The organism is Streptomyces sp. NPDC127100, from assembly GCF_042724095.1.
GTDB lineage: Bacteria > Actinomycetota > Actinomycetes > Streptomycetales > Streptomycetaceae > Streptomyces.
The window spans coordinates 1-55850 of sequence record NZ_JBHXFL010000039.1; the positions used below are offsets into that span (position 1 = coordinate 1).

The 55850-nt window shown below is 72.3% G+C and carries 53 protein-coding genes (1 of these 53 running past the window's edge); 21 read left to right on the plus strand and 32 right to left on the minus strand.

Annotated elements, in window-relative coordinates:
* Nucleotides 1-81 precede the first annotated feature (81 nt).
* Nucleotides 82-867 (minus strand): glucosamine-6-phosphate deaminase, encoded by a 786-nt coding sequence (gene nagB / locus ACFWJB_RS27645; RefSeq protein WP_385459567.1) that lies wholly within the window; start codon nucleotides 865-867, stop codon nucleotides 82-84.
* A gap of 576 nt (nucleotides 868-1443) precedes the next feature.
* Here nagB and ACFWJB_RS27650 point away from each other — a divergent pair.
* Nucleotides 1444-2919, plus strand: a complete 1476-nt coding sequence (locus ACFWJB_RS27650) for a sensor histidine kinase (RefSeq protein WP_385459565.1) — start codon at nucleotides 1444-1446, stop codon at nucleotides 2917-2919.
* A 204-nt stretch (nucleotides 2920-3123) separates the two neighbouring features.
* Here ACFWJB_RS27650 and ACFWJB_RS27655 read toward each other — a convergent pair whose 3' ends face one another.
* The gene (locus tag ACFWJB_RS27655; RefSeq protein WP_003973730.1) at nucleotides 3124-3381 is read right to left on the minus strand and encodes a WhiB family transcriptional regulator; all 258 of its coding nucleotides are present in this window, start codon (nucleotides 3379-3381) and stop codon (nucleotides 3124-3126) included.
* 319 nt (nucleotides 3382-3700) lie between these two features.
* Nucleotides 3701-4669, minus strand: a complete 969-nt coding sequence (locus ACFWJB_RS27660; protein WP_385459563.1) for a diacylglycerol/lipid kinase family protein — start codon at nucleotides 4667-4669, stop codon at nucleotides 3701-3703.
* Nucleotides 4670-4783: 114 nt separating this feature from the next.
* Between ACFWJB_RS27660 and ACFWJB_RS27665 the strand changes: the two genes are divergently transcribed.
* The gene (locus tag ACFWJB_RS27665; RefSeq protein WP_386925523.1) at nucleotides 4784-5236 is read left to right on the plus strand and encodes a hypothetical protein; all 453 of its coding nucleotides are present in this window, start codon (nucleotides 4784-4786) and stop codon (nucleotides 5234-5236) included.
* A gap of 51 nt (nucleotides 5237-5287) precedes the next feature.
* Here the strand turns inward: ACFWJB_RS27665 and ACFWJB_RS27670 are convergent, their stop codons facing one another.
* From ACFWJB_RS27670 to ACFWJB_RS27680, 3 genes are all read right to left on the minus strand, one after another.
* Complete coding sequence (locus ACFWJB_RS27670) at nucleotides 5288-6394, minus strand: RNA polymerase sigma factor SigF (protein WP_385459561.1); 1107 nt, start codon at nucleotides 6392-6394, stop codon at nucleotides 5288-5290.
* Nucleotides 6391-6804, minus strand: a complete 414-nt coding sequence (locus ACFWJB_RS27675) for an anti-sigma regulatory factor (RefSeq protein WP_003973726.1) — start codon at nucleotides 6802-6804, stop codon at nucleotides 6391-6393. Before ACFWJB_RS27675 ends, ACFWJB_RS27670 begins: the two co-directional genes overlap by 4 nt.
* 260 nt (nucleotides 6805-7064) lie before the next feature.
* A complete protein-coding gene (locus tag ACFWJB_RS27680) occupies nucleotides 7065-7325 on the minus strand; it encodes a UBP-type zinc finger domain-containing protein (RefSeq protein WP_385459559.1) in 261 nt (86 codons plus the stop codon).
* Between the two features lie 61 nt (nucleotides 7326-7386).
* Between ACFWJB_RS27680 and ACFWJB_RS27685 the strand changes: the two genes are divergently transcribed.
* A complete protein-coding gene (locus tag ACFWJB_RS27685; RefSeq protein ID WP_385459557.1) occupies nucleotides 7387-8982 on the plus strand; it encodes a Na+/H+ antiporter in 1596 nt (531 codons plus the stop codon).
* 35 nt (nucleotides 8983-9017) lie between these two features.
* On the opposite strand, the gene ACFWJB_RS27690 is transcribed toward ACFWJB_RS27685, so the two are convergent.
* Together ACFWJB_RS27690 and ACFWJB_RS27695 are read right to left on the minus strand one after the other, a co-directional pair.
* A complete protein-coding gene (locus tag ACFWJB_RS27690) occupies nucleotides 9018-9926 on the minus strand; it encodes a 1-aminocyclopropane-1-carboxylate deaminase/D-cysteine desulfhydrase (RefSeq protein WP_386925526.1) in 909 nt (302 codons plus the stop codon).
* A gap of 39 nt (nucleotides 9927-9965) precedes the next feature.
* Nucleotides 9966-10556, minus strand: a complete 591-nt coding sequence (locus tag ACFWJB_RS27695; RefSeq protein WP_386925528.1) for an N-acetylmuramoyl-L-alanine amidase — start codon at nucleotides 10554-10556, stop codon at nucleotides 9966-9968.
* 315 nt (nucleotides 10557-10871) lie between these two features.
* Here ACFWJB_RS27695 and ACFWJB_RS27700 point away from each other — a divergent pair, with 315 nt between their 5' ends.
* The 3 genes from ACFWJB_RS27700 to ACFWJB_RS27710 all read left to right on the plus strand — a co-directional run bounded on the left by ACFWJB_RS27700 (nucleotide 10872) and on the right by ACFWJB_RS27710 (nucleotide 14361).
* Nucleotides 10872-12278 (plus strand): family 2B encapsulin nanocompartment shell protein, encoded by a 1407-nt coding sequence (locus ACFWJB_RS27700; protein ID WP_386925530.1) that lies wholly within the window; start codon nucleotides 10872-10874, stop codon nucleotides 12276-12278.
* Between the two features lie 87 nt (nucleotides 12279-12365).
* On the plus strand, nucleotides 12366-13508 hold the full coding sequence (locus tag ACFWJB_RS27705) for a family 2 encapsulin nanocompartment cargo protein polyprenyl transferase (protein ID WP_386925532.1): 1143 nt from the start codon (nucleotides 12366-12368) through the stop codon (nucleotides 13506-13508).
* Between the two features lie 238 nt (nucleotides 13509-13746).
* Nucleotides 13747-14361: a GNAT family N-acetyltransferase gene (locus tag ACFWJB_RS27710; RefSeq protein ID WP_386925534.1), complete on the plus strand. Its 615-nt coding sequence runs from the start codon at nucleotides 13747-13749 to the stop codon at nucleotides 14359-14361.
* Here the strand turns inward: ACFWJB_RS27710 and ACFWJB_RS27715 are convergent.
* The gene (locus ACFWJB_RS27715; RefSeq protein ID WP_385459545.1) at nucleotides 14358-14948 is read right to left on the minus strand and encodes a TetR/AcrR family transcriptional regulator; all 591 of its coding nucleotides are present in this window, start codon (nucleotides 14946-14948) and stop codon (nucleotides 14358-14360) included. The two genes, ACFWJB_RS27710 and ACFWJB_RS27715, sit on opposite strands and share 4 nt — an antisense overlap.
* Nucleotides 14949-15075: 127 nt before the next feature.
* Here ACFWJB_RS27715 and ACFWJB_RS27720 point away from each other — a divergent pair, with 127 nt between their 5' ends.
* Nucleotides 15076-15660, plus strand: coding sequence for a dihydrofolate reductase family protein (locus ACFWJB_RS27720; protein WP_386925536.1), 585 nt, complete (start codon nucleotides 15076-15078; stop codon nucleotides 15658-15660).
* Between the two features lie 127 nt (nucleotides 15661-15787).
* Here ACFWJB_RS27720 and sodN read toward each other — a convergent pair whose 3' ends face one another.
* Entirely contained in the window at nucleotides 15788-16183 is a 396-nt protein-coding gene (gene sodN, locus ACFWJB_RS27725; protein WP_385459541.1) for a superoxide dismutase, Ni, read from the minus strand.
* 144 nt (nucleotides 16184-16327) lie between these two features.
* On the opposite strand from sodN, the gene sodX reads away from it, so the two are divergent.
* Nucleotides 16328-16762: a nickel-type superoxide dismutase maturation protease gene (gene sodX / locus ACFWJB_RS27730; RefSeq protein WP_385459539.1), complete on the plus strand. Its 435-nt coding sequence runs from the start codon at nucleotides 16328-16330 to the stop codon at nucleotides 16760-16762.
* Here the strand turns inward: sodX and ACFWJB_RS27735 are convergent.
* Nucleotides 16666-17295, minus strand: a complete 630-nt coding sequence (locus tag ACFWJB_RS27735; RefSeq protein WP_385459537.1) for a CGNR zinc finger domain-containing protein — start codon at nucleotides 17293-17295, stop codon at nucleotides 16666-16668. The two genes, sodX and ACFWJB_RS27735, sit on opposite strands and share 97 nt — an antisense overlap.
* Nucleotides 17296-17394: 99 nt before the next feature.
* On the opposite strand from ACFWJB_RS27735, the gene ACFWJB_RS27740 reads away from it, so the two are divergent.
* Nucleotides 17395-18165, plus strand: a complete 771-nt coding sequence (locus ACFWJB_RS27740; RefSeq protein WP_385459535.1) for a class I SAM-dependent methyltransferase — start codon at nucleotides 17395-17397, stop codon at nucleotides 18163-18165.
* Nucleotides 18166-18224: 59 nt separating this feature from the next.
* On the opposite strand, the gene ACFWJB_RS27745 is transcribed toward ACFWJB_RS27740, so the two are convergent.
* The 3 genes from ACFWJB_RS27745 to ACFWJB_RS27755 are packed head-to-tail and all read right to left on the minus strand — an operon-like array spanning nucleotide 18225 to nucleotide 20936.
* A complete protein-coding gene (locus ACFWJB_RS27745) occupies nucleotides 18225-18998 on the minus strand; it encodes an amino acid ABC transporter ATP-binding protein (protein WP_385459533.1) in 774 nt (257 codons plus the stop codon).
* A complete protein-coding gene (locus tag ACFWJB_RS27750) occupies nucleotides 18995-19933 on the minus strand; it encodes an amino acid ABC transporter permease (RefSeq protein WP_385459531.1) in 939 nt (312 codons plus the stop codon). Before ACFWJB_RS27750 ends, ACFWJB_RS27745 begins: the two co-directional genes overlap by 4 nt.
* 37 nt (nucleotides 19934-19970) lie before the next feature.
* Complete coding sequence (locus tag ACFWJB_RS27755; RefSeq protein WP_385459529.1) at nucleotides 19971-20936, minus strand: ABC transporter substrate-binding protein; 966 nt, start codon at nucleotides 20934-20936, stop codon at nucleotides 19971-19973.
* 621 nt (nucleotides 20937-21557) lie between these two features.
* Between ACFWJB_RS27755 and ACFWJB_RS27760 the strand changes: the two genes are divergently transcribed.
* The 4 genes from ACFWJB_RS27760 (at nucleotide 21558) to ACFWJB_RS27775 (ending at nucleotide 24779) form a co-directional block, all read left to right on the plus strand.
* A complete protein-coding gene (locus ACFWJB_RS27760) occupies nucleotides 21558-22787 on the plus strand; it encodes an NADP-dependent malic enzyme (protein WP_385459527.1) in 1230 nt (409 codons plus the stop codon).
* Between the two features lie 132 nt (nucleotides 22788-22919).
* A complete protein-coding gene (locus ACFWJB_RS27765; RefSeq protein ID WP_385459525.1) occupies nucleotides 22920-23885 on the plus strand; it encodes a zinc-binding dehydrogenase in 966 nt (321 codons plus the stop codon).
* Nucleotides 23886-24012: 127 nt separating this feature from the next.
* Nucleotides 24013-24222 carry a helix-turn-helix domain-containing protein gene (locus ACFWJB_RS27770; RefSeq protein WP_055417899.1) on the plus strand — a complete coding sequence of 70 codons (210 nt, stop codon included), beginning with the start codon at nucleotides 24013-24015 and terminating at the stop codon, nucleotides 24220-24222.
* Nucleotides 24222-24779: a Clp protease N-terminal domain-containing protein gene (locus tag ACFWJB_RS27775; RefSeq protein ID WP_385459522.1), complete on the plus strand. Its 558-nt coding sequence runs from the start codon at nucleotides 24222-24224 to the stop codon at nucleotides 24777-24779. The genes ACFWJB_RS27770 and ACFWJB_RS27775 overlap by 1 nt, the downstream gene beginning before the upstream one ends.
* Nucleotides 24780-24809: 30 nt before the next feature.
* On the opposite strand, the gene ACFWJB_RS27780 is transcribed toward ACFWJB_RS27775, so the two are convergent.
* From ACFWJB_RS27780 to ACFWJB_RS27810, 7 genes are all read right to left on the minus strand, one after another.
* Nucleotides 24810-25877 carry a helix-turn-helix transcriptional regulator gene (locus ACFWJB_RS27780; protein WP_386925540.1) on the minus strand — a complete coding sequence of 356 codons (1068 nt, stop codon included), beginning with the start codon at nucleotides 25875-25877 and terminating at the stop codon, nucleotides 24810-24812.
* Nucleotide 25878: 1 nt separating this feature from the next.
* A complete protein-coding gene (locus ACFWJB_RS27785) occupies nucleotides 25879-26823 on the minus strand; it encodes a DUF4097 domain-containing protein (RefSeq protein WP_386925542.1) in 945 nt (314 codons plus the stop codon).
* Nucleotides 26824-27023: 200 nt separating this feature from the next.
* Nucleotides 27024-27206, minus strand: a complete 183-nt coding sequence (locus ACFWJB_RS27790; protein ID WP_019075209.1) for a DUF6104 family protein — start codon at nucleotides 27204-27206, stop codon at nucleotides 27024-27026.
* Nucleotides 27207-27359: 153 nt separating this feature from the next.
* Entirely contained in the window at nucleotides 27360-31202 is a 3843-nt protein-coding gene (locus tag ACFWJB_RS27795) for a multifunctional oxoglutarate decarboxylase/oxoglutarate dehydrogenase thiamine pyrophosphate-binding subunit/dihydrolipoyllysine-residue succinyltransferase subunit (protein WP_386925544.1), read from the minus strand.
* Nucleotides 31203-31483: 281 nt separating this feature from the next.
* Nucleotides 31484-32593 (minus strand): sensor histidine kinase, encoded by a 1110-nt coding sequence (locus ACFWJB_RS27800; RefSeq protein WP_385459514.1) that lies wholly within the window; start codon nucleotides 32591-32593, stop codon nucleotides 31484-31486.
* On the minus strand, nucleotides 32590-33330 hold the full coding sequence (locus ACFWJB_RS27805; protein WP_385459512.1) for a response regulator transcription factor: 741 nt from the start codon (nucleotides 33328-33330) through the stop codon (nucleotides 32590-32592). The genes ACFWJB_RS27800 and ACFWJB_RS27805 overlap by 4 nt, the downstream gene beginning before the upstream one ends.
* Before the next feature lie 113 nt (nucleotides 33331-33443).
* Nucleotides 33444-34133 (minus strand): spermidine synthase, encoded by a 690-nt coding sequence (locus tag ACFWJB_RS27810; RefSeq protein WP_385459510.1) that lies wholly within the window; start codon nucleotides 34131-34133, stop codon nucleotides 33444-33446.
* A gap of 183 nt (nucleotides 34134-34316) precedes the next feature.
* Between ACFWJB_RS27810 and lon the strand changes: the two genes are divergently transcribed.
* The gene (lon, locus tag ACFWJB_RS27815; RefSeq protein ID WP_385459508.1) at nucleotides 34317-36740 is read left to right on the plus strand and encodes an endopeptidase La; all 2424 of its coding nucleotides are present in this window, start codon (nucleotides 34317-34319) and stop codon (nucleotides 36738-36740) included.
* 308 nt (nucleotides 36741-37048) lie between these two features.
* Here lon and ACFWJB_RS27820 read toward each other — a convergent pair whose 3' ends face one another.
* A complete protein-coding gene (locus ACFWJB_RS27820; RefSeq protein WP_385459506.1) occupies nucleotides 37049-37867 on the minus strand; it encodes a lysozyme in 819 nt (272 codons plus the stop codon).
* Between the two features lie 240 nt (nucleotides 37868-38107).
* On the opposite strand from ACFWJB_RS27820, the gene ACFWJB_RS27825 reads away from it, so the two are divergent.
* The gene (locus ACFWJB_RS27825) at nucleotides 38108-38602 is read left to right on the plus strand and encodes a MarR family winged helix-turn-helix transcriptional regulator (RefSeq protein WP_386925548.1); all 495 of its coding nucleotides are present in this window, start codon (nucleotides 38108-38110) and stop codon (nucleotides 38600-38602) included.
* 62 nt (nucleotides 38603-38664) lie between these two features.
* Here ACFWJB_RS27825 and ACFWJB_RS27830 read toward each other — a convergent pair whose 3' ends face one another.
* Complete coding sequence (locus ACFWJB_RS27830) at nucleotides 38665-39456, minus strand: protein phosphatase 2C domain-containing protein (RefSeq protein ID WP_386925550.1); 792 nt, start codon at nucleotides 39454-39456, stop codon at nucleotides 38665-38667.
* 441 nt (nucleotides 39457-39897) lie between these two features.
* Here ACFWJB_RS27830 and ACFWJB_RS27835 point away from each other — a divergent pair, with 441 nt between their 5' ends.
* From ACFWJB_RS27835 to ACFWJB_RS27855, 5 genes are read left to right on the plus strand one after another with little or no spacing between them, the layout of a single operon-like run.
* The gene (locus tag ACFWJB_RS27835) at nucleotides 39898-43281 is read left to right on the plus strand and encodes a nitrate- and nitrite sensing domain-containing protein (RefSeq protein ID WP_386925552.1); all 3384 of its coding nucleotides are present in this window, start codon (nucleotides 39898-39900) and stop codon (nucleotides 43279-43281) included.
* Entirely contained in the window at nucleotides 43278-43781 is a 504-nt protein-coding gene (locus ACFWJB_RS27840; protein WP_385459498.1) for a roadblock/LC7 domain-containing protein, read from the plus strand. Before ACFWJB_RS27835 ends, ACFWJB_RS27840 begins: the two co-directional genes overlap by 4 nt.
* Complete coding sequence (locus ACFWJB_RS27845; RefSeq protein ID WP_385459496.1) at nucleotides 43778-44227, plus strand: DUF742 domain-containing protein; 450 nt, start codon at nucleotides 43778-43780, stop codon at nucleotides 44225-44227. The genes ACFWJB_RS27840 and ACFWJB_RS27845 overlap by 4 nt, the downstream gene beginning before the upstream one ends.
* Entirely contained in the window at nucleotides 44208-44849 is a 642-nt protein-coding gene (locus ACFWJB_RS27850) for an ATP/GTP-binding protein (protein ID WP_385459494.1), read from the plus strand. Before ACFWJB_RS27845 ends, ACFWJB_RS27850 begins: the two co-directional genes overlap by 20 nt.
* Before the next feature lie 33 nt (nucleotides 44850-44882).
* The gene (locus tag ACFWJB_RS27855) at nucleotides 44883-46145 is read left to right on the plus strand and encodes a styrene monooxygenase/indole monooxygenase family protein (protein ID WP_386925555.1); all 1263 of its coding nucleotides are present in this window, start codon (nucleotides 44883-44885) and stop codon (nucleotides 46143-46145) included.
* On the opposite strand, the gene ACFWJB_RS27860 is transcribed toward ACFWJB_RS27855, so the two are convergent.
* From ACFWJB_RS27860 to ACFWJB_RS27900, 9 genes are all read right to left on the minus strand, one after another.
* The gene (locus ACFWJB_RS27860) at nucleotides 46109-47266 is read right to left on the minus strand and encodes an NlpC/P60 family protein (RefSeq protein ID WP_386925557.1); all 1158 of its coding nucleotides are present in this window, start codon (nucleotides 47264-47266) and stop codon (nucleotides 46109-46111) included. The genes ACFWJB_RS27855 and ACFWJB_RS27860 overlap by 37 nt on opposite strands.
* A 105-nt stretch (nucleotides 47267-47371) precedes the next feature.
* On the minus strand, nucleotides 47372-47671 hold the full coding sequence (locus ACFWJB_RS27865; RefSeq protein WP_385459488.1) for a hypothetical protein: 300 nt from the start codon (nucleotides 47669-47671) through the stop codon (nucleotides 47372-47374).
* A 10-nt stretch (nucleotides 47672-47681) separates the two neighbouring features.
* On the minus strand, nucleotides 47682-48335 hold the full coding sequence (locus tag ACFWJB_RS27870) for a TetR/AcrR family transcriptional regulator (RefSeq protein ID WP_385459486.1): 654 nt from the start codon (nucleotides 48333-48335) through the stop codon (nucleotides 47682-47684).
* A gap of 222 nt (nucleotides 48336-48557) precedes the next feature.
* Nucleotides 48558-49496, minus strand: coding sequence for a diiron oxygenase (locus tag ACFWJB_RS27875; protein ID WP_385459484.1), 939 nt, complete (start codon nucleotides 49494-49496; stop codon nucleotides 48558-48560).
* 128 nt (nucleotides 49497-49624) lie between these two features.
* Entirely contained in the window at nucleotides 49625-51076 is a 1452-nt protein-coding gene (locus ACFWJB_RS27880) for a penicillin-binding transpeptidase domain-containing protein (RefSeq protein WP_386925560.1), read from the minus strand.
* A gap of 16 nt (nucleotides 51077-51092) precedes the next feature.
* The gene (locus ACFWJB_RS27885) at nucleotides 51093-52466 is read right to left on the minus strand and encodes an FtsW/RodA/SpoVE family cell cycle protein (RefSeq protein WP_386925562.1); all 1374 of its coding nucleotides are present in this window, start codon (nucleotides 52464-52466) and stop codon (nucleotides 51093-51095) included.
* Between the two features lie 289 nt (nucleotides 52467-52755).
* On the minus strand, nucleotides 52756-54000 hold the full coding sequence (locus ACFWJB_RS27890; protein ID WP_385459478.1) for an ATP-binding protein: 1245 nt from the start codon (nucleotides 53998-54000) through the stop codon (nucleotides 52756-52758).
* Complete coding sequence (locus ACFWJB_RS27895) at nucleotides 53997-54752, minus strand: hypothetical protein (RefSeq protein WP_386925564.1); 756 nt, start codon at nucleotides 54750-54752, stop codon at nucleotides 53997-53999. Before ACFWJB_RS27895 ends, ACFWJB_RS27890 begins: the two co-directional genes overlap by 4 nt.
* Before the next feature lie 103 nt (nucleotides 54753-54855).
* On the minus strand, nucleotides 54856-55362 hold the full coding sequence (locus ACFWJB_RS27900) for a dual specificity protein phosphatase family protein (RefSeq protein ID WP_385459474.1): 507 nt from the start codon (nucleotides 55360-55362) through the stop codon (nucleotides 54856-54858).
* Between the two features lie 106 nt (nucleotides 55363-55468).
* Here ACFWJB_RS27900 and ACFWJB_RS27905 point away from each other — a divergent pair, with 106 nt between their 5' ends.
* Nucleotides 55469-55850, plus strand: partial view of a nuclease-related domain-containing protein gene (locus ACFWJB_RS27905; RefSeq protein ID WP_386925567.1) — the 5' end (the start) only. 422 nt of this gene lie beyond the right edge of the window; 382 of the gene's 804 nt are visible here — the first part of the coding sequence; it begins with the start codon at nucleotides 55469-55471; its stop codon lies beyond the right edge, outside the window.

Genomic DNA, 55850 nt, shown 5'->3' on the forward strand with positions numbered 1-55850 from the left:
ACGTAGGCGCCGCACTCCCGGTCGGGGAGTGCGGCGCCTACGTCGTGACGGGCCCGCCGGAGGGGTGTGCGGACCTGCCGGTCAGATGCCCTGCCAGTCGGGCTTGTGGGCGTAGGTGTGCCGGAAGTAGCCGGCGAGCTTCAGCTTGCCCGCGGCGGCCTCGTCGACGACGACCGTGGCGTGCGGGTGCAGTTGCAGCGCCGACGCCGGGCACACGGCCGCGACGGGGCCCTCCACGCTGGCGGCGACGGCGTCGGCCTTGCCCTCGCCGGTGGCCAGCAGCACCAGGTGCCGGGCCTCCAGGATGGTGCCGATGCCCTGCGTGATCACGTGGTGCGGCACCTGCTCGATGTCGCCGTCGAAGAACCGCGCGTTGTCGACGCGGGTCTGCTCGGTGAGCGTCTTGATCCGGGTGCGCGAGGCGAGCGAGGAGCACGGCTCGTTGAACCCGATGTGCCCGTCGGTCCCGATCCCCAGCAGCTGGAGGTCCACGCCGCCGGCCTCGCCGAGCGCGCGGTCGTAGGCCTCGCAGGCAGCCTGCACGTCCGCGGCCGTGCCGTCCGGGCCCATGAACGCGTCCATGGTGATCCCGAGCGGTTCGAGCACCTCGCGCCGCAGCACCGACCGGTACGACTCCGGGTGCTCCGCCGGCAGCCCCACGTACTCGTCGAGCTGGGCGATCCGGGCCCGCGCGGTGTCGACGGAGCCCGAACGCACCCGGGCCGCCAGCGCCTCGTAGACGGGCAGCGGCGTCGAGCCGGTGGCGACCCCGAGCAGGGCGTCGGGCTTGCGCCGGAGCAGCTGCGCCATGGCCTCGGCAATGAGCTCGCCGCCCGCCTTGGCGTCGGGAACGATGACAACTTCCACGCTTGCCTGCCGTTTCGAAGAGAAGGACTCACCGGGGCCCGGGACTGGGCATGTGGTTTAGACCAATCTAACAGAGGAGCGCCCTCGTGGGGGCGCCGAAACGGCGTCCGGTCGGGTATGCGCGCAGCCGCGCGCGCGGGAAATTGTCCCGGCGGTCCGGCCCCGCTCGTGGGCCAACGGGGTTAGGCTTCAGGCGACCGCCCGGACGCCCGGGCGACCGCGGAACACGACAACTGCAAAGACCGTCCACCGCATGGACACGGCTAGTGGTCTAGTCCACAATGGACACCGACGCACCGGCCGCGAGACGCGCGCCGGACGGACATCGGACTTCCGCCTTCCCCGCACAGGAGGGCGGACCGAGGAACCGGAGCTCTCTGCCCTGACTGCCCCGGCTCCTCATCCTTCGGCCGACCGGGACCGCACACCCCACGGCCGATGTTGCTCCGGGCTGCGGTGCCGGGAGGGTTGAGGGTCCCTCCCAGGCGCCGCGGCCCGCGGGTGTCTCCGGGCCCCGGCGCCGCGGAACATGGCCGATTCCGATCGCTGTCCGAACCGCCAGGTACGCTCGGCCACGTGCCCTCCATGAACGAACTCGTACGCCAGCACACCGCCCTCGACGACTCCGACCTCGAGTGGCTCCACCTGCTGGTCTCGGAGTGGCAGCTCCTCTCCGACCTCTCCTTCGCCGACCTGGTCCTGTGGGTCCCGACCCGCGACGGCACCCGGTACGTGTCCGTCGCCCAGATGCGGCCCAACACCGGACCGACCTCCTACCAGGACGACATGGTCGGCCACCTCGTCCCGCGCGGCCGGCGGCCCATGCTGGACATCGCCCTGGACGAGGGCCGGATCGTGCGCGAGGGCGACCCGGAGTGGCGCGAGGAGGTCCCGGTCCGGGTCGAGTCCATCCCCGTACGGCGCCAGGAGCGCGTCCTCGGCGTCATCGCCCGCAACACCAACCTCCTCACCGTGCGCACGCCGAGCCGCCTGGAGCTCACCTATCTGCAGAGCGCCTCGGACCTCGCGCAGATGATCGCCGCCGGCGCCTTCCCGTTCGAGAACCAGCAGGTCGACATGGACGCCTCGCCCCGCGTCGGGGACGGCCTGATCCGCGTCGACGGGGACGGCATCGTCCACTACGCCTCGCCGAACGCCCTGTCGGCCTACCACCGGATGGGCCTCGCCGCCGACCTGGTCGGCCACCACCTGGGCCGGACCACGGCCGAACTCGCCCCGTCCCGCGGTCCGGTGGACGAAGCGCTCGCCAAGGTGGCCAGCGGCTGGGCGCCCCGCGAGTTCGAGATCGAGGCGCACGACGGGGTGATCCAGTTCCGCGCCATTCCGCTCAAGCCCAAGGGCACGCGCATCGGTGCGCTGGTGCTGCTGCGCGACGTCACGGAACTGCGCCGCCGTGAGCGGGAACTGATCACCAAGGACGCCACCATCCGGGAGATCCACCACCGGGTGAAGAACAACCTCCAGACGGTGGCGGCCCTGCTCCGGCTCCAGGCCCGGCGCATCGAGTCCGAGCGCGGCCGCGAAGCGCTCGAGGAGGCGGTACGCCGGGTCGGATCGATCGCGATCGTGCATGAGACGCTGTCTCAGAACCTGGACGAGCGCGTGGAGTTCGACGAGATCGCCGACCGCGTGCTGGCCATGGTCGCCGAGATCTCGCCCGGCAAGGTGACCGGCCGGCGGACGGGCCGCTTCGGCATCCTGGACGCCGAGGTGGCCACCCCGCTGTCGATGGTGCTGACCGAGGTGCTGCAGAACGCGCTGGAGCACGGCTTCCGCGAGGGCGACACCGGCACGGTCGAGGTCACCGCGGTCCGCGGGGGCACGACCAAGGAAGCGCGGCTGCTGGTCACCGTCCAGGACGACGGCGTCGGCCTGCCCGAGGACTTCGACCCGCACCGTTCCGGCAATCTCGGGCTGCAGATCGTCCGCACCCTGGTCGAGGGTGAGCTGGGTGGTGCCTTCGACATGGTCCCGGCCCCCGGGCGCGGCACCCGGGTCCTCCTCGACATCCCGGTGCCGGCGGAGAAGTAGGGCAGCGGGGGCCGGCCGGGGCGACGCGGGCGGCGGGGGAAGCGGGGCCGGGGACAGCAAAAAGCCCCGGACCGGTGAAGGTCCGAGGCCAGTGCTCATGCGATGCGGGGGAGCATCGGGGTACTGCGCGCTGCGGCTCGGGGGCGGGAGTTGCGTACGCGCTGTACGCGCCGCCAAGCTCAGGCTGTCAGCAGGGGTGACTGATCAGGCGGAGGCCTGACGAGCCCGGTTGCGGGCGGCACGGCGCTTCATTGCGCGGCGCTCGTCCTCGCTGAGACCACCCCAGACGCCGGAGTCCTGACCGGACTCGAGCGCCCACTGCAGGCACTGCTCCATGACAGGGCAGCGACGGCAGACGGCCTTGGCTTCCTCGATCTGCAGCAGCGCGGGACCGGTGTTGCCGATGGGGAAGAAGAGCTCGGGGTCTTCCTCGCGGCAAACGGCGCGGTGACGCCAGTCCATGGCTGCTACCTCTCCTTGGTATGACTGTGCAGGGTGCTTGTGAATGTGAACGCTTTCACGAATCCCTCAACAAGGGAAGGGCCTACCGCCGGGTTCCCGGTGTGGTCCTTGGGTTTGAAGAGGGATTCCGGTGATCTGTGGAGGCCGATGTTGCGGGCCGTCCCGATCGCCAAGAAGAGACTCGCAAACCTCGGCGGTGGATACAACCCCTTCCGGAAAGTTTTTTTTGATTCTTCGGTGTCGACTAGGTCACAGCCGTACTTCTATGGGGTGGACCCTGGCCTAAACGTTCGAGTGAAAGGACTTTTGCCGGTTCTGCTCACACAATCACACGCAGTGCACGGCGTACGCCTGTGAACGTCACGCTCGTCCGCAGCCCCAGGTGGTCACCGTCCATCTGGAGGGGCAGGGGCACCTTCGAATGCAAGGTGAAGTCACTCAGGTCGTGCAGGGAGACCGCGTGCCTGCCACGGGGGCCGCGCTCGGGGGACGAAGTGAGCAACTGGGTGCCATACCGGGCAACGGCGGCCGTCGACAGCCGGCTGAGTCCGAACACGTCCAGACCGGTGTCGAACGAGGCCTCGGGCGACGCGTAGATCGGGCGGTTGCCGAGGAACGTCCACGGGCAGGTGTTCGAGACTATGGACAGCACCAGATCGGTGACCGGGTCCTCGCCGGCGCGCTCCAGCGTGATGGTGCCGCTGCGGCGGTGCGGCTCCCCGATGAGCTGGCGCACCACCTGGCGGACGTAGAGGGCGTGGGTGGACTTCTTGCCCTGCTCGCGGTGCTGCTCGACCCGTCCGACCACGCCGGCGTCGAAGCCCAGCCCGGCGTTGAAGGTGAACCAGCGGGCCGGCACGGACTCGTCCTCCGAGCCCGGCGTGCCGGAGGCCAGGCCCAGGCCGACGGTCCGCTCCCTGCCCTCGCGAAGCGCGTCGAGCAGGGCGCCGGTGGCCTCCACCGCGTGGTTGGGCAGGCCGAGCGCGCGGGCGAAGACGTTGGTGGACCCGCCGGGGACGACCGCGAGACCGGGCAGGTGCTCCGGGGCGGGGCCCGCGTGCAGCAGGCCGTTGACGACCTCGTTCACCGTGCCGTCGCCGCCGAGGGCCACCACGAGCTCTATCTCGTCGCTCAGCGCGGCCTGCCGGCCGAGGTCGCGCGCGTGACCCCGGTACTCGGTGGTGACCGCCTCCAGCTTCATCTCGCTCGCGAGCGCGTGGATCAGCACGTCGCGCGTGCGCGCGCTCGTGGTGGTTGCCGCCGGATTGACCACGAGAAGTGCACGCATGGTGTGCAGGGTACCTACTGGGCGGTACCCCGGCCCAGACCGAGGTGGGATCGGGCGGGGGCCGGCGCGGGACCGGCCCGCGGCCACCGGCGTCCCGCGGGCTACCCTTCTGGGGTGAGCAGTGAGCAGAACCCCACCCCCGAAGCCGAAGCCGCCGAAGAGACGGGCCCTCGTCCCGGCCGGCTGACCGCCGCGGCCGCGCTCGCCGCACTGGAGGGGCTGGCGCTGGTCGCCGGCGGCGTCTGGATGCTCGTGGAGGGGCTCACCGGTCACCCCGACGACCGCACCTCGGCCGTCACCGGCGGGGTCACCCTCGTCGTCCTCGCGCTGCTGCCGCTGCTCGCCGCCCGCGGGCTGCTCGGCCGGCGCGGCTGGAGCCGTGGGCCCGCCGTCATCACGCAGATCATGGCGCTGCCGGTGGCCTACAACCTGCTCCAGGCCGACAGCGTGGCCATCCCGGCGGGGATCGTGCTGGCCGTCGTGTCCGTCGCGGCGCTGGTCCTGCTCCTGAACCCGACGACCACCCGGGCCCTCGGCATCCGGGGACCCGGCCGCGCCGAGAAGTAGCCGGGCGGTCGCGGCCGCCCGGCGGGACGCGGACGCGACCGGCGTCGGCGGCTACTCCTCGACCAGCAGCTTCTCCCGCAGCTGCGCGAGCGTCCGCGCCAGCAGCCGCGACACGTGCATCTGGGAGATCCCGACCTCCTGGGCGATCTGCGACTGGGTCATGTTGCCGAAGAAGCGCAGCAGCAGGATCCGCTTCTCCCGCGGCGGCAGGTCCTCCAGCAGGGGCTTGAGCGACTCCCGGTACTCGACGCCCTCCAGCGCCTCGTCCTCGGCCCCGAGGGTGTCCGCGACCGCCGGCGACTCGTCGTCGGTGTCCGGGACGTCCAGGGACAGCGTGGAGTACGCGTTGGCGGACTCCAGGCCCTCCAGGACCTCCTCCTCCGAGATCGACAGCTTCTCGGCGAGCTCGTGGACCGTGGGGGAGCGGCCGTGCAGCTGCGAGAGCTCCGCCGTGGCCGTCGTCAGGGCCAGCCGCAGCTCCTGGAGCCGGCGCGGGACGCGCACCGCCCAGCCCTTGTCCCGGAAGTGCCGCTTGATCTCGCCGACGACCGTCGGCGTCGCGTACGTGGAGAACTCCACCCCGCGGTCCGGGTCGAAGCGGTCGACGGACTTGATCAGGCCGATGGTGGCGACCTGCGTGAGGTCGTCCAGGGGCTCGCCGCGGTTGCGGAAGCGGCGGGCGAGGTGCTCGACGAGCGGCAGGTGCATGCGGACCAGCCGGTTGCGCAGTTCCGCGTACTCGGGGGTGTCCTTCGTCAGCGTGCGCAGCTCGAGGAACAGGGCGCGCGCCCCGCTGCGGTCCTGCGGGTCGTGCCGCGTGCCCTGCGTGCCGCGCGCGCCCGGTGCCCGGTCCTCGGAGTGTCGCTCGTGCTCGCTCATCGTCCCGCCCGTAACCCTTTCCCGAGCCCTCGCCTCCGCTCGGCCGGGCCGGGCGGGCGTGCCCCCGGGCCGCCCGCCCGCGGGCGCGCCCGGCACGGCACCGCCCCCGCTCCCGGCCCCCGCGGGGGCGTCGTCCTCCGGGTGCGGGCGGGCCTGCTCGGGGATGCCGTCGATGCCGTCCGCCATGTGTGGGGCCCCGTTCTCAGCACGTGCGGCGTCGGCCGACAGCTTCCGTGTGCCGCGTTCTTCGTCCCGCACCGGCCCGTCCCCGTCCCTCACGTCGGCCCGGGTCCCGCGCCGCGCTGTTTGTAGAGGCTGATCGAAACGGTTTTGTCCTCGTCCACGGCGGAGGAGACCTTGCCCGCGAGAGCGGACAGGACGGTCCAGGCGAAGGTGTCCCGCGAGGGGGCGTGACCGTCCGTGGTCGGCGCCGAGACAGTGACTTCGAGCGAGTCGTCGACGAGGCGGAAGACGCAACTGAGCACCGAGCCGGGCACGGCCTGCTGCAGCAGGATCGCGCAGGCCTCGTCGACTGCGATGCGCAGGTCCTCGATCTCGTCGAGGGTGAAGTCCAAGCGGGCTGCGAGGCCGGCCGTCGCCGTACGCAGCACCGACAGGTAGGCACCCGCGGCCGGCAGCCGGACTTCCACGAAGTCCTGGGTCGCGGGCTCGCCTGCGATCTGGGACACCCTCACCTCCAAGGTGGTACAAGCGTTACAGGGCCGAGGGTCGCCCCTCGGGGTAACGCGACACGTGGTTCAGCGGTGACGTTATCGCGCGGCGAACTTTCCTGTCCCCGAGACCCCGACCCCTTGCTGTCACTCATAGTAAACACCTGAACACGCACAGTGGCTAGGGGTTCGGCGGGCCCAAATCGGGAGAGCGCGCGCCGGGTTGACGTACCCAGGCTCCGGACGGTCGAACCGTCCCCGGGTGCGGTCGTGCCGGGTTACACGAGCACGTGGTCGACGAAGCACCATCGCCAGGTCTCTCCCGGCTCGAAGGTCCGCATCACGGGGTGGCCGGTCTCCTTGTGGTGCGCCGTCGCGTGCTGCCTCGGCGAGGAGTCGCAGCAGCCGACGTGCCCGCAGGTGAGACACAGCCGCAGCTGCACCGGATCCGTGCCTTCGGCCAGACATTCCGGACAGGTGGCGCCCAGCGGCCTCGGCTCCGGGTGCGGCAGCCCGTCGGCGTGCGTGCACTGTTTCATGATTGCCAGGTTACGACGGGCGTGCGGGTGGCCGCGCGGAGAAAAAGGGTGGGCGAGAACCATGGACGTGATGCCGCTGCTGTTGCTGGTGGCGGGCAGCGCCGCGATCGCCGCGGCGGGTCGGCGCATCCCGGTGCCGGTGCCGCTGCTACTGGTCGCGGCCGGTCTGGCGGTCAGTTACGTGCCCGGGGTGCCCGACTACACCCTGGACCCGCACATCGTCCTGCCCCTGCTGCTCCCGCCGCTGCTGTACACGGCGGCCACCGACAGCTCCTACCTCGACCTGCGGGCCCAGCTGCGGCCGGTGGCGCTGCTGTCCGTGGGCTACGTACTCTTCGCGACGTTCGTAGTCGGCTGCGCCGCCTACCTGATCGTGCCGGGGCTGCCGCTGACCGCCGCGCTCGTGTTCGGCGCGGTCGTGGCCCCGCCGGACGCCGTCGCGGCCACGGCGGTCGCCCGCCGGGTGGGACTGCCGTCCCGCATCACCACCATCCTCCAGGGCGAGTCCCTGGTGAACGACGCCACCGCGATCACCGCCTACAAGGTGGCTCTCGCGGCGGCGGTCGGCGAGGGCGCCACCTGGGCCGGCGGGATCGGCGAGTTCCTGATCGCCGCCTTCGGCGGTGTCGGCGTCGGCCTGGTGCTCATGGTGCCCATCCACTGGCTGCGCACGCACGTGAAGGAGGCGCTGCTGCAGAACACGCTCTCCCTGCTGATCCCGTTCGTCGCGTACGCGGCCGCCGAGCAGGTGCACGCCTCCGGAGTGCTGGCGGTGGTGGTCGTCGCGCTCTACCTCGGCCACCGCGCGTGGGAGGTCGACTTCGCCACCCGGCTCCAGGAGGAGGCGGTGTGGAAGATGGTCGCCTTCGTCCTGGAGTCCGCCGTGTTCGCCCTGATCGGCCTGCAGCTGCCGGTGGTCCTGAAGGGCCTCGGCGCGTACGAGGGTGCCGACGCCGCCTGGTACGCGATCGCCCTCTTCCTGGTCGTCGCCGCCGCCCGCTTCGTGTGGGTGTACCCGGCGACCTACCTGCCGCGGATGCTGTCGGCACGCGTCCGCGCGCGCGAGGAGGACCCCGGCTGGAAACAGCCGTTCGTGATCGGCTGGGCCGGGATGCGGGGCGTGGTCTCGCTGGCCATCGCCTTCTCCATCCCGCTCACCGTGCACGGCGGCGCACCCTTCCCCGAGCGCAATCTCGTCCTCTTCCTGACCTTCACCACGGTCATCGGCACACTGGTCGTGCAGGGCGTGACCCTGCCGCCCCTGATCCGGCTGCTGAAGTTCCCGTCCCGGGACGTGCAGGCCGAGACGCTCGCCGAGGCCAACGCCCAGGCGCAGGCCTCCCGGGTCGCCGAACAGCGCCTCGACGACCTGCTCGCCGACGAGCGCAACGCCCTGCCGGCGCCGCTCGCCGAGCGCCTGCGCACGGTCCTGGAGCGCCGCCGCAACGCCGTCTGGGAACGCCTCGGGCAGGCCAACCCCGTCACCGGCGAGACCGTCGACGACACCTACCGGCGGTTGTCCCGGGAGGTGATCAGCTCGGAGCGCGAGGTGTTCGTCCGGCTGCGGGACGGCCGGTACATCGACGACGAGATGCTGCGGACGCTGCTGCGCCGCCTGGACCTGGAGGAGGCGGCGGCGTACCGGGAGGCCGCGTAGGGGCAGCCTCCGGGCCCTCGGGGCCTCCGGGGGCATCAGGGGAAGGGGCGGCCGGTGACGACCGCCGCGAGGGTCGTCCCCCGCGGGAAGGCGCCCTCCTCGGTCAGCGCGAGCAGGCCGTACAGCATCTTGGCGACGTAGACGCGCTCCACGGGCAGCCCGTGGCGCCGTTCGAAGTCCGCGGCGAACGAGTCGAGCTCGGGCGTGACGCGGGCGTAGCCGCCGCAGTGGAAGCGGTCGTCGAGGCTCCAGGTGCCGCGGGGGCCGCCGAAGGCCCGCTGCTGGAGTTCCCGTACCTCGTCGGCCAGGAACCCGCCCTTGAGTACGGGTATCCCGAGGGCCCGCCGGCCCCGGGGGAGGCCGGCCGCCAGCCCGGCGAGCGTGCCTCCGGTGCCGCAGGCGAGCGCGACGACGTCGGCGTGCCCGGCCAGCTCCTCGCCGAGCGCCCGGCAGCCGCGGACGGCCGCGGCGTTGCTGCCGCCCTCGGGGACGACGACCGCGTCCTCGGCGCCCGCGGCCCGCAGCAGGGCCGCCAGGGTCCCGGGTTCGCCTTTGCGGCGGTACGTCGAGCGGTCGGTGAAGTGCAGCCGCATGCCGTCGGCCGCGCACCGGGCCAGGGAGGGGTTCAGGGGCCGGCCGGCCAGCTCCTGGCCGCGCACGACGCCGACCGTGGACAGCCCGAGCAGCCGGCCCGCCGCGGCCGTGGCACGCAGGTGGTTGGAGTACGCGCCTCCGAAGGTGACGACGGTACGGCCGTGCGCCGTGGCCAGATTCGGTGCGAGTTTGCGCCACTTGTTGCCGACCAGGTCCGGGTGGATCAGGTCGTCGCGCTTCAGCAGCAGCCGCACCCCGCGCCGCTCGAACCGCTCGTCCGCGGCCTCCTGCAACGGCGACGGCAGCCGGGGACGCAGGGCGGCGAGGTCGGGCGGGTCGGTGCTGGTCACCCCGCCATTGTCACGCCGCCCGGCGCGCGGTGTGAGCGGTCACCGGAGCCGGTCCCGGATGCGCCCCCGCATCGACGCCATGGTGAACCCCCTCGGGTCCACCTTGCCGGGCTGCCACTCGAGGTGACCGATGACGGAACGTTCCGTCCACCCGTGGTGGCGGCAGACCGCGGCGGCAACCCGCTCGACGGCCTCCAGCTGCGCCGCCGGCCAGGGGTCCTCGCCGTCGCCCAGGTTCTCGCACTCGAAGCCGTAGAAGTGCCGGTTGCCGTCGGTGTTCGCCTCGTTGTCCCGGGGCAGCGCCCTCTCCGCGATCACCGCGCGCAGGACGTCGTCGTCGCCGAGCCCGGCGTGGTTGGCGCGGCCGTAGCCGACGAGGTGGACCCTGCCGTCCTTGGTGACGACACCGTGGCACAGCGGCCCCGGCAGTCCTTCGTAGCCCTTGCGGCAGATGTCGACGGTCCGCGCGCTGCCCCTGGTGACCGTGTGGTGGATCATCACGCCGTGCACGGGGCCCCACGGGCCCTTGTGGTTGCGGTTGTGGTGCCGCCAGTCGCCGACCTCGACGACGGTGACGCCCTCCGCCTTCAGGGCCTTGAGGAAACCGCCCGCGGACATGGGTGAGGCCATGGCCGACTCCTTCGCTGCGCGACGACCGCCGGGCGCGACCGCCTCGTAAGGGGCTTGTACCGAAACGAAGCCGTCCGTATGACTTGTTCGGGCCGTGTGCGAGCCGATCCGGACAGACCCCGCCGGGAGTACGGCCGGGCCGTCGGCGAGGAGCCGGCCGCGGCCGGCGGTGCGAGCCCCTCTTCATGCCCCGGGCGCCGGAGATCCATTCCCGCTCTTTCGGGTAATAGCACCGGCACGCTCCGTGAGGAAGGCTGGTCCACGCACATCGATGCCGGGCGCAGGCGTCCGGCATGACCGGGAGGGCAATTCCTTATGTCGGTAGGCGAAGAGGTCCGCACCGAGCAGACCAGGCCGCAGCAGAGCCTCGGCACGGCGGCCGCGCGGAACCTGGCCACCACGACCAAGTCCGTACCCCAGATGCAGGAGATCAGCTCGCGCTGGCTGCTGCGCACGCTTCCCTGGGTGGACATCCAGGGCGGCACGTACCGGGTGAACCGGCGCATGACCTTCGCCGTCGGCGACGGCCGGGTGACGTTCGTGAAGACGGGCGACCGCGTCGAGGTCATCCCCGCGGAGCTGGGCGAGCTGCCGGCCCTGCGCTCGTACGAGGACGACGAGGTCCTGTCGGAACTCGCCCAGCGCTGCGAGCAGCGGGAGTTCGGCCCGGGCGAGGTGATCGCGTCCTTCGGCGGCCAGGCCGACGAGGTGTACCTGCTGGCGCACGGCAAGGTCGAGAAGATCGGCACCGGCCCCTACGGCGACGACGCGGTGCTCGGCGTCCTCGCCGACGGCGCCTACTTCGGCGACCACGCACTGCTCGACGGCGACGCCATCTGGGAGTACACCGCCCGCACGGTCACCGCCTGCACGGTGCTGGTGCTGCCCCGCCAGGAGGTGGAGCGGGTCGCGGAGCGCGCGGACTCCCTGCGCGAGCACCTCCGGCAGCGGCGCTCGATCCCCGAGCAGCGCACCAACAAGCACGGGGAGAAGGCCATCGACCTCGCCGCCGGCCACAGCGGCGAGCCGGACATCCCGCACACCTTCGTGGACTACGAGGCGCGGCCCCGCGAGTACGAACTGAGCGTCGCCCAGACCGTGCTGCGCATCCACTCGCGCGTGGCCGACCTCTACAACCAGCCGATGAACCAGACGGAGCAGCAGATCCGGCTCACGGTCGAGGCGCTGAAGGAGCGCCAGGAGCACGAGCTCATCAACAACCGGGAGTTCGGCCTGCTGCACAACTGCGAGTACGACCAGCGGATCCAGCCGCACGACGGCGTGCCCGGTCCGGACGACCTGGACGAGCTGCTCAGCCGCCGGCGCGGCACCAAGCTGCTCCTCGCCCACCCGCGGGCGATCGCCGCCATCGGACGTGAGCTCAACAAGCGCGGGCTGGTCCCCGAGACGATCGACATCGCCGGCAACCGCATTCCCACCTGGCGCGGTGTGCCGATCTACCCTTGCAACAAGATCCCGGTCACCGAGGCCCGCACGTCCTCGATCATCGCGATGCGTACCGGCGAGGCGGACCAGGGCGTCATCGGCCTGCGGGCCACGGGCATCCCGGACGAGATCGAGCCAAGTCTGTCGGTGCGGTTCATGGGCATCAACGAGCAGGCCATCATCAAGTACCTGGTCACGGCCTACTACTCGGCCGCGGTCCTCGTGCCCGACGCGCTCGGCGTCCTGGAGAACGTCGAGATCGGCCGCTGGCGGTGACGCCTGTCTCCCGCACGCCGTGTGCCCCGCCCGTCCGGGCGGGTGCACCCCGGGGCACGGAGGCGGACGCATGGGGGAGGTGAGCCGATGACGGAGGCCGGGCACGGCGCCGCCGAGGCGCCCCGCCCCACCGGCACCCTGGAGAGACACGGGACCGTCGGCGTGCAGCGCGACCGGGAGCCCGGGGCGGTCCCCGTGTCCGACGGGCACGAGGCGGCGGAGCTCCTGCGCAGCTCCCGGGCCTCGGTCGATCCCGAGCTGCGGTCAGCCGTCGCACTGCTGCCCGCCGCGATGCGCCGCGTCGCGCTCTACCACTTCGGCTGGCAGCACGCGGACGGCACGCCCGCCTCCGGGAACGCGGGCAAGGCGATCCGTCCCGCCCTCGTCCTGGCCTCGGCCGCCGCGCTCGGCGGGCCCGGGGCCCGGGCGGCGGCGGTGCGCGCGGCGGCGGCGGTGGAGCTGGTCCACAACTTCACACTGCTGCACGACGACGTGATGGACCGGGACGCCACCCGCCGTCACCGGCCGACCGCCTGGGCCGTGTTCGGCGACGCCGACGCGATCCTCGCGGGCGACGCCCTCCAGGCGCTGGCCGTGCGGCTGCTCGCGACGGACCCGCATCCGGCGTCCGCCGCGGCGGCCGCCCGGCTGGCGGACTGCGTCATGGAGCTGTGCGAGGGGCAGCAGGTGGACACCGCGATGGAACGGCGGGCCCCGGACGAGGTCACCCTCGGGGAGACGCTCGTGATGGCCGAGGCCAAGACCGGCGCACTGCTGGGCTGCGCCTGCGCGGTCGGCGCGCTGTACGCCGGCGCGGCCGACGAGGACGTCCGGGCGCTGGACGCCTTCGGCCGCGAGGCCGGACTGGCCTTCCAGCTCATCGACGACGTGATCGGCATATGGGGCGACCCGGGTCACACCGGGAAACCGGCCGGCGCGGACCTGGCCGCCCGGAAGAAGTCGCTGCCGGTGGTCGCCGCGCTCGCGGCGGGCACCCCGGAGGCCGCCGCGCTCGCCGAGCTGTACGCGGCACCGTACGCGGGAGACGAGGAGGAGCTGGAGCGCACGGCACTCGCCGTGGAGCGGGCGGGCGGCCGGGACTGGGCGCAGGCCCAGGCGGCCGACCGGATGGCGCGGGCGATGCAGGAGCTCGCCCGCGCGGTGCCCGAGCCGGAGGCGGCGGGCGGTCTGCTCGCACTGGCCGAGTTCGTGACCCGGCGCAGCACCTGACGGCCACGGCCGCGCACGACCCCGGAGCCCGTAGAGGGCCGTTCGGCGCCCGGCCGCCGTACGACCGCACCGCCGAAGGGTTCCGGTCCGGCGGGTCCCGCACGCCCCACGGTGTGCGGGACCCGCCACCACGGGCGGGCGTGCCGGACGGAAGGCCGCTCCCGCCCCGCCGGAGCCTGCGGCTAGGCTCAACCGCCCTACGGAAGAGTGATGTTGAGGCGGAGAGGGCGGTCGGGGCATGGGTGTGGCGATCCGGACGGCGGGGGAGGGCGACCGGGAGCGGGTGGTGCGGTTGCTGGACGAGGCGTTCCAGGACGACCCGGTGAGCGGCTGGGTCTTCCCCGGCGAGGAGTACCGCCGCCGGACCCATCACCGGCTCATGGCCGCCTTCACCGACGCCGTGCTCGCGGACGGGTGGATCGACATCACCGAGGACGGCGCGGCGTGCGCGCTGTGGCTGTCCGTGCCCGAGAGCGGGCACGACGGCGAGGACGCCGGGGCCGGCGACGGACCCGCCCAGGTGCGCGAGGCGGTCGACCCGGACAACGAGCGCGTCGAGCGGATAGCCAGGCTGACGGAGGACATCCACCCCTCCGGCCGGGCCCACGCGTACCTGTGGATGGTCGGCGTGGCGCCGGGACGGCAGGGCGAGGGCCTGGGCACCGCGCTGATCGAGTCGGTCCTCGACCGCTGCGACCGCGAGCGGCTGCCGGCCTATCTGGAGGCGAGCAGCGCCCGCAGCCGGGGCCTGTACGAGCGCCTCGGCTTCGAGTTCACCGGCCGCGCCCTGGACCTGCCGGACGGTCCCCGGATGTGGCCCATGTGGCGCGAGCCGCGGCAGGGGGCCCGTTAGGCCTCCGGCACCACCGTCGCCACGATCCGCTCCACCAGGCCGTCCGGGACGTCCGTCGCGGGCAGTACGCCCGTCAGGACGTCCGGCAGGGTCAGGTGCTCCAGGATCAGCCCGAGCATCGCGAGGTAGAGCACGACGACGGTCTCGTCCCCGCCGGGCAGGCCCGCCGCGCGGTGGAACTCCATGCCCTCCTCCAGGTCGCCCCGCACCGACCGGGTGTACGAGGCGAGCAGGCCGGGGCGCCGGGTGGCCTCCAGCCGCATCTCCAGCAGGGCCAGATAGCCGGTGCGGTCACGGGTCGCCCGGTCCGTCAGGTCGCGCATGAAGGCGGTGACCAGGGAGCGGTCCTTCGGCCTCGTCAGCAGGTCCGCCACCACCTCGGGATCGGGCGCGAGCCGCTGGTGCAGCCGGGTGTCGATCTGGCGCAGCAGGTCGTCCCGGCCGGTGAAGTAGTTGGACGCGGTACCCACGGGCACGCCCGCCTCGGTGTCCACCGCGCGGAACGTCAGTCCGCGTGCGCCCTCGCGGGCGAGCACCTCGACACCCGCGTCGACCAGGGCGGCACGCCGCTCCGGGTTGCTGGCCATGCGGAACCCTCTCTCCCACTTGGTTTCTTCGTCCGTGCGTCGCGGTAATCCCTTGCAACCACTACATACGAAGTACTATAACTGAAGTGGTTGTTGGTCCACGCTACTTCCCACGGAAAGAGACCACTTGCGCAAGCTCACGTACTTCATCGCCTGCTCGATCGACGGCTTCATCGGCGGCCCGGACGGCGACGCGTCGTTCATGCTCCCGTACGTGGACGAGGAGTTCCTCGCGTTCCTCGCGGCGGAGTATCCGGAGACGATGGCGACGCACGGCCGTCGGGCCCTCGGTCTCGACGACCTGCCGAACAAGCGGTTCGACACGGTCGTCCAGGGGCGGGCCAGCTACGACCTGGCCCTGAAGGAGGGCATCACCAGCCCCTACGCCCATCTGCGCGAGTACGTCGCCTCGCGCACGCTCGGCCCGTCGCCCGACCCGAACGTCGAGGTCATCTCGGCGGACCTGGTCGGCAGGGTCCGTGCGCTGAAGGCGGAGGACAGCCCCCTGGGCATCTACCTGTGCGGTGGTTCCGCCGTCGCCGGTGAGCTGATCGACGAGGTCGACGAGCTGGTCATCAAGACGTACCCGGTGGTGCTGGGCACGGGCATGCCGATGTTCGGCTCCGGCTTCGAGGTCTCCGCGTTCGTGCCGGACTCGGTGCGGACGTTCGGCAACGGCGTCGTGGTGCGGACCTACGACCGCAAGCGCTGAGCCGCCGCCCGGCGGGACGGCGCCACACGTCGAAGGGGCCCGGCCGCATGGGCGGCCGGGCCCCTTCGGGCTGTCCGCAGGCCCGCGATGGTGCACCGATCGCGGCGTGCGGAGCGACTGACCGGGGTCAGGCCTTCTTGGTCTCCCAGAAGATCTTGTCGATCTGGGCGATGTAGTCCAGCGCCTTCTGGCCGGTGGCCGGGTCGGTCGACGCCTTGGCGGCCGACAGGGCCTTCAGGGTGTCGTTGACCAGCTGGTGCAGCTCCGGGTACTTCTCGAAGTGCGGGGGCTTGAAGTAGTCGCTCCACAGCACGGAGACGTGGTGCTTCGCGAGCTCGGCACGCTGCTCCTTGATGACCGTGGCACGCGTCTGGTAGTGCGGGTCGTCGTTGCCGGCCATCTTCTCCTGGACGGCCTTCACCGACTCCGCCTCGATGCGGGCCTGGGCCGGGTCGTACACGCCGCAGGGCAGGTCGCAGTGGGCGCTGACCGTGACCTTGGGGGCAAACAGGCGGGAAAGCATGGAGCGTTCCTTCCTCGTGATCGTCTTCTCAGGGGGGACATTACTCCCTGGGAAGCCCGATTTCGCGAGTGCCCCCGTGGGCTTAGGACAAAAGTCCGGGGTGAGACTGAGACTGGTGGAGGAAAGACGGGGAGGTGCCGGGTGATGCCGGAGCTGTCGCAGGAGACCGAGCGGGCGAGAGGGCCGCTGCCGTTCGGACCGGCCGAGGTGACCGGGCCGTCGATGGTGCCCACGCTGCACCACGGGGACGTGCTCCTCGTGCACTGGGGGGCCAGGGTCCGGCCCGGTGACGTGGTCGTGCTGCGGCATCCCTTCCAGCAGGACCTGCTGGTCGTCAAGCGGGCGGCGGAGCGGCGCGGGGCGGGCTGGTGGGTGCTCGGGGACAACGCCTTCGCCGGTGGCGACAGCACCGACTACGGGACGGTCCCCGAGGACCTCGTGCTGGGCAGGGTGCGGTTCCGCTACCGGCCACGGCGGCCCGGTCAGCGCTCGCCGCTCGCCGTGGTCCGCTGGGCCGTCTCGGCGCTCAGGCCGGTGCTGTCCGACCGGTCCGCCTCCAGGCGCTTGCGGGCGCGGTAGGCCGCCACGTTGGCGCGGGTGGCGCAGCGGTCGGAGCAGTAGCGCCGGGAGCGGTTGGTGGAGGTGTCCAGGTAGGCGTTGCGGCAGGGGGCCGCCTCGCACAGGCCCAGGCGGTCCACGCCGTACTCCGTGAGGTGGAAGGCGAGGCCCATCGCGGCGATGGCGGCGAATCCGGCGGTGGCGTTGGACGGGTGGTCCGCCAGGTGCATGTGCCACAGGGGGCTGCCGTCGTCGTCGCGCTGGTCGTGGCCGGAGATCTGCGGGCTCACCGGGAACTCCAGGAGCAGGGAGTTGAGGAGGTCGACGGCGAGCGTCTCGTCCCCCTCGTCGGCGGCCTCGAAGACCGCACGCAGCCGTCCGCGCACCGAGCGGAACCGGGTCACGTCCGAGTCCGTGGCCCGCCGGGCCGCCGACTGGTTGGCACCGAAGAGCTCCCGGACGGCCTCGACCGAGGTCAGGGAGTCCTGCCCGCGCGCCGGCTCCTCGGTGTTGACGAGGCGTACGGCGTAATCCGAGTAATAGGCCAGTTCCACTTGTAGTCCTTACGAAGGGGCTCTATGGTCGTGCCTGCGGCCAGGTAACAGCTGACTGTGCCTACAGGGTATTACGTAGTGACGTGACGGAGGGGCTCGATGACGGACGCGCGGACCACCACGACCGGTACCGACTGGAACGCCTGGCAGGAGAGCTGGGACCGGCAGCAGGAGTGGTACATGCCGGACCGCGAGGAACGCTTCCGGATCATGCTCGACATGGTCGAGGCCCTGACCGGCCCGGCACCGCGCGTGCTCGACCTCGCCTGCGGCACGGGCACCATCACCGCGCGGCTGCTCGCCCGCTTCCCGGACGCCGTCAGCACCGGGGTGGACCTCGACCCCGCGCTCCTCGCCATCGCCGAGGGCACCTTCGCGGGCGACGACCGGGTCTCCTTCGTCGCCGCCGACCTCAAGGACCCCCACTGGCCGGCGAAGCTGCCGTACGACTCCTACGACGCCGTCCTGACCGCGACGGCCCTGCACTGGCTCCACGCCGAACCCCTCGCCGCCCTCTACGGCCGGGTCGCGGAGCTGGTCCGCGACGGTGGTGTCTTCATGAACGCGGACCACATGATCGACGACACCACGCCCCGAATCAACGCCGCCGAGCGCGCGCAGCGGCACGCGCGCATGGAGGACGCCCGGCGGGACGGCGCCCTCGACTGGGCCGAATGGTGGCGGCTCGCCGCCGCGGACCCCGTCCTCGCGGAGCCCACGGCCCGGCGCTTCGAGATCTACGGCGAGCACGCCGACGGCGACATGCCCTCGGCGGCCTGGCACGCGCGCGTGCTGCGCGAGAAGGGCTTCGGCGAGGTGCGGCCGGTGTGGTGCTCCCCGTCGGACACGCTGCTGCTCGCGCTGAAGTAGGACCACGCGCCGAGGGGCGGTACGGAGATCCGTACCGCCCCTCGGCGTGCGCGTGTGCTTCAGAGGACCTTGGACAGGAACGACTTGGTGCGCTCGTGCTGCGGGTCGGTCAGCACGTCGCGCGGGTTGCCCGACTCGACCACCACGCCGCCGTCCATGAAGACCAGGCTGTCGCCCACCTCGCGGGCGAAGCCCATCTCGTGGGTGACCACGACCATCGTCATGCCGGACTCGGCCAGGTCGCGCATGACGTCGAGGACGTCACCGACCAGCTCCGGGTCCAGGGCCGAGGTCGGCTCGTCGAACAGCATCAGCTTCGGGTCCATCGCCAGGGCCCGCGCGATCGCGACCCGCTGCTGCTGGCCGCCGGAGAGCTGCGAGGGGTAGTTGCCCGCCTTGTCGCCCAGGCCCACGCGGTCCAGGAGCTGCATCGCGCGCTCCCTGGCCTGCGCCCGGCTGACGCCCTTGACCTGGACCGGTGCCTCCATGACGTTCTCGACCGCCGTCATGTGCGGGAACAGGTTGAAGCGCTGGAAGACCATGCCGATGTCCCGGCGCTTGAGGGCGACCTCGCTGTCCTTCAGCTCGTAGAGCTTGTCGCCCTTCTGGCGGTAGCCGACCAGGTCCCCGTCGACGTAGAGGCGGCCGGCGTTGATCTTCTCCAGGTGGTTGATGCACCGCAGGAAGGTCGACTTGCCGGAGCCGGAGGGGCCGATGAGGCAGAACACCTCGCCGGACCTCACCTCCAGGTCGATGCCCTTGAGGACCTCCACGGGACCGAAGGACTTGTGGACGCCCTCGGCCTTGACCATGGCGTGGGAGGACTGGTTCATGCCGCGACTCCCTTCGGACGGCGCGTGGGCAGCACCGCGGCCCGGAAGCGCTGCAGCGGCGTCGGCGGCAGGGACCGGCTCGAACCGCGGGCGTAGTACCGCTCGACGTAGTACTGGCCGACGCTCAGGATCGAGGTCATGATCAGGTACCAGGCGGCGGCCAGGAAGTACATCTCGACCGTCGAGCCCGCGTTCTGGCCGATGTCCTGGGCCTGCTTGAAGAGGTCGTAGAACTGCACCGCCGAGACGAGTGAGGTCGTCTTCAGCATGTTGATGACCTCGTTGCCCGTCGGCGGCACGATGACCCGCATCGCCTGCGGGATCACGATCCGGCGGAGCGTCTTCGTGTGGCTCATGCCCAGGGCGTGCGACGCCTCGGTCTGGCCCTCGTCGACCGAGAGCAGGCCGGCGCGGCAGATCTCGGCCATGTAGGCGGCCTCGTTCAGGCCCAGGCCGAGCAGCGCCGTCAGCAGCGGCGTCATGAAGGACGACCAGTAGTCCTTGTAGATCGGACCCAGGTTGATGTACTCGAAGACCAGGCCCAGGTTGAACCAGACGAAGAGCTGGACCAGGACCGGGGTGCCGCGGAAGAACCAGATGTAGAACCAGGCGATCGACGAGGTCACCGGGTTCTTCGACAGCCTCATCACGGCGAGCAGGACGCCGCCGGCGATGCCGATCACCATCGAGAGCACCGTGAGGACCAGGGTGTTCCAGACGCCGTCGAGGATGCGGTCGTCGAAGAAGTAGTCGGGGATCGCGCCCCAGTTGATCTTGCCTTGCGCGAAGGCGTAGACGACCGCGCCCAGGAGGGCGAGCGCGACGACCGCGGACACGTACCGTCCCGGGTGCCGGACCGGAATGGCCTTGACGGCCTCCGGCCCGGCGGGGGGCCTCGCGTCGGGACCGGTCGTCTTGTTGACGTCAACAGTCACGGATGGAGCCTTTCAGAGCCGCGTCGAACGGGACGGGTCAGGAGCCGCCGTTGATCTTGGCCTCGGTGACCGCGCCGTCCGCGACGCCCCACTTCTCGACGATCTTCTTGTAGTCGCCGCTGTCGATGACGGCCTGCACGGCCGCCTGGAGCGCGTCGCGCAGCTGGGTGTTGTCCTTGGCGACGGCGATGCCGTACGGGCCCGCCTCGACCTGGTCGCCGACGATCTCGAAGTACTTGCCGCCACCGGAGTTCTTCACCGAGTAGGCGGCGATCGGGAAGTCGGCGGAGACGACGTCCGCGCCCTTGGAGCGCATCCGGGTCTCGGCCTCCGGGTTGGTGCCGAAGTCCTCGATCTTGAGAGTCTTCTTGCCGGCCTTCTCGCACTTCTGCGCCTGCTCCTTGGCGAGGTCGTGCGAGAACGTGTTGCGCTGGACCGCCATGGTCTTCCCGCACAGGTCGTCCCAGGTCTTGATGCCCTGGCTGTCGCCCTTGTTGGTGTAGAGCGAGACGCCCGCGGTGAAGTAGTCGACGAAGTCGACGCCGGCGCCGACCTTCTTGCCGGTGTCGCCGTCGATGCCCTCCTGCCGGTCCTTGGTGTCGGTCATGGCCGACATGGCGATGTCGTAGCGCTTGGACGCGAGACCGCCGACGAGGGTGTCGAACGTGGCGTTCTGGAACTCGAACTTCACGCCGAGCTGCTTGCCCAGGGCGTCGGCGAGATCCGGGTCGATGCCGACCGTCTTGCCGGAGTCGTCCTTGAACTCGACCGGAGCGTAGGCGATGTCGGATCCGACCCGGATGACGCCCTTGTCACGTATCGCCTGCGGCAGCTTTTCGGCCAGCGGGGCGCCCGAGGCGGACTTGCCCTCGCCGCCTTCGTCGTTCTTCTTGGTCTGGTCGCCGCATCCGGTGAGCAGCAGGGCGCCTGCGACCGCGATCGCACCGACCGCTGCTAGCCGGGACTGCGCGGCGGTCGGACGACGGGTGAAGCTTGCGGTCATGGTGGTTCCTCCGGCGGATGGTGGAGTTGCCGATGGGACGGGACGCCGGACGGGGGACCGACCGGCGCCGTGGGACGACGAGGGCACATGCATTCGAGAGCCGCGACCTCGTGTGATTACGGCATCTTGCCATTCGGACTCGGCCATTCAGGGGAGCCGTCATGTCAAAATCGGATAACGGGTGACCACCCGAATCCCATCAGGTCGGTACATCACGACCGAACCTTTGCGGGAATCAACCCTTCCGGCCGGAAGATCTTCGGTATTTCTCGTTATACGGACATGGTTCGCTCGCGTGTTCCCCCGTCGAGGCGCTGTTCTCCGGGACTGTCAAGAGGTATCGGGAAGTTGACCGGATGCCTGGCTATGAGTCATGTCACCGGCATGTGGCCCACCGCGTCCGACATGTGAGCTTGCACTTATCGGACTCGCCGCGGGAGGCGTCCGTCGGGTAGGAAGGTTCTTTACACCCCTCATCAGGGGCTCAGGGCGCGTGTGCGGCGCGCCCGTCGCGCAGGGACCCGTGCGCATCAACGTGCCATGTCCCTGGGCGGTGCCCGCCCACCCCTCACCAGGAGTGGACAAACCCTCAAACCATGAACACTTAAGGGGTAAGACAAAGTGGCAGCGGAGATCGTCAATCCTCGCAGCGACAGCGACGTCAGTGCGGACCAGGAGGCCGGGGCGGAGCACCTCGACTCCTTCGACCCGGCGTTCGCGCTGCACCGCGGCGGCAAGATGGCCGTGCAGGCCACCGTGCCGATCCGCGACAAGGACGACCTGTCCCTGGCGTACACGCCCGGCGTCGCGAAAGTGTGCAGCGCGATCGCCGAGCAGCCCGACCTGGTGCACGACTACACGTGGAAGTCGTCGGTCGTGGCGGTCGTGACGGACGGTACGGCGGTTCTGGGACTCGGGGACATCGGCCCCGAGGCCTCCCTTCCGGTGATGGAAGGCAAGGCGATCCTCTTCAAGCAGTTCGGCGGTGTGGACGCGGTCCCGATCGCGCTGGACTGCACGGACGCCGACGAGATCGTCGAGACGGTGGTGCGCCTCGCGCCCTCGTTCGGCGGAGTCAACCTGGAGGACATCTCGGCGCCGCGGTGCTTCGAGATCGAGCGCAAGCTCCAGGAGCGGCTGGACATCCCGATCTTCCACGACGACCAGCACGGTACGGCGGTCGTGACGCTGGCGGCGCTCAGGAACGCGGCGCGGCTGAGCGGGCGGACGCTGGGTGAGCTGCGGGCGGTGATCTCGGGCGCGGGCGCGGCCGGCGTCGCCATCGCCAAGATGCTGGTCGAGGCCGGCATCGGCGACGTCGCGGTCGCCGACCGCAAGGGCGTCGTCTCGGCCGACCGGGACGACCTGACGCCGGTGAAGCAGGAGCTGGCCTCCTTCACCAACAAGGCCGGGCTCTCCGGCCCGCTGGAGGCGGCCCTCGCGGGCGCCGACGTCTTCATCGGCGTCTCCGGCGGCACGGTGCCGGAGGCGGCGGTGGCCTCGATGGCCGAGGGCGCGTTCGTCTTCGCCATGGCCAACCCGAACCCCGAGGTGCACCCCGAGGTCGCGCACAAGTACGCGGCGGTCGTGGCGACCGGACGGTCGGACTTCCCCAACCAGATCAACAACGTGCTGGCGTTCCCGGGCATCTTCGCGGGCGCGCTCCAGGTGCGGGCGTCGCGGATCACCGAGGGCATGAAGCTCGCTGCGGCCGAGGCGCTGGCATCCGTGGTGGGCGACGACCTCGCGGCGGACTACGTCATCCCGTCCCCGTTCGACGAACGCGTCGCGCCGGCCGTCACGGCGGCGGTGGCGGCGGCGGCCCGCGCGGAGGGTGTCGCGCGCCGGTGACGGTGTGACGCGTGTGCGGTGAACGGCCTCGTCCCGGGTGGGCGGGGCCGTTCGCTTTCCCGGTGGCAAGAGGGCGTGTCTCACAGGCGTTCGTGGTTCCGGATGACGGGGGCGGAACCTATCGTCAAGGTCATGTTCGCTGCCTACGCCGCCCGAATCGACCGCGACCAGCCGCTGAACGGTCTGGAGCTGGGGGAGCGTCCGGCCCCCGAGGCCCGTCCCGGCTGGAGTGTCGTCGATGTCCGTGCCGCCTCCCTCAACCATCACGACCTGTGGTCCCTGCGCGGTGTCGGCCTCCCGGAGGACCGGCTGCCGATGATCCTCGGCTGCGACGCCGCCGGTGTCGACGCCGACGGCAACGAAGTCGTCCTGCACTCCGTCATCGGCCAGACCGGCCACGGGGTCGGGGCGAAGGAGCCCCGCTCCATCCTCACCGAGCGCTACCCGGGGACGTTCGCCGAGCAGGTCGCCGTGCCGACCTGGAACATCCTGCCGAAGCCGAAGGAACTGTCCTTCGAGGAGGCCGCCTGTCTGCCGACCGCCTGGCTGACGGCCTACCGGATGCTGTTCACCAACGCCGGGGTGCGTCCCGGCGACTCGGTGCTGGTGCAGGGCGCGGGCGGCGGGGTCGCCACGGCCGCCATCGTGCTCGGCAGGGCCGCTGGGCTGCGGGTCTTCGCCACCAGCCGGGACGAGGCCAAGCGGAAGCGGGCCCTGGAGCTGGGCGCGGTGGAGGCCGTCGAGCCCGGCGCCCGGCTGCCGCAGCGGGTCGACGCCGTCATCGAGACCGTGGGTGCCGCGACCTGGTCCCACTCGGTGAAGTCGCTGCGGCCCGGGGGAACGCTCGTCATCTCCGGCGCCACCAGCGGCGACCGGCCCTCCCATGCCGAACTGACCCGGATCTTCTTCCTGGAGCTCAAGGTCGTCGGTTCCACCATGGGCACCAAGGACGAGCTGGAGGACCTCCTCTCCTTCTGCGCCGCGACCGGTGTGCGTCCCGTCATCGACGAGGTGCTTCCGCTGGACCGGGCCCGGGAGGGCTTCGAGCGGATGGCGTCCGGCGAGCTGTTCGGCAAGATCGTGCTCAGCGGGTCCTGACCCGTCCCCTTGCTCCTCCCGTTCCGTGCGGCGGGCCCGGTCCTCCGGGCCCGCCGTTCGCGTTCCCGCCCGCGCCGGCGTGTCAATGATGGTTGACAGACGGGTCATGTCAACCTAAGTTGACTGCATGAGCGAAGCAACGGATCTCGCCGCACGTGCGGGTGATCGCGACCCTCGGGTCGGGCTGCGTGCCGTCGCCGCACTGCGCAGGCTGCTGGAGCAGCTCGAGGCGGTGCAGGTGCGCAGCGCGCGCAACCAGGGCTGGTCGTGGCAGGAGATCGCCACGGAACTCGGGGTCAGCAGGCAGGCCGTGCACAAGAAGTACGGGAGGCATTGATGTTCGAGCGGTTCACGAAGGATGCCCGTGCCGTGGTCCAGGGGGCCTTCGAGCACGCGGGCAGGGCGCAGGCGGGGACCGTCGGCGCCGAGCACCTGCTCCTCGCCCTGCTGGACCGGGAGGGCAGCCGCGCCTCGTTCGCGCTGACGGCGCTCGGCTCCGGCGGGGGCAGGGAGTCGGTACGGCGCGCCCTGGAGGAGGCGCGTCGGCGCGCCGGTCTGTCGCAGGCCGAGACCGAGGCGCTCGCCGGCCTCGGGATCGACGTCTCGCAGATCGTCGCCCGGGTGGAGGAGGCTCATGGCGCCGGCGCGATGTCCGGCGACCGGGAGGGCAGGCGCTCGTGGTCCGGGCGCCCCGGCTTCGGCCGGGACGCCAAAGAGGTCCTGCAGAACGCCCTGCGGGCGGCCGTCGCCCGGCGTGACCGGCACATCGGCGACGAGCATCTCCTCCTCGCCCTCACCGTGCGCCCCGGTGTGCCCGCCGAGGTGCTCGCCGACCACGGGGTGACCCACGAGTCGCTGACGAGAGTGCTCGGCGGGGGAGCGGCCTGCGCCTGACCCGGCCGGGGCCCTCCCGCGCCCGCGTACTCAGGCCTTCGGCGTCCGCAGCATCGCCCCGATGCGGGCCGCTGCGGTCGACAGCTCGCGACGGGCGTCACGGAGCTGGCCGTCCGTGACGCCGTGGTCGCGGGCCGCGTCGCGGATGCCGTCCCGGAAGCGGTCCAGCAGCCGGTCCAGGTCACGGGCCGGGTCGCCGGTGGAGTCGGCGGTGTCCTCGTGGGCCCAGGACGGTGCGTATTCCGCCGGGAAGTCCTCGGCGGTGCGGGTGTACTCCGGCCGGGAGGCGGACGCGTCGGCGTCGGTGCGCCCGAAGCCCCAGTCCCGGCCGAGGTCCTTCCCGAAGTCCTTGCCGAACTCGCCGACCTCCTTGACCAGCTCGCCCAGGCCCTCACGGAGTCCCGTCGGCCAGTCGCCCCTCGCGAAGTGGTCCTGCACCTGCTCCTGCACCCGCTGGGCGATGCGCCGCACCTCCTCCTGCGCCTGGGCGCGGGCCCGCTCCTGCGCCTCCTCGGCCTGGCGCCGGGCCCGCTGGGCCTCGTCACGGGCGCGGCGGCTCTCGTCCTTGGCGCGGCGCGCCTGCTCCTTCCACTCCTGCTTGACCCGGCGCATCTCCTCCTTGGCGGCGCGCCAGGCCTCCTTGTCCCCGATGTCCGTGCCCTCGCCGGAGCCGCCGGCGCCCTCGGTCCGGGGGCCCGGTCCGGTGCCGCGGCGGGCCTCACCGGCCGCCGCCCGCATCTCCCGGCGCAGATCACCGGCCGCGCCGCGCACATCGGCCCGGATCTCGGCCGCCAGCTCGGCGACCGAGTCGCGGATCTCCAGCTCCAGGTCGGCCAGCTCACCGCTGCGGTCGGCCAGCTCGGCGCGGCCCGCGTCGGTGATGGCGTACACCTTGCGGCCGCCCTCGGTGGTGTGGGTGACGAGGCCCTCCGCCTCCAGCTTGGCCAGGCGCGGGTACACGGTGCCCGCCGACGGCGCGTAGAGGCCCTGGAAGCGCTCCTCGAGGAGCCGGATCACCTCGTAGCCGTGGCGCGGGGCCTCGTCGAGCAGCTTCAGCAGGTACAGGCGGAGGCGGCCGTGGGCGAAGACGGGGGGCATGTCAGAGCACCTTCTTGTCGGTCGTGCCGTCGGCCGGGGCGCCGGGGGCGCCGCCGTCCCGGCCGGAAGCGGAATTGTCCCCCGAGTCGCGCTCCGTGCCCTTCACCGGCCCGGTGTCCTCCGGCTCCCACGGTGTGTCCTCCACCGGTGGACGGCGCAGCAGGGCGATCGAGCCGGAGACCGTCGTGGCCTTCAGCCGGCCGTTGCCCGCGCCGAGCCGGCCGGTGATCCGCTTGGCGCCCCACTGGCCGGTCACCCGGAGGTCCTCGAAGGCGCTGGAGACCGTGCCGCTCGCGGTGTTGGCCTCCACCTCGGCGTCGGCCGGCTGGGGCAGCCGGATGGCGATCTCGCCCGAGACGCTGGTGAGGCCGATGTCGGCGGGTCCGTCGGCCGCGTCGAGGTCGACGATCATCGAACCGCTCACCGAGTCGGCCTTGACGGACGAGCCGGCCTCCACCACGGTCAGGTCCCCGGAGACGGAGTTGAACCGGAGGTCGCCGGCGAGCGCCTGGGCCTCCACGTTCCCGGCGACCGTGTCGGCGCGGACCCGGCCCGCGAGGCGCACCAGGGTGGTGTCCCCGGAGACGCCCTTCACCTCGGTGCCGCCGTCGATGCCGGAGACCACGGCAGCGGCGCCGACGACGCCCACCTCCACGCGGGTGCTGGCGGGGACGGCCAGGGAGACCACCGCGCTGCGGCGCCAGCCCCGGCGGTCCAGCCACTTCAGGAAGCCCTTCCAGGGCAGGTCCTCGTAGGCCACCGTGAGCGTGCCGCCCTGCTGGGTGACGATCAGGGGCGGGCCCTCGATCTCGGAGACCTCGAGTCTGGCGGAACCCTCGTCCGTGCCCACGACGTTGACCGTTCCGTTGACGATGCGGACGTGGAGCTCGCTCACGGACTCGTCGAAGGTGAGCCTCACGGGCTCCGCGACGGACCACTCGGGCATGGTGCAGACCTCCAGACCGAACGCGCCATATCGCGTCCACCGCTATTCACGATATATCGCGGAGTTCGAAAGTCAAGACACCCGTTCCGGTGGCCGGCGTGTCCGGCCGACGGCACAGCTCCCGGACATGCGAAACGGGGTGCCGTGACCGGCACCCCGTGGGGGATCGTCGGAGAAGCAGTCGTTCCCTGCTCGCTCGTCTACTCGTCGTCGTCCTCGTCGTCCAGCCGCGCCAGCCAGGTGGCCAGGCGCTCCACCGGCACCTCGAAGTCCGGGTTCAGGTCGACGAAGGTCCGCAGCTGCTCGGCGAGCCACTCGAAGGTGACCTCCTCCTCGCCGCGCCGCTTCTCCAGTTCCTCGATGCCGCGGTCGGTGAAGTACAAGGGGCTCTCCGTCGGGAATGAATGGGGGTGTGTACACCGCCAGGTTAACGGGTGCGTGCTCCCGCCCGGCGGGGGGCGGAACGCCGACGGCCCGTCCCCCGGGGCGGGGGACGGGCCGTCGGTCAGGCGTCGGAGCCGGGCTGCCGCGAGGGATCAGGCCTCGAAGACCTCACGCACCAGCTGCTCCTGCTCGGCCTGGTGCCGCTTGGCGGAGCCGACGGCCGGGGACGAGCCGTGCGGCCGCGAGATGCGGCGCAGGCGCTCACCGTGCGGGACGTCGGCGCCGACCGCCAGGTCCAGGTGGTCGATCAGGTTGAGCGCGATGAACGGCCAGGCACCCTGGTTCGCCGGCTCCTCCTGGGCCCACAGGTACTTCTCGGCGTTCGGGTACTTGGCGATCTCCGCCTGGAGCTCGGCACCCGGCAGCGGGTACAGGCGCTCGATGCGGATGATGGCCGTGTCCGTGACGCCGCGCTTCTTCCGCTCGGCCTCGAGGTCGTAGTAGACCTTGCCGGCGGTGAAGACGACCTTCTTGACGGCTGCCGGGTCGACCGAGTCGTCGCCGATGACCGGCTGGAAGCGGCCCGTCGTGAACTCCTCCGCCTTCGAGGCCGCCGCCTTCAGGCGCAGCATCGACTTCGGGGTGAAGACGACCAGCGGCTTGTGGTGCGGGTTGTGCACCTGCCACCGCAGGAGGTGGAAGTAGTTCGCCGGGGAGGTCGGCATCGCGACCGTCATGTTGTTCTGCGCGCACAGCTGGAGGAAGCGCTCGGGACGGGCCGAGGAGTGGTCCGGGCCCTGGCCCTCGTAGCCGTGCGGGAGGAGCAGGACCACACCGGAGGTCTGGTTCCACTTCTGCTCCGCCGACGAGATGAACTCGTCCACGACCGTCTGCGCGCCGTTGACGAAGTCGCCGAACTGCGCCTCCCACAGCACGAGCGCGTCGGGACGGGCCAGCGAGTAGCCGTACTCGAAGCCCATCGCCGCGTACTCGGACAGCAGGGAGTTGTAGACGTTGTACCGGGCCTGCTCGTCGGCCAGGTACAGCAGCGGCGTGAACTCGTCGCCGGTCTCGCGGTCGATGATGACCGCGTGACGCTGGCCGAAGGTGCCGCGCTGCGAGTCCTGGCCCGCCAGGCGCACCGGCACGCCCTCCAGCAGGAGGGAGCCGACGGCGAGGGTCTCGCCCATGCCCCAGTCGATCGTGCCGTCCTCGACCATCGCCGCCCGGCGCTGGAGCTGCGGCAGCAGGCGCGGGTGGACGGTGACGTGGTCGGGGATGTTGACCTGGGACTCGGCGATCCGCTTGACGACCTCGTCGGTGACCGCGGTGTTCACGGAGACCGGGAACTCGGCCTGCGGGTCGGTGGGCTCGGCGGCCGAGGGCTGCGAGGTGGCCTCGCGGACCTCGGTGAAGACCTTCTCCAGCTGGCCCTGGTAGTCCTGGAGCGCCTGCTCGGCCTCTTCCAGGGTGATGTCGCCGCGGCCGATCAGGGACTCGGTGTACAGCTTGCGCACCGAGCGCTTGCGGTCGATCAGGTCGTACATCAGCGGCTGGGTGAAGGCCGGGTTGTCGGACTCGTTGTGACCGCGGCGGCGGTAGCAGATGAGGTCGATCACCACGTCCTTGTTGAACGCCTGGCGGAACTCGAAGGCCAGGCGCGCGACGCGCACGACGGCCTCCGGGTCGTCGCCGTTCACGTGGAAGATCGGGGCCTCGATCATGCGGGCCACGTCCGTCGCGTACATGGAGGAACGCGAGGACTCGGGGGCCGCGGTGAAGCCGACCTGGTTGTTGATGACGATGTGGACCGTGCCGCCGGTGCGGTAGCCCCGCAGCTGCGACATGTTCAGGGTCTCGGCCACCACGCCCTGGCCCGCGAAGGCCGCGTCGCCGTGGATCGCCACCGGCAGGACGGTGAAGTCCGTGCCGCCCTTGTTGATGATGTCCTGCTTGGCGCGCGCGACGCCCTCCAGGACCGGGTCCACCGCCTCCAGGTGCGAGGGGTTGGCCACCAGCGAGACGCGGATCTGGTCGCCGTCCAGGCCGGTGAAGGTGCCCTCGGCGCCCAGGTGGTACTTCACGTCGCCGGAGCCGTGCATCGACTTCGGGTCGAGGTTGCCCTCGAACTCGCGGAAGATCTGCGCGTACGACTTGCCGACCACGTTGGCCAGCACGTTCAGGCGGCCGCGGTGGGCCATGCCGATGACGACCTCGTCGAGGCGGGACTCGGCGGCCGAGTCCAGCACGGCGTCCAGCAGCGGGATGACGGACTCGCCGCCCTCCAGGGAGAACCGCTTCTGGCCGACGTACTTGGTCTGGAGGAAGGTCTCGAAGGCCTCCGCCGCGTTCAGCCGGCGCAGGATGCGCAGCTGCTCCTCGCGCTCCAGCTTGGAGTGGGCGCGCTCCACGCGGTCCTGGATCCACTTGCGCTGCTTCGGGTCCTGGATGTGCATGAACTCGATGCCGGTGGTGCGGCAGTACGAGTCGCGCAGCACGCCGAGGATGTCGCGCAGCTTCATCATCGACTTGCCGGCGAAGCCGCCGACGGCGAACTCGCGCTCCAGGTCCCACAGGGTGAGCCCGTGCTCGGTGATGTCCAGGTCGGGGTGCTTGCGCTGCTGGTACTCCAGCGGGTCGGTGTCGGCCATGACGTGGCCGCGGACCCGGTAGGAGTGGATCAGCTCGAAGACGCGGGCGGCCTTGGTGACGTCGTCGTCGTGGGAGGCGTCGATGTCCTTGAGCCAGCGGACCGGCTCGTAGGGGATGCGCAGCGCCTCGAAGATCTCGTCGTAGAAGCCGTTCTCGCCGAGGAGCAGGTTGGCGACCTGGCGCAGGAACTCGCCGGAGGCGGCGCCCTGGATGACCCGGTGGTCGTAGGTCGACGTGAGCGTCATGACCTTCGAGATGCCGAGCTTGTTCAGGGTGTCCTGGCTGGTGCCCTGGAACTCCGCCGGGTAGTCCATGGAGCCGACGCCCATGATCACCGACTGGCCGGGCATCAGGCGCGGCACCGAGTGGACGGTGCCGAGGCCGCCGGGGTTGGTCAGCGAGACGGTGACGCCGGTGAAGTCGTCCATCGTCAGCTTGCCGTCGCGGGCGCGGCGGACGATGTCCTCGTAGGCCTGCCAGAACTCGAAGAAGTTCAGCGTCTCGGCCTTCTTGATCGCCGCGACGACCAGCTGGCGGTCGCCGTTGGGCTTGACCAGGTCGATGGCGAGGCCGAGGTTGACGTGCGCCGGCTTGATGAGAGTCGGCTTGCCGTCCTTCTCGCCGAACGCGTGGTTCATCGACGGCATGGCCTTGATGGCCTGCACCATCGCGTAGCCGATCAGGTGCGTGAAGGAGATCTTCCCGCCCCGGGCGCGCTTGAGGTGGTTGTTGATGACGATGCGGTTGTCGAACAGCAGCTTCACCGGGACGGCGCGCACGGACGTCGCCGTGGGCAGCTCCAGCGAGGCGTTCATGTTCTTGACGACCGCGGCGGCCGGGCCGCGCAGCGTCACCGTCTCGGGTCCCGCCGTGGACGCAGCGGCCTCCTTGGCGGGCTCGGCCTTCGGCTGCGGCTTCGCGGCCTGCTTGGCGGCGGGCTTCGCGGCCGGAGCGGCCGGAGCCGCGGCGGCGGGCTTCGCGGGGGCCGCGGCCGGCTTGGCGGGTGCGGCGGCCTGCTGAGGAGCCGCCGGCGCCTGGGCCGGGGCGGGCTGTGCCGGAGCGGCCGGAGCGGGGGCCTGCGCCTGGGGCGCCGGGGCGGCCTGCGGCGTGCTCGTGCCCGTGGTCGTCGCGGAGCCGGACGCCGCCTGGGCGGCGGCCGCACCGGGCTTGTAGTCGGCGAAGAAGTCCCACCAGGCTCGGTCCACGGAGTTCGGGTCCTGGAGGTACTGCTGATAGATCTCGTCGACGAGCCACTCGTTGGCACCGAACGCCGCCGCGGGGTTCTTGCCCGCTTGGTCGGTGTCGGTCGAGATGCTCGAGTTACTGGGGGACTGTGGCGACACGGCGAGAACCGCCCTCTTCCGCTTCACAAGGTGGTGGACAGCGGGAATCAAGGCTACGCCTCCCCGGACCGGAAGGTCAGACCGGGCCCGTTCAACGTCGCGTAAGTCACATTGCAGACTGTGTTTCGGCGCTGGAAATGGCGGGAAACAAGCGAGGTTCTGTTGCGCGTGGGAAGGGGAGACCGGGGCCCGGCGCGGGGAGGTCGCGGGCCTGTGCCTGATCACACGTGTCCGTCGGCGCGAACGCCCGTGGATCTTGGTGCTCCGTTTCGAACCCTACGTCAACTCGACGCCGAGGGCAGGCCCGGAAGAGTGATGAGAATCCGGCACCCCCGCTCGGATTCGGCCACACCGATCCGGCCGCCGTGCAGATCCACCGCCCAGCGGGCGATCGCCAGGCCGAGTCCGGTGCCGCCGTCGCTGCCCGGACCGTGCGGCCGGGACACCGAACCCCGGTTGAACCGCTCGAACACGCGTCGCCACTCCGACCGCGGGATCCCGGGCCCCTCGTCCATGACCTCGAGCTCCAGGGACTCCGGCTGCGCCCCGCACCGCGCCCGGACCGTCACCCGGCCGTGCGGCGGGCTGTGCTTGACCGCGTTGTCGATGAGGTTGGCCACCACCTGGTGGATGCGCTCGGGATCGGCGTGGGCGGTCAGGTCGGACGGGAACACGTCGAGGGCGAGATGCACGTCGGTACGCGTGTGGCTGCCGGACCCGCTGGCGATGGCCGCGCGCGCCGAGGCGACCATGTTGGCCTCCTTCAGCACGCCCGACAGGTAGGGCCACACCTCGAAGCGCCGCTTGCGCAGCGGTACGACGCCGTTGTCCAGGCGGGAGAGGTCCAGCAGCGTCTCCACCAGCCGGCCGAGCCGCTCCGTCTGCCGCAGCGCGGTCCGCATGGTCTCCGGATCGGCCTCGGTGACGCCGTCGACGATGTTCTCCAGCACCGCGCGCAGCCCCGCGATGGGGGTGCGCAGCTCGTGCGAGACGTTCGCCACCAGCTCCTTGCGCTGGAGGTCCTGTGCCTCCAGGTCGTCGGCCATGCGGTTGATCGTGACGGCCAGGTCGCCCAGCTCGTCGCGGCGGTTCTCGCGCACCCGGCGCGTGTAGTCGCCGTGCGAGATGGACCGGGCCACGGCATTCATCTCGTCCAGCGGCGCGGTCAGCGAGTGGGCCACGAACTGCGTGATCAGCAGCGTGGCGATCATCGAGAAGACCGTGATGAAGCGCAGCTCCGTCTTGGTGTGCACCGCGATCACCGACAGGCCGGTGGTGATCAGCACCGACGTGACGACCAGCGCACCCAGCTTGGTCTTGATCGAGAACGGGCGTACGCCGCCCCAGGGCTCCCCGGGGCTCCTCCGTGCGCCTTCCCGTCCTGAGCTCATGGCGTCGGCGTCTCCAGCGCGTAGCCCACGCCGTGCACGGTGCGGATGCGCTCGGCCCCGATCTTGCGGCGCAGCGCCTTGATGTGGCTGTCGACGGTCCGGGTGCCGGAGGCGTCCGCCCAGTCCCACACCTCGGCCAGCAACTGCTCCCGGGAGAGCACCGCGCGCGGGGTGTTCGCCAGGCACACGAGCAGGTCGAACTCGGTGGGCGTCAGGTGGACGTCCTCGCTGCGCACCCGCACCCGGCGCTGGGCGTGGTCGATCTCCAGTTCGCCGAGGCGCAGGATGCCGCTGCGCGGCGTCGAGGCGGCCACGACGGCCCGCTCCACCCGACGCAGCAGCACGTGCACGCGGGCGGCCAGCTCGCGCATCGAGAACGGCTTGGTCATGTAGTCGTCGGCGCCCACTCCGAGGCCGACCAGCATGTCCGTCTCGTCGTCGCGCGCGGTGAGCATCAGCACCGGCACCGGCCGCTGGGCCTGCACGCGGCGGCAGACCTCCAGGCCGTCGAAGCCGGGCAGCATGATGTCGAGGATGAGCAGGTCGGGCTGCCAGGCCTCGGCCGTGTCCACGGCCGCCGGGCCGTCGCCCGCCGTTTGCACCAGGAACCCCTCGGCACGCAGGCGGGTGGCGATGGCCTCCATGATCGTCTGGTCGTCCTCGACCACCAGCACCCGGCGCTGTGCGCCCTGGGTGGCCGTCGCCGTGCCGTTGTGGGAGGTCTGTGTCTGCTCCATCGCCCGCCCCTGAGGTGTGCTTTCCGGAATCCGTGGGGTGATCCCATGACTGCGCTTGACGCTTGAATGATCCGCGTCAGGTCAGCAGCGTACGGGGAGGTGCCGCGCCTTTGCTATCCAGGCCCGATGCCGAGGTGGACGACGTCCGGAACGCCCCGGGCAACGGGGATCTCTTCGGTACGCACCTGCTGGAACCCGGCATTACGCAAGGTTTCTTCGAATTCCGGGGAGGGCTGGGCGGACCATACGGCGAGTACCCCGCCGGGTCTCAACACCCGTGCGCAGCCCGCCAGTCCGTCCGGTGAGTACAGCCCGTCGTTGCCCTCGGTGACGGTCCAGTCGGGGCCGTTGTCGATGTCGAGGCAGAGCGCGTCGTACGTGTCGGAAGTCTCATTGACGTAACCCACCAGGTCCGCCTCGACGATCGCCGTGCGCGGATCGGCCAGGGCCGCCGCCGACACCTCGGCCAGGGGTCCGGTGCGGTGCCAGTCGATGACGGCGCGCTCGCGTTCGACGACCGCGATCCGGCCCCAGCGGGGGTCGGCGGCCGCGTGCACCAGTGAGAAGCCGACGCCGAGCCCGCCGATGAGGACGTGCGGTGCCGCCCTGCCGTCGAGCGCCTCGGCCGCCGCGTCCACGAGCCGGCGCTCCGAGCGTCCGTCGGAGGTGTCCATCAGGAAGCAGCCGTTCGCGATGATCTGCAGCAGCGCCCCGTGCCGGCGCAGGACGACCTCGCCGTACGGGCCCTCGCGACGGTCCAGAACTTCCGGGGTGTCGTGGGAGTCGTAAGAGGTGATGGGCATCGGCCCATCCTGGCATCACCGACCGGGGAATGACCGGTGCTCCGGGCGTGCTGAGGGGGCGTGAGGACGGCTCGCGACGGGCGGCGTCCCTTGATCGCTCACAGCGAACAGCCCCCTGGGAACAATCGACGGCTCCCAAGCATTGAGTCGGCATAACTCAACTTGACTGCCGAAGGGGAGATCATGGCTGCTGAGTCCGCTGCCTTCACACCGCTCACCCTGCCCGTGCTGCCGCTCGACGACGAGGTCGTGCTGCCGGGGATGGTCGTCCCCCTGGACCTGAGCGACTCCGACGTACGGGCCGCGGTGGAGGCCGCGCAGGCCGCCGCCAGGGACGAACCGGGCAAGCCCCGGGTCCTGCTGGTCCCGCGCATCGACGGCACCTACGCGAAGACCGGCGTCCTCGGCACGGTCGAGCAGGTCGGCCGCCTCGCCGACGGAGACCCGGGCGCGCTGATCCGCGGCCGGAGCCGGGTGAGCATCGGCGCCGGCACCACCGGCCCCGGCGCCGCGCTGTGGGTCGAGGGCACCCGTAGCGACGAGAGCGTGCCCGACCCGCTGCCCGGCCAGGTCGCCGAACTCGTCAAGGAGTACAAGGCCCTCGCCACCGCATGGCTGCGCAAGCGCGGCGCCTGGCAGGTCGTGGACCGGGTCCAGGCCATCGAGGACGTCTCCGCGCTCGCCGACAACTCCGGCTACTCGCCCTTCCTCACCACCGAGCAGAAGGTCGAGCTGCTGGAGACCACCGACCCGGTCGCCCGGCTGAAGCTCGCCACCCGGCAGCTGCGGGACCACCTCGCCGAGCAGGACGTGGCCGAGACGATCGCCAAGGACGTCCAGGAGGGCGTCGACAAGCAGCAGCGCGAGTTCCTGCTGCGCCGCCAGCTCGAAGCCGTCCGCAAGGAGCTGCGCGAGCTGAACGGGGAGCAGGAGGGCGAGGAGTCCGACGACTACCGCGCCCGCGTCGAGGCCGCCGACCTGCCGGAGAAGGTCCGCGAGGCCGCGCTGAAGGAGGTCGACAAGCTGGAGCGGTCCTCCGACCAGTCGCCCGAGGGCTCGTGGATCCGCACCTGGCTGGACACCGTCCTCGAGCTGCCGTGGAACGAGCGCACCGAGGACGCCTACGACATCCAGGGCGCTCAGGCCGTCCTGGACGCCGAGCACGCGGGCCTGCAGGACGTGAAGGAGCGGATCACCGAGTACCTGGCCGTGCGCAAGCGCCGCAGCGACCGCGGCCTCGGTGTCGTCGGCGGCCGGCGCGGCGGTGCGGTCCTAGCGCTGGTGGGCCCGCCCGGCGTGGGCAAGACGTCGCTCGGCGAGTCCGTCGCCCACGCGATGGGCCGCAAGTTCGTCCGCGTCGCCCTCGGCGGCGTCCGCGACGAGGCCGAGATCCGCGGCCACCGGCGCACGTACGTGGGGGCGCTGCCCGGCCGGATCGTGCGGGCGATCAAGGAGGCCGGGTCCATGAACCCGGTCGTGCTCCTGGACGAGATCGACAAGGTGGGCTCCGACTTCCGGGGCGATCCGGCCGCGGCGCTGCTGGAGGTCCTCGACCCGGCCCAGAACCACACCTTCCGGGACCACTACCTGGAGGTCGAGCTCGACCTGTCCGACGTCGTCTTCCTCGCCACCGCCAACGTCCTGGAGGCCATCCCCGAGGCCCTGCTCGACCGCATGGAGCTGGTCCGCCTCGACGGGTACACCGAGGACGAGAAGGTCGTCATCGCCCGGGACCACCTGCTCCCGCGCCAGCTGGAGCGGGCCGGTCTGGACAAGGACGAGGTCACGATCGACGAGGGCGCGCTGCGCAGGCTGGCCGGCGAGTACACCCGTGAGGCGGGCGTGCGCACCCTGGAGCGGTCGATCGCGCGGCTGCTGCGCAAGGTGGCGGCCCAGCACGAGCTGGGCGAGCGGGAGCTGCCTTTCACCGTCGGCGACGGTGACCTGCGCGACCTCATCGGCCGGCCGCACCACGTGCCCGAGTCCGCCCAGGACCCGGCCGAGCGGCGCACCTCCGTGCCGGGCGTGGCCACCGGCCTCGCGGTCACCGGCGCGGGCGGCGACGTGCTGTACGTCGAGGCGTCGCTCGCCGACCCGGAGACGGGCGCGGCGGGTCTGACCCTGACCGGTCAGCTGGGCGACGTGATGAAGGAGTCCGCGCAGATCGCGCTGAGCTTCCTGCGCAGCCACGGTGCCGAGCTCGAACTGCCGGTGGCCGACCTGAAGGACCGGGGCGTGCACATCCACTTCCCGGCGGGCGCGGTCCCCAAGGACGGCCCGAGCGCCGGCGTCACGATGACCACGGCCCTCGCCTCGCTGCTGTCGGGCCGGCTGGTCCGCACCGACGTCGCGATGACCGGCGAGGTCTCGCTGACCGGCCGGGTCCTGCCGATCGGCGGGGTCAAGCAGAAGCTGCTCGCGGCGCACCGGGCGGGCGTCACCACGGTGATCATCCCCAAGCGCAACGAGCCCGACCTGGACGACGTCCCGGCGGAGGTGCTGGACAAGCTCGACGTCCACACCGTCACCGACGTCCGCCAGGTCCTCGAGCTGGCGCTGGCACCGGCCGTGAACGGTGCCGAGCCGGAGGTTCCGGTCGCGGCGTGACGGACGTGACCGGAAGAGCGAGGGCCCGGGTACCCGCGAGGGAACCCGGGCCCCGCCCGTGAGCCGTCCGGCCGGCCGGGGGCAACCCCCGGGCCCCCGGCCGGGAGCGGTGCGGCTGTCGGCCGTCGGCGAGTGCCTGCACCCGGTCCAGGGTGCCGTTGCCGTGTTTGTCGGGGGCAACCCCCGAGCCCCCGGCCGGGGGTGGTGTGGCGGTCAGCCGTTGGCCAGTGCCTGCACCCGGTCCAGGGCGCCGTTGCCGTGCTTGTCGGGGGCAACCCCCGGGCCCCCGGCCGGGGGTGGTGCGGTGGTCAGCCGTTGGCCAGTGCCTGCACCCGGTCCAGCGCGCCGTTGAACTTGTCGTGGTCCCCCACCGTCGGGCCGGACGAGGTGTACTGCCACATCGTGTAGTAACCCCAGCCGGCCGGCAGCGTGCCCACCGAGGTGGCGTACCGGGCGATCCACAGCGGGTTGTTCGCGGCGAAGCCGCCGTAGTTGCCGGTGCACTGGGTCCACCAGCTCGTCGCCGTGTAGATGACGGCGTCCCGGCCGGTGCGGGCCTTGTACTGGTTCAGGAAGTCCCGGATCCAGGTCACCATCCCGCTCTGCGTCTTGCCGTAGCAGGCGGCCCCGTACGGGTTCCACTCGATGTCCAGCGCGCCCGGCAGCGTCTTGCCGTCCCGGGACCAGCCGCCGCCGTGGTCGACGAAGTAGTTGGCCTGGGTCGCGCCGCTCGTCGTGTCCGGGGTGGCGAAGTGGTACGAGCCGCGGATCATCCCGACGTTGTAGGAGCCGTTGTACTGCTGGGCGAAGTAGGGGTTCGTGTAGTACGTCCCCTCGGTCGCCTTGACGTAGGCCCACCTGACCCCGCTGTTCCACAGGGTCGACCAGGCGACGTTGCCCTGGTGTCCGGAGACGTCGACGCCCTCCGTCTGGGTGGCGTCGCCGGGGACGGGGGTGCCCTGTTGACCGTCGTGGGCCAGGACGCCCATGCCCATGTGGGCGGAGCCGCGGGGCGGGACGTCGGCGGCCGACGAGGGCTGGGCGAGGAGGAGGGAGAGGGCGGCGAGCAGAATCCCGGTGGCGGCGAAACGCCGGCCGCGGGCCGATCCGGATCTGTGCACGAGCATGGACGTGCCTCCGATGGTTCGGTGGTGCTCGGTGGGGGACCGTGCGTGGGGAGAGACTCGTGAGTGGCGTGAGCATGCCATTCACGGGTCCGGAGAAGACGCTACGCACGTAGAACGGGGGGTGGGAAGAGGAGCCGGAAGCCGCCGTTGGTCTAAGCCTGCGAAATACTTGTCAAGCTGCGGCGATGGCGGCCCGTGGCGGAAACTTTCAGGAACGGGAAAATCGAGGCAGGGGCTGACGTGCACGAAGACGGAAACGGCGGCGGTCGCGAGGGCGAAGCCCGCCTGTCCGGAAGTGGTGTGAACCAGCCCCAGTTCCTGGCGCTGGAACGCGAACTGACCGTCCTGCTCCGGCGCGCCCGTGCCAACCAGGGCGAGATGGCCCGCGAGGTCCACCCCGACCTGGAGTCGTCCGCGTACGGCCTCCTCGTCCGGCTCGGCGAGTGCGGTGGGCAGCGCGCCACGGACCTGGCCGCCTACATCGGCGTGGGCAAGGCGACGATGTCCCGCCAGCTGCGCGCCCTGGAGGAACTCGGCCTGGTCGCCCGCGAACCCGACCCCGCGGACGGCCGTGCCTGGCTGGTCACCCTGACCCCGGAGGGGCAGGAGCGGGTCGGCCGGGTGCGGGAGGCCCGCCGGGCGCGGTACGCCCGCCGCCTCGGCGACTGGGACCCGCGGGAAGTGGCCGAACTGGCCCGCCTGCTGCGCGAACTGAACCGGGGGATGGAGAAGTAGCCGCCGCGGCCCGGCCCTTGCCCCCCTGGGTCCGCCCCTTCACGCGCCCGGGGCCGGACCCTTCACAACTCCGCGTACACCACCGTCGCGTCGTCGTGCGTCTTGCCGCGGCCGAGGAACTCCCGCGCCTCCGCCGCGTCCCCGCGCTCCAGCTCCCGCACCCGGTCCACCAGTGCCCGCCCGCCCTGCTTGCGCACCAGGGCGAGGCAGTCCGCCCAGTCGCCCTCCCGGAACGTCTCCACCCAGCGTGCGGCCCCGTCGGTCAGCGCCGCCAGTGTCCGCACCTCCTCGCGCGGCAGCGTCCCCGTCACCGCCCGCGCCGCCACCGCCGGGTCGGCGGCGGCCGTGAAGAAGCCGCCCTCCCTGTTGCGGTAGTCCGCGTCCACGATGGCGTCCGTGGCCAGCGCCGAGCGCGGCAGGCGGGCCAGCCGGTCGTCCAGGAGCGCCGTGACCGTGCCGGCGGGCGTCTCCACCAGCAGGGCCGAGTCGGACAGCACCAGGTACTCGACCAGGTCGGGGGACCAGCGCGCCAGGACCACGGTTGCCTGCGGAGTGCGCGGGTGAGAAAGGTCACAGGTTCCCGCATGTGCCGCGGAGGTATGCGCGATGGCACGGGACAGGACGTCGGCGAGAGGAACATCCCCGAGTGAAACGGTCAGTTCGGTCAGCGCTCCGCCGAGCCGCGCGGTGAACCAGGGTACGGAATGCAGACACCCCGTCCCGGTCCTCGGTGGCGTCACGCCGTCCAGCACGACGAGCGCGCCGCCCTGTCCCGAGGCCGGTAGCGCGACGCTCGCGAAGTCCTCGTTGGGGCGGTCGGCGAGGCCAGGTTCCGAAACGAGTTCCGTACGCATCCGGCCAGTCTGCACGATCTCTTCACAGGGTCCGCAAAAGGCTGCCAACTTCCCCCGAAAACGACGCTGTCGCGCAGGTCAGCGGCCGGATTTGGGTTGGAATGCTGCACTCCGGGAACGCGTGGCGGCACATCCTGCCACCGCCCGTCGCAGACGTCCAACCGGCGCACCGCCCGAGCCCGCCGCACGAGCCGGCGGAACTTGCCCCTCAACTCCCGGTCGGGGTTCACTCCTTCGGGTGGCGGGTCAGGTGATGCACGCCCACCGCCCACCGGCACTGGGATGGTCGGGAACCGGTGGGGGGCCTGCCCTGCTCACGCGGTCTCCCCGTCCGGCGCACGGTCGGCGGCGGGGGAGCAGCCCAGAGCTTGGGGAAGGGTGCACGCGCCGGCCGGCCAGTTGACGGAGCGCCACCCGGGCCCACGGGTACACGAGTCAGGAATGCGAGCACCGGTGCAGAAGACGCGGCCTCGTCGTACAGGCAAGCAGACGGCCCCCGCGGCAAGCGTGGAGCGAACCCCGGGCACCCCCTCCACCCCGGCGGCCGAGGCGCCGCCCGTCGGCAAGGGCCGGCCCACCCACGTACGCAACCGGCTCATCGTCGCCGTGGCGGTCGTGGCCGCCGCCGTGGCCGCGGCCGGGGCCCCGTCGGTCGTGGCCGCCTCCGGACAACTGCACGACTCGCAGGACCTGGTGACGCTCGCCGAGCAGACGCAGGACGCGCTGGCCCTCGCCCACTCCCTCGCCGACGAGCGGGACGAGGTCACCCCCTACGTCGCCGCGGGCCGCCCCAAGTCCAAGGCCCCCTCCGAGCAGCGCAGCGCACGCGTCGACCGGCAGGTGGAGGAGCTGCTCGCCGACACCGACACGCCCGCCTCCCTGCGCGAGGACCTCGACGCCATCGCCGCGCTGCGCCGTTCGGCGCTCACCGGCAAGAGCAGCGCCCTCCAGGCCCACGACGCCTACTCGGAGGCGATCGCCGGGCTGCACGCCCTGGCCGCGGAACTGGCCGAGCAGATGCCGCCCCGCGCGGGCGGCGGGGCCCACGCCCTCGCCGACCTGGACACCGCCGTCCAGCAGGCCGCCGCGACCCGGGGACTGCTGCTCGCGGCCCTCGGCGTGCCGAGCAGCACCGAGACCGTCATCGACCCGATCACCGGGCTGCCGACCGAGTCCGTCACCTCCTCGGACGCCGAGACCGAGCAGCGCGACGCCCTCAGCGCCGCCGCCCAGCAGGCCCGGGTGCGCTCCGACGCGGCCCTCGCCGACTTCCGCGAGGGGGCGCCCAAGGAGGCGCGGGACAGGTACGACGCCACGGTCGCCGGGCCGGAGGTCAACTCCGCCGAGAAGTACCTCGCCGGCCTCACCGACCGGCCCACCCTCTCCGACGACGACCTCGGCACCTCCGTCAAGAAGCTGGACGCGGCGCTCTCCGCCCGCGTCGACGCCATGCGCGGCGCCGAGTCCGCCCTGTACGAGAAGCGCACCACGGCGCTGGAGCAGCTGCGCGACGACGACGTGACCGCGCTGGAGATCCGGATCGCCGCCCTCGGCGCCCTGATCCTGCTCGCCCTCGGCATCGCCACCGCCATGGCCCGCACCCTCACCCGCCCGCTCTCCGTGCTGCGCCGCGGCTCGGCCCGGCTCGCCGGCGCGGCGGACCCCACCGTCGAGGAGCCGGTCGCCTTCACCGGCCGCAACGACGAGTTCGCCCAGGTCGTCCGCTCGGTCAACGCCCTGCACGCGCACGCCGCCACGCTCGCCGAGCGCGTCAACACGCTGGAGGCCGACCGCAAGCACCTCGTCGGCCAGCGGCAGAAGATGGCCGACGCGCGCGAGGAACTGCGTGCCGAACTCGCCGAGTCCGCCGCCCAGCTCGACGTCGTCCGCAAGAGCATCGGCGGCACCTTCGTCAACCTCGCGCTGCGCACCCTCGGCCTGGTCGAGCGGCAACTCGCCGTCATCGAGAGCCTGGAGGACCGCGAGCAGGACCCTGACCGCCTCGCCACCCTGTTCAAGCTCGACCACTTCGCCACGGTGATGCGCCGGCACAGCGAGAACCTCCTCGTGCTCGCCGGCACGGAGCACATCCAGCACAGCGCCGGTCCGGTGCCGCTGGTCGACGTGGTTCGGGCCGCCGTCAGCGAGATCGAGCGGTACGAACGGGTCCGCATCGCCACGCTGCCGCCCCACGCGCACGTGGCCGGCTTCGCCGCCGACGACCTCTCCCACCTGCTCGCCGAGCTGATGGAGAACGCCACCTCCTTCTCGCCGCCGGACCTGCCCGTCGAGGTGTCCGGCTGGCTGCTGGAGAACGGCGAGGTGATGCTCTCCGTCCAGGACGAGGGCATCGGCATGGCCACCGAGCGCCTTCAGCGGCTCAACGCCCGCCTCACCGACTTCGACCCGGAGGCGCCCTTCGACCAGGAGGGCGAGGACGGCCTCGGGCTCGGCCTGTACGTGGTGGCCCGGCTCGCCCACCGGCACGGGGCGCGCGTGCGGCTGCGGGAGCAGAAGCAGGGCGGCGTCGCGGCCGTCGTGGTGCTGCCGAGCACGCTGCTCGCTGCGGCGCCCCCGGCGGCCCTCGCCCCGGCCGCGCCGGTGGCCGACGGCACGGGCTCCTTCACCCTGCCGGGCGCGGGCGCGGAGGCAAACTCCAACGTCCTGCCCGGCCGCGCGGAGAAGAAGGCACGGCCGGACACCGACCCGCTCGTGGCCTCGGCGGAGGAGGCCGTACGCCGCGCCGAGGCGGAGGCCGCGGCGGAACCGGCGGCGGACGCCACGGAGACCGCCGGCCCCGCGGAGCAGGGCCCCGCGGTGACCGAGACGGTCCCGGAGCCGGGCACCCACCCGCAGCAGCGCGCCGACGAGACCCCGGAGAGCGGCGGGACCGCGGAGACCGGCCGGGCCGGCGAGACCGCGGAGTCCGGCGAGCAGCAGCAGCCTCTCGTAACGCCGGGGGTCCCCGAGACGCGGGAGACCTCCGGGACGGCGGAGGCTTCCCAGACGCCGGAGACGCCGGAGACGCCGGAGACGCCGGAGACGCCGGAGACGCCGGAGACGCCGGAGACGCCGGAGACGCCGGAGACGCCGGAGACGCCCGAGACTCCCGGGACGCCGGAGGCCCCCGAGACTCCCGGGACGCCGGAGGCCCCCGTGGCCGAGGGCACGACCGCCGTCAGGGACTTCCCCGACGACACCACGATGGAACTCCTGCTCCCGGTCCAGGCCCAGGCCCCCGCGCCGACACCGCCCCCGCCGCCGGCCCCCGCGCCGGACCCGCGGGAGGCATCCGCACCGGCCCCGCGGGACGCTTCCGCATCGCAGGAGACCCCCGCACAGCAGGCGACTCCCGCACCGGAGAGGACGCCCGCCCCGCAGGAGCGCCCCGCCCAGGAGACCCCTGCACCGCCGGAGGCCCCCGCCCCGGAGGCCCCTGCACCGCCGGATGCCCCCGCCCCGGAGGCCCCTGCCCCGCAGGAGCGCCCCGCTCCCGCCGATCCCTACGCCATCGGCCCCGACGTCCACGAACGCACCGCGGACGAGGGCGCCGAGCCGGACGGTGACCCCGTCACCGCCAAGGGTCTGCCCAAGCGGACCCCGAAGCTCAGCACACCCGCCGCGGTCCCACGACCGCGCACGGCGGGTTCCGTCGACGCCGAGGCGCTGCGCCGCCGTCTGGGAGGGTTCCGCCGGGGGGCGGAGGCCGGGCGGCGCGACGTCGAGGCGGAGATCTCCGAACGGACGGAGCAGCACCAGGCGCCGACCGCCGCGGGGACAACAGAAGAAGCCACGGGGGGCACTGTCGAGGAGGCAAGCAGTTGACCGCTCCCAGTACCTACGGACTGAGTCGTGAGGCCCGTAACCTGCACTGGCTGCTGACCAACCTCGTCGAGGAGGTCCCCGGCATCCAGTCCGTCGCCGTGGTCTCCTCCGACGGCCTGCTCCTGCTCTCCTCCGACCAGGACAGGAACGAGGCGGCCCGGGTGGCGCGGGGCGAGCGGCGCACCGGCCCGCGCGGCTCCGCCGCCGACCTCGCCACGGTCGTCTCCGGCGTGGGCAGCCTGACCATCGGCGCCGCCCGGCTGATGGACTTCGGCAACGTGAAGCACACGATGGTCGCCATGGACGAGGGCAGCCTGTTCGTGATGTCGATCAGCGACGGCTCGCTGCTCGGCGTGCACGGCGCCGCTGACTGCGACATGAGCGTCATCGCGTACCACATGGCGCTGTTCGTCGGCCGCGCCGGCCATGTCCTGACCCCCGAACTCCGCAGCGAACTGCGGCAGTCCCTGGAGTCCGAGTCGACGGAGAGCGTCCGATGAGCAGTGGCCCCGGCAGCAACCCGAGGCATCCGCAGGGCCTCCCCGTGCGCGGCGCGGACCGCAAGCCCGCCCGTGTACGCCCCTACTCGCTCACCGGCGGCCGGACCCGCTTCGGCCACGTCCTGCTCGTCGAGACGTTCGTCGGCGCCACCGCGGGCACCGCCGCGCTCGAAGCCGCCGAGGAGCGCAAGGAACTGACGAACGGCGGCCTCACCTCCCGCGTGATGCCGGAGATGAGGGCCATCGTCGAACTGTGCCGCCGCATGCGTACGGTGGCCGAGATCGCCGCGCTGCTGAAGATGCCGCTCGGCGTGGTCCGCGTGCTCATCAGCGACCTGGCGGACCAGGGAAAGATCCGTGTGTACGGCACCGGAACCGGCCACGGAACGGGCCGCCCGGACCGCGCTCTGCTCGAAAGGGTGCTCAGTGGACTCCGTCGTCTCTGACGCCGCCGCCTACGGCGTCTCCCCCCTCGTCGACCCGGACGAGAACGTACAGTCCTGGCAGACGGACCGCACCCGTGCGCCGATCGCCACGAAGATCGTCGTGGCGGGCGGCTTCGGCGTGGGCAAGACCACGCTGGTCACCGCCGTCTCGGAGATCACGCCCCTGCAGACCGAGGCGCTGATGACCCAGGCGAGCGAGGACACCGACGACCTCACCGCCACCCCGGACAAGCTCACCACCACCGTGGCCATGGACTTCGGCCGCATCACGCTCGACGACGACCTGGTGCTCTACCTGTTCGGCACGCCGGGCCAGCAGCGGTTCTGGTTCATGTGGGACGACCTGGTGCGCGGCGCGATCGGCGCCGTCGTCATGGCCGACACCCGCCGCCTGAGGGACTGCTTCCCGGCGCTGGACTACTTCGAGAGCTGCGGACTGCCGTACGTCGTCGCGGTGAACCACTTCGACGGCAGCGAGCGGTTCGACGCGGAGGACGTGCGGGAGGCGTTGACGATCCCGGCGCACATACCTGTAATGATCATGGATGCGCGCCGCCGGATCTCAGCCATCGAGACCCTCTTGTCCCTCGTGGGCCACGCGCTCGACGAAACCCCCGAGTAGTCCCCGAGCAGTCCCCTTAGGAGCGTCCCCCGCATGCGGAAGATACTCGTCGTCGGAGCCGGCCAGTCCGGTCTCCAACTCGCCCTCGGCCTCCAGTCGCACGGCTACGAGGTCACCCTGATGTCCAACCGGACCGCGGACGAGATCCGCACGGGCCGGGTCATGTCGACGCAGTGCATGTTCCACACCGCACTCCAGCACGAGCGCGATCTCCAGCTGAACTTCTGGGAGTCCCAGGCCCCGAAGATCGAGGGGCTCGGCGTCTCGGTGGCGGCGCCCGGCTCCTTCGACCCGGGTCCCTCCCAGCGGGCGATCGACTGGCTGGGCCGGCTCGACGGCTACGCGCAGTCCGTCGACCAGCGGGTGAAGATGGCCGGCTGGATGGAGACCTTCGCGCAGCGCGGCGGCCAGCTCGTCATCCACGGCGTGGCCGTCGGCGACCTGGACTACTTCTCCCGCGCCTACGACCTCGTCCTCGTCTCGGCCGGCAAGGGCGAGCTGGTGCAGATGTTCGGCCGGGACGCCTCCCGCTCCCCGTACACCGAGCCGCAGCGCGCCCTCGCCGTCGCCTACGTCCACGGACTGGGCCCGCGTCCGGAGCACCCGGACACGGAGGCCGTCCGCTGCAACCTGGTGCCGGGCGTCGGCGAGATGTTCATCATGCCGACCGTCACCACCTCCGGCCGCGCCGACATCCTGTTCTGGGAGGGCATACCCGGCGGCCCGCTCGACGCCTTCAAGGACGTGAAGGACCCCTCGGAGCACCTCTCCCTGACCCTGGAACTCATGGAGAAGTTCCTCCCCTGGGAGTACGCGCGGGCCACCAAGGTCGAACTGACCGACGCGGGCGGCACCCTCGCCGGCCGCTACGCCCCCACCGTCCGCAACCCCATCGGCCGTCTCCCCGGCGGCGGCGCGGTCCTCGGTGTCGCCGACGTGGTCGTCGCCAACGACCCGATCACCGGCCAGGGCTCCAACTCGGCCTCCAAGTGCGCCGCCTCCTACCTCGCCTCGATCCTGGAGCACGGGGACAAGGAGTTCGACGAGGTCTGGATGCGGCAGACCTTCGACCGCTACTGGGAGACGGCCCAGCACGTCACCAAGTGGACGAACGCCATGCTCGCGCCGCCGCCGGAGCACGTCCTGAACCTGATCGGCGCGGCCGGTCAGCTCCAGCCGGTCGCCGACCGCTTCGCCAACGGCTTCAACAACCCGGCGGACTTCGAGAACTTCTTCTACGACCCGCAGAAGACGGAGGCCTACCTGATGGAGGTCTCCGGAGCGGCCGGCGCGTAGGCCGCGGCGTATCCCTCGTCGGACCCGGCCGTCGCCCCCTCGGGGAGCTCCGGAGGCGCGTACCGCCGCAGGGGCTCCCCGCCGGGGTCGGGCCGTACGGCGCCCAGCACCGGGTTGGCCGCGATCGGCGACACCTTGACCGCGGCGCCGGGCCGCGGCGCCTGGACGACCATGCCGTCGCCGAGGTACATCGCCACATGGGTGGCCTCGGGGAAGTAGACGACGAGGTCACCGGGCCGCAGCTCGTCCAGCGGGACGTGCTCCAGCCGCGCCCACTGCTCCTGGCTGGTCCGCGGGATCGGCGTTCCGGCCCGCTGCCAGGCCACGGAGGTCAGGCCCGAGCAGTCGTACGACGCCGGGCCCTCCGCGCCCCACTCGTACGGCTTCCCGAGCTGTTCCACCGCGAAGCGCACCGCCCGGTCGCCCTCCGCGGTCGGCCTGCCGTCGTCGCCGAGCGCACCGGACGCCATGAACCGCTCCTGGGCCTCGGCGACGCCGTCCTCCTCGACGGCGGCCAGCTCGGCCAGCTGTGCGGCGCTGAGCGAGGCGAGCAGTTCCTCGACGGCGTGGAGCCGGATCCGTACGCCGTCCCGCTCCCTCTTCTGCCGGGCGGCGAGGGCGACCTGCTCGTCGAGGGCCTCGCGGGCCCGGCGCGCCAGGTCGTCGGTCCTCCTCTCGTGGCCGGCCAGGCGGCCCACCGTCTCGGCCCGCTCCCGGGCCAGCTGCCCGATCACATGCCCCTGGTCGAGGGCGTGCTGGGGATCGCGGGACAGCAGCAGCCGCAGATAGGGGGAGAGGTCGCCGCCGTTCCGGTACTGCTGCCGGGCCAGCCGGCCCGCCGCACCGCGGCCGTCGCGCAGGGACAGCCGGGCCCGGGCCAGCTCGGTCTCCAGCCGCTGCACCTTCGCGCGCTGCCGGATCAGCTTCTCCTCGGTGCCGTTGAAGGCCTCCGTGGCCTTCTCGGCCTCCCGGTACAGTCCCTGAAGCTCCGTCAGCAGCTCGGCCACGGACCGCCGGCCGGGTGCGGGCGGCGCGGGTTCCGCCACCGCGGGCACGGGCGCGAACGCGATCCCCGCCGTCATCACCGCCGTACAGGCCAGACGGAGAAGCCTTCCTGACACGTTGTCACCTCCGGTGCGGCGGCACCTTCGTCCGCTCCGCACCGCGAGCATCGGGCCGGTTCCCGCAGCGCGCGCGCCGGATGTGCGCGGTTCGGCGCAATGCCGTCACCCGTCGGCGTCGTCCGGCTTGCCGCCCGGCGTGGCGTCCGGCCGGGACCACGGCCAGCGCCGGCGGGGACCCTTGCCGCCCTCGGGGTCGTAGGCGTACTTCCAGCGAGCGAAGCCGATCGTCCGCCGGTCCGAGCGGGGCACGCGCCGGTACACGAGCACGGTGGGCGGCCCGCCGTCCGGGGCGGGGACGGGGATGCGGTACGTCTTCGGCGGGTGCCCGGTCGGGCCGACCAGCACGGGCAGCACCCGCCCGTCCATGGGGCCGCCCTCGAAGGGGGTGTCTTCGCTCTTCACGGGACCAGTGTCAGACATCCTCCGCCAGCGCCTCGACCAGCGCCGCGGTCTGCGGGTCGCGCCGCGCGGTGACCGACAGCATGGCCAGGAACTGCTCCACGAGCCAGTCCCGCAGCTCGTCGAGGGGCGGCTGCTTCTCCTCGTCCAGCCAGATCAGCGAGGCCGCCTCCACCGCCGTGATCCACATCCGCACGGTCATCCGCAGCCGGGGGCCGGGGTCGACGGCCTGGAGGTGGCTCATGATGTGCTCGGCGGCGGCCCGGCGCACGCCGTCCACGATGGCCGACGTCCGGGAGGTCTCGGCCACGCTGCCGCCCCGCAGCAGGGCGCTGAAGCCGGTGTCGTGCTGGTCGACGAAGGCCAGGTAGCGGTCCAGGGCGCGGGACAGCCGGGTCAGCAGGGGCCCCTCGCGGGGTTCGTCGAAGCACAGCCGCAGCTCGTCGGCGGCCGACCTGAGGGCGGCCTCGTAGAGCTGCTGCTTGCCGCCGGGGAAGTACCGGTACACCAGCGGGCGCGAGACCCCGGCCTGCTCCGCGACGTCGTCCAGGGACACCTCCTCCGGCGGCCGGTGCGCGAAGAGGGCGAGCGCGGCGTCGAGGAGCTGACCGCGGCGCTCCTCGACGCTGAGCCGGCGGTAGGCGGGGGTGGGGGCCTGCGGGGTCATGGACCGCAGCGTAATCGCTCCGTCGGGTGAGGCCGGGGGCGCTGGAACGAGGGTGTTCGAAAATGCGCCGTGGGCACGGTGCACGGATGGGCGACGGGCCCCGCGTGACGGGGCGCCGCCGCGTCCACCCGTGCCGCCCCTGGGGGTACCCCCCAGGCCGTTCAGGCCCTGGGGGAGGCACGACTGCCCGCGGCTGTGACAGGGCAGTCGTGTTCGTCCGGGTCAGGCCAGGAGGCCCGAGGACTTCCACAGGCGGCGGCCCGTGCCGCGCAGGACGCCGATGTCGTCCAGGAAGTCGGTCAGGCGCTTCGCGCCGGTCTGCATGATCTCCCGGCGGTGGCCGCTGGCCTGGACCTGGGCCACGGCCTCCCGCTTGTCCAGGCCGACGTTCGTGTAGACCTCGGGGTTGACGAAGGCCTTGGAGAAGACGCGGGCGAACTCGCCGGAGGTGACCCGGGTGAACTCCTGCGACCACTTCGGGGCCGTCACCATCTGGCGGCGCAGCTCCTCACGGGCGTAGCGCACGTGGCGGGCCTCCTCCACGACGTGGATGCGCGTGACCCCGCGGATCAGCGGCTGGATCCGCTCGTCCGGGAAGGTCAGCCGCTGCATCCAGTCCAGGACCTCCTCGCCGAGCAGCGTGGCGGTGAAGGAGCCGGGCGTGGTGGAGATCGTCTTGAACAGGCGGCCCAGGTGCTGGTGGACCGGGCTGACCGGGTACCACGGGGTCTCACCGCGGGAGATCAGCCGCGCGAACATCTTGGAGTGCCGGCACTCGTCCTCGATCTCCGTCAGCGCGTAGCGCACGTGGGCGCTCGTCGCGGACTTGTCGTAGATGTGCCGCACCAGGAGCTGCATGAGGATCAGCTCGAACCAGATGCCCAGCGAGGCGAGCGCCGCGGACTCGTGCTGGGAGAGCAGGATGCGCTGCTCCTCGCTCATCCGCTTCCACATCGGGGTGTCGTACAGCGACACGAGCTCCGGGGGCCAGAACCACTTGCCCTCCTCGAAGGGCGCGTCCCAGTCCAGCTCCTTGTCCGGGTCGAAGGAGTGCTTGGCGGACGAGTCGAGGAGCCGTTCGGCCACCTGCTCCCGGTCCTTGAGCAGGCCGAGCGCGTCGCGCAGACCGCCGAGCGCGTCGGCTTCCGTCAGGGTCGTCATGGCTGTCCCACCTCATCGTGTTACCCGCGGTCACTCACTCGTCTTATGAGACTGCCTGTCAGCAAGCTCGTCAATCCCCTGGGCGGGACTTGTTGACCGCGGGTAAAGAAATGAGGGGTGCCGGGGTCTCAGCCGTAGAGCACGGCCTCCATCACCGAACGGGCGATCGGCGCCGCCAGCCCGCCCCCGCTGATCTCCTCGCCGGGGGTGCCCTCCACGACCACCGCCACCGCGACCTTCGGCTCCGGGTCCCCGTCGTCCTGCGCCCAGGAGACGAACCAGGCGTACGGAGTGCCCGAGTTGCCGACGCCGTGCTGGGCGGTGCCGGTCTTGCCGCCGACCGTGGCCCCCGGGATCGCCGCGTTCGCGCCGGTGCCGTCCTCCACCACGCCGGTCATCAGCTCCTTCAGCCGCCGGGCCGTCGACGGCCGCATCGCCTCCCGGGCGGGCCGCGACCCGGCCGTCGCCACCAGGCTGCCGCCGGCCCGCACCGTCCGCTCCACCAGGTACGGCGACCGCACCTGCCCGCCGTTGGCCACGGCCGCCGCCACCATCGCCATCTGGAGCGGCGTGGCCCGCGTGTTGTACTGGCCGATCGACGACAGCCCGAGCTGCGCCCGGTCCACCGAGGTGTCGAAGGTGCTCCGCGCGACCGAGAAGGGGACCCGCAGCCCGTCGTCGTTGAAACCGAACGCCTCCGCCGTGGCCGCCATGTCCGCCACGCCCACGTCCACGCCGAGCTTGGCGAACACCGTGTTGCAGGACCACTCGAAGGCCTCCCGCAGCGAGGCGTCCCGGCATCCCTCGCCCTCGTTCGTCAGCCGGGTCCGCGTTCCGGGCAGCGTGTAGGGGTCGGGGGAGCGGGTCGGCGCGTCCGGGTCCCGGACCACGCCGGCGTCCAGCGCCGCCGCCGCGGTGACCACCTTGAACGTCGAACCCGGCGGATAGGTCCGGCGCACCGCCCGGTTGAGCATCGGCTTGTCCGGGTCGCCGTTCAGCCGCTCCCAGGTCCGGGTGGCGGCCGCGCTGTTGCCGGAGAGCAGCTGGGGGTCGTACGACGGGGTGGACACGAGCGCCAGGATCCGCCCGGTCGACGGCTCGACGGCGGCCACCGCCCCCTTGCGCCCGTCCAGCCCCTCGAACGCCGCCTGCTGCGCGGCCCCGTCGATCGTCGTCACCACGTCGCCGCCCGCGTTGCGGCCGCCCGTGACGTCGTTCCACAGCGGGAGCGGCGCGAGCATCGGGTCGGCGCCGGACAGCAGGCCGTCCTCGGCGTGCTCCAGCAGCGTCGTCCCGTACTCCTGGGAGGCGAAGCCGGTGATCGGGGCGTACATCGGACCGTTCGCGTACGTCCGTTCGAAGCGCAGGTGCTCTCCGGTGTCCCGGGACCCGGTGACCGGCTCGCCGCCGACCAGGATGTCGCCGCGCGGCTGCTGGTAACGCGCGATGTCCGGGCGGCGGTTGGCCGGGTTGTCGTCGTACTCCGGCGCCTGGACGATCTGCACGCGGGCGGCGTTCACCACCAGCGCGACCAGCAGCAGGGCGCAGAAGGCGGCGGCGTGCCGGATGTGCCGGGTCACCGCGGCCCCTCCCCGCTCACGGCGCCGCCTGCCGGGGGCCCAGGCTGCGGGCCGCGTGGCTGACCCGGATCAGCAGCGCCACGATCGCCCAGTTGGTGACCACCGACGAGCCGCCCTGGGCCAGGAACGGCATCGCCATGCCGGTCAGCGGGATCAGGCCGGTCACCCCGCCCGCGATGACGAACACCTGGAGCGCCACGATCGAGGAGAGGCCGACCGCGAGCAGCCGGCCGAACGGGTCGCGCGCGGCGAGGCCCGCCCGGAAACCGCGCTCCACCAGCAGCGCGTACAGCAGGAAGATCGCGGTCAGGCCGAGGAAGCCCAGCTCCTCCCCGGCCGTCGCCAGGATGAAGTCCGACTTGACGGCGAAACCGATCAGCACCGAGTGCCCGAGGCCGAGACCCGTGCCGGTCACCCCGCCCGCCGCGAAGGCGAACAGCGACTGGGCGAGCTGGTTGGCACCCCCGCCGGCCTCGATCGAGGCGAAGGGGTGCAGCCAGTCCTCCACCCGGCTGTGCACGTGCGGCTCCAGCCAGCCCACGGCGACCGCGCCGAGCGAGGCCAGCAGCAGGCCGACGGCGATCCAGCCGGTGCGGCCGGTCGCGACGTAGAGCAGGACCACGAACAGGCCGAAAAACAGCAGCGAGGTCCCGAGGTCCCGCTCCAGGACCAGGACGCCGACGCTGACCAGCCACACGGCGACGATCGGCCCGAGCACCCGGCCGGTGGGCAGCTGGAGCCGCCACACGCGGCGGCCCGCGTACGCCAGGGCGCTGCGGTTGGCGGCCAGGTACGCGGCGAAGAACACGGCGAGGAGCACCTTCGCGAACTCGCCGGGCTGGATGGAGAACCCCTCGATCCGGATCCAGATGCGGGCGCCGTTCACGGCCGGGAACAGGATCGGCACGGTGAGCAGGACGAGCGCGGCGGCGACGCAGACGTAGGCGTAGCGCTGGAGGGCGCGGTGGTCGCGCAGGAGCAGGACGACGACGATGAACAGCGCGACGCCCAGCGTGGACCACACCAGCTGGGTCGGGGCCGCCCGGTCGCCCGGCGTCTCCAGGTCGAGCCGGTAGATCAGCACCAGGCCGAGGCCGTTGAGCAGCACGCCGATGGGCAGCAGCAGCGGGTCGGCGCAGGGGGCGCGCAGCCGTACCGCCAGATGCGCGAACACCGCGAGCACCCCGAGCCCGGCGCCGTAGCCGGCGGCGCCGGGCGGCAGGGTGCCGTGCTGGGCGAGGCCGACGTTGCAGTAGCCGAACACCGACAGCAGGACGGCCATGACGATGAGGGCGAGTTCGATGCCGCGGCGCCGGGGGAGGCGGGCGGCGGGAGCGGGGGTGTCCGCCTGGGCCACGGTGATTCCGGTCTCGGTTCCGGCCTTGGTCATGTCCGGAACTTACCGACATGGTGGGGTCTGCGAGCCGTCGGCATCAGTACCAGCGCGGCGCGGGACCGGTGGTGCCGATGCGGCGGGCCGGGGAGGGGCGAAGGTTCAGCAGCGACATGGGTACCTCCCGGGGGGCGGGAACGCCGACGCGGTCGAACGTGCCGAAGCGGTCTGAGGTGACTAAGCGGTCGAAGGTGGCTAAGCGCCACATTAGGAGCGGCGGGTGGGGGCCGCCCGTCGCACTGCGCCATCGGGGACGGCGCGCGACGTCACGGCCGGCCCGTTCCGGTCAGGGCCGCTGAGGCAGCGTCAGGGTGGCCAGCGCCCCGCCGCCGGGCGGATTCACGAACTCCAGCCGCGCGCCGAGCACCTCCGCCTGCCCCAGCGCGATCGTCAGCCCGAGCCCGTGCCCCTTCGTGCCGCTCTCGGTACGGAAGCGCTGCGGGCCGTGCGCGAGGAGGTACTCCGGATAGCCGTCCCCGTGGTCCCGCACGGTGATCACCGGCCCGTCCACGGTGAGCACCACCGGCGCCCGCCCGTGCCGGCCGGCGTTCGCGACGAGGTTGCCGAGCACCCGCTCCAGCCGCCGCCGGTCGGTCTCCACCCGCGCGTCGCGCACCACGTCCACGCGCGCGCCGGTGCCGGAGCCCCGCACCACCCGCCGGGCCAGCGCGCCCAGCTCCTCCGGCTCCGTCTCCAGGCGCTCCCGCCCGGCGTCCAGCCGGGAGATCTCCAGCAGGTCCTCGGTGAGCGTGCGCAGGGCGGCCACCCGGTCCCGCACCAGCTCGGTCGGGCGGCCCGGCGGCAGCAGCTCGGCCGCCGCGTGCAGACCGGTCAGCGGGGTGCGCAGCTCGTGCGCCACGTCCGCGGTGAACCGCTGCTCGGCGAGCAGCTTGCCCTGCAGCGACGCCGCCATGGAGTCCAGTGCGGCGGCGACCGAGGCCACCTCGTCCTGCGGCCGCGTCGGATCCTTCGTCCGGGGGTCGCCGACCCGCGCGTCGAGGTCGCCCGCGCTGATCCGCCGGGCCACCCGCGCCGTCGCGTGCAGCCGGCGCGTCACCCGGGTCACCGCGAACGCGCCCACCACCAGCGTCGCCCCGATCGCCAACCCCGACGACCACACGATCGCCCGGTCCAGGCCCTCGATGGTGCGCTCGCCCTGGGAGTGGTCGACCCGCACCGCGAGGACCCGGCCGCCGTCGGCCGGGCCCGCCGCCCACATCGTGGGGCGCCCGTCCCGCTCGGCGAGCACGGTGCCGCGCCGGCCGGAGGCGGCCAGCTCCCGCAGCGACGGCGGCAGCCCCGGCGGATCGACGCCCGCGCCACGGCGCAGCGGATCCCCCGCCTCGTAAGACGCCGTCGCCTCCCGCAGCCGGGCCAGGGCGGTCTCGCGGGCCCGCCCCACGGTCTGGTCGGTCACCGAGACGTGCACCAGGACGCCGAGCAGGGCGGCCAGCGCGCAGCACATCACCGTGATGAACACCGCGGCCTTCAGGGCCAGCGGGCCGGCCCACCGCGGCAGCGCCGGCCTCACCGGGCGCCCGCCGACGGGGACGGGGCCGGGGAGACGGAGGGGCGTCTCCCGCCCGCCGCGTCACCGGTGCGCAGCATCTCGTCGCGGGTCAGGAGCATCGCGCCCTGGTCCGGGTCCCAGGTCCACTGGAGGCGGTACTCGTAGCCCGCCACCTCCGACGGCGACCGCACGATCACCGACCGCCCGGCCAGCTCGACCGCGCTCACGGCGTCCTCGTAGGACATCACCCGCACGAGCCGGCCCTTCTCCACGCCGTAGACGCGCACGGCGGTCATCCGCGCGGGCAGCAGCCGGAAACCCAGCGTCATCTCGGCGCGCCCGTCACCGGTCAGGTCCCGGTAGTACGGCCGCAGGACGGGGCACCGGGCGCTCCCGCCGGCCGCGCCGCAGTCGGCCATGCGGCGGGCCGTCTCGCGGTACGGCGCCTTGTCGCCCGCGTACTCGGCCGGGTGCGCGGCGATCTCGGCCCGCACGGCGGCCACCGGGTCGGCGCGGCGGATGTCGCCGCCCGGCACGGGGACGCCCCGGACGACCTCGTGGTCCACCTCGCCGATGTCGTACGCCGGACTGGAGGCAGGCGTAAGGTCCGGCCACAGCCGGGCGGGGCTGACGGCGGTCGGCGTGGCGCCCGCGCTCCGCAGCCCGCCCGTGTCACCGCAGCCGGTCACCGTCACCGAGGCCGCCGCGGTCGCGAGCAGCAGCGCGCAGACGGCGGGGGCACGGGCCGGGCGCCCACGGCGGCTGGGGAGCACGGCACTCCTGGAGTTCGGTGATCGGCGAGTCGGCGATCGTCGTCCGCGGCCCCGCACCCTCGTTCGTACGGGAGCCATTTTGCCTGCCCGGCCGCGCACCGGGCTACTCGGCCAGTTCCTCCAGCAGCCGGGCGGTGACCAGGCCGGCCCGCAGGTACTCCGCGAAGAGCTCGTTGTGCAGCGCCCACGGCGAGCGGCGGGCGCGGATCAGCCGCATCGCCTCCTCGGCGCCGCGGCCCCGGTGCATCAGGACGTGGGCGACCACGAGGCCGGAGCGGTTGTACCCGTGGTAGCAGCGCACGAGGACCCTGCGACCCGCGTCCAGCGCCTCGCCCGCGGCCTGCGCCAGCCGGATCACCCCCGCGAGCTGGGTCCCGTCCAGCGGCCCGTCGGGGATCGGCCACACCTGGTGCTCGACGCCCGGGTCGGGGCCGTGGCCGGGCAGCCTGAGCAGGGTCTGCACCAGGTCGAACTCGTCCCGCACGACCGCGGACTCCAGCCGTCCGCCCGGCCGCCGGAACTCGTGCCCGCCCATCCACAGACCGGGCACGATCTCGTCCCACGGCCGGCCCGGGGCCGGTACGTCGGATCCCTTGCCACGGGTACGCAACGCGCCTCCCCATCCCGCCCGAGGACCTGCCCCACCGCCGTCAACGGTAGCCCGGTCTTGCCGCGGGAGCACCCCTCCTGGTCCCATGGTCGTGAGGTGATGATGCATGAGCGGACTGCGCGTCATACCGACCTGGCGGCAAGGCCGGGAACGGCTCCAGGTCTGCCTCGCGGACGGCCGGAACATCGCCTGGTACGACCGTGACGCGGCCCGGGTGAGCCTGCTGAGCGACGAGCGCGAGGGCGAGGTGCTCGAGGCCCTGCGGCCCTTCCTCACCGGCCCGGTCACCGTCGGCCCGCCCCTGGTCCCCACCCCCGGCGAGCTGGCCCGGCTCTGCCTCCACCCGGACGACGACCTCGCCCCCAACCGGCCCGGCGAGGCGCTCCTGGTCGCCCTGGACCGCGACACCGGAGCGGCGCACCGGCTGCGCCCCGACCCGCGGCGCCGGGAGCTGGCGGCCGAGCAGCTGACCGGGCGGGTCCTCGACC

Coding starts and splice junctions, on each gene's coding strand:
- ACFWJB_RS27695 (WP_386925528.1), bottom strand. CDS start 10,556: ATGGCCTCACCCATGTCCGCGGGCGGTTTCCTCAAGGCCCTGAAGGCG.
- ACFWJB_RS27740 (WP_385459535.1), top strand. CDS start 17,395: ATGACGGACGCGCGGACCACCACGACCGGTACCGACTGGAACGCCTGG.
- ACFWJB_RS27810 (WP_385459510.1), bottom strand. CDS start 34,133: ATGCCCATCACCTCTTACGACTCCCACGACACCCCGGAAGTTCTGGAC.
- ACFWJB_RS27685 (WP_385459557.1), top strand. CDS start 7,387: ATGGACGTGATGCCGCTGCTGTTGCTGGTGGCGGGCAGCGCCGCGATC.
- ACFWJB_RS27745 (WP_385459533.1), bottom strand. CDS start 18,998: ATGAACCAGTCCTCCCACGCCATGGTCAAGGCCGAGGGCGTCCACAAG.
- ACFWJB_RS27785 (WP_386925542.1), bottom strand. CDS start 26,823: ATGCCCGAGTGGTCCGTCGCGGAGCCCGTGAGGCTCACCTTCGACGAG.
- ACFWJB_RS27715 (WP_385459545.1), bottom strand. CDS start 14,948: ATGGCCAGCAACCCGGAGCGGCGTGCCGCCCTGGTCGACGCGGGTGTC.
- ACFWJB_RS27885 (WP_386925562.1), bottom strand. CDS start 52,466: ATGACCAAGGCCGGAACCGAGACCGGAATCACCGTGGCCCAGGCGGAC.
- ACFWJB_RS27710 (WP_386925534.1), top strand. CDS start 13,747: ATGGGTGTGGCGATCCGGACGGCGGGGGAGGGCGACCGGGAGCGGGTG.
- ACFWJB_RS27655 (WP_003973730.1), bottom strand. CDS start 3,381: ATGGACTGGCGTCACCGCGCCGTTTGCCGCGAGGAAGACCCCGAGCTC.
- ACFWJB_RS27775 (WP_385459522.1), top strand. CDS start 24,222: ATGTTCGAGCGGTTCACGAAGGATGCCCGTGCCGTGGTCCAGGGGGCC.
- ACFWJB_RS27770 (WP_055417899.1), top strand. CDS start 24,013: ATGAGCGAAGCAACGGATCTCGCCGCACGTGCGGGTGATCGCGACCCT.
- ACFWJB_RS27820 (WP_385459506.1), bottom strand. CDS start 37,867: ATGCTCGTGCACAGATCCGGATCGGCCCGCGGCCGGCGTTTCGCCGCC.
- ACFWJB_RS27845 (WP_385459496.1), top strand. CDS start 43,778: ATGAGCAGTGGCCCCGGCAGCAACCCGAGGCATCCGCAGGGCCTCCCC.
- ACFWJB_RS27660 (WP_385459563.1), bottom strand. CDS start 4,669: ATGCGTGCACTTCTCGTGGTCAATCCGGCGGCAACCACCACGAGCGCG.
- ACFWJB_RS27805 (WP_385459512.1), bottom strand. CDS start 33,330: ATGGAGCAGACACAGACCTCCCACAACGGCACGGCGACGGCCACCCAG.
- ACFWJB_RS27800 (WP_385459514.1), bottom strand. CDS start 32,593: ATGAGCTCAGGACGGGAAGGCGCACGGAGGAGCCCCGGGGAGCCCTGG.
- sodX (WP_385459539.1), top strand. CDS start 16,328: ATGCCGGAGCTGTCGCAGGAGACCGAGCGGGCGAGAGGGCCGCTGCCG.
- ACFWJB_RS27755 (WP_385459529.1), bottom strand. CDS start 20,936: ATGACCGCAAGCTTCACCCGTCGTCCGACCGCCGCGCAGTCCCGGCTA.
- ACFWJB_RS27875 (WP_385459484.1), bottom strand. CDS start 49,496: ATGACGACCCTGACGGAAGCCGACGCGCTCGGCGGTCTGCGCGACGCG.
- ACFWJB_RS27680 (WP_385459559.1), bottom strand. CDS start 7,325: ATGAAACAGTGCACGCACGCCGACGGGCTGCCGCACCCGGAGCCGAGG.
- ACFWJB_RS27700 (WP_386925530.1), top strand. CDS start 10,872: ATGTCGGTAGGCGAAGAGGTCCGCACCGAGCAGACCAGGCCGCAGCAG.
- ACFWJB_RS27765 (WP_385459525.1), top strand. CDS start 22,920: ATGTTCGCTGCCTACGCCGCCCGAATCGACCGCGACCAGCCGCTGAAC.
- ACFWJB_RS27855 (WP_386925555.1), top strand. CDS start 44,883: ATGCGGAAGATACTCGTCGTCGGAGCCGGCCAGTCCGGTCTCCAACTC.
- sodN (WP_385459541.1), bottom strand. CDS start 16,183: ATGCTTTCCCGCCTGTTTGCCCCCAAGGTCACGGTCAGCGCCCACTGC.
- ACFWJB_RS27835 (WP_386925552.1), top strand. CDS start 39,898: ATGCGAGCACCGGTGCAGAAGACGCGGCCTCGTCGTACAGGCAAGCAG.
- ACFWJB_RS27830 (WP_386925550.1), bottom strand. CDS start 39,456: ATGCGTACGGAACTCGTTTCGGAACCTGGCCTCGCCGACCGCCCCAAC.
- ACFWJB_RS27705 (WP_386925532.1), top strand. CDS start 12,366: ATGACGGAGGCCGGGCACGGCGCCGCCGAGGCGCCCCGCCCCACCGGC.
- lon (WP_385459508.1), top strand. CDS start 34,317: ATGGCTGCTGAGTCCGCTGCCTTCACACCGCTCACCCTGCCCGTGCTG.
- ACFWJB_RS27780 (WP_386925540.1), bottom strand. CDS start 25,877: ATGCCCCCCGTCTTCGCCCACGGCCGCCTCCGCCTGTACCTGCTGAAG.
- ACFWJB_RS27870 (WP_385459486.1), bottom strand. CDS start 48,335: ATGACCCCGCAGGCCCCCACCCCCGCCTACCGCCGGCTCAGCGTCGAG.